Annotated in this window: 56 protein-coding genes and 1 tRNA gene (2 of these 57 running past the window's edge); 26 read left to right on the forward strand and 31 right to left on the reverse strand. The window is 65.1% G+C overall.

Annotation, left to right across the window (positions count from 1 at the left end; translation table 11 throughout):
• Positions 1 to 352 carry the 5' end (the start) of a PLP-dependent aminotransferase family protein gene (locus tag KEC55_RS12450; protein ID WP_124452912.1) on the reverse strand. 1109 nt of this gene lie to the left of the window's left edge, so 352 of the gene's 1461 nt are visible here — the first part of the coding sequence; it begins with the start codon at positions 350 to 352; the stop codon falls past the left edge of the window.
• A gap of 230 nt (positions 353 to 582) precedes the next feature.
• On the opposite strand from KEC55_RS12450, the gene KEC55_RS12455 reads away from it, so the two are divergent.
• The 7 genes from KEC55_RS12455 to KEC55_RS12485 all read left to right on the forward strand — a co-directional run bounded on the left by KEC55_RS12455 (position 583) and on the right by KEC55_RS12485 (position 8942).
• Positions 583 to 1275: a VOC family protein gene (locus KEC55_RS12455; RefSeq protein ID WP_282505698.1), complete on the forward strand. Its 693-nt coding sequence runs from the start codon at positions 583 to 585 to the stop codon at positions 1273 to 1275.
• Between the two features lie 54 nt (positions 1276 to 1329).
• On the forward strand, positions 1330 to 2238 hold the full coding sequence (locus KEC55_RS12460; RefSeq protein WP_282505699.1) for a DMT family transporter: 909 nt from the start codon (positions 1330 to 1332) through the stop codon (positions 2236 to 2238).
• A gap of 152 nt (positions 2239 to 2390) precedes the next feature.
• Entirely contained in the window at positions 2391 to 3572 is a 1182-nt protein-coding gene (locus KEC55_RS12465) for a PLP-dependent aminotransferase family protein (protein WP_282505700.1), read from the forward strand.
• A 42-nt stretch (positions 3573 to 3614) separates the two neighbouring features.
• Entirely contained in the window at positions 3615 to 4073 is a 459-nt protein-coding gene (locus tag KEC55_RS12470) for a RidA family protein (RefSeq protein ID WP_006478174.1), read from the forward strand.
• A 13-nt stretch (positions 4074 to 4086) separates the two neighbouring features.
• On the forward strand, positions 4087 to 4971 hold the full coding sequence (locus tag KEC55_RS12475) for a PhzF family phenazine biosynthesis protein (RefSeq protein WP_282505701.1): 885 nt from the start codon (positions 4087 to 4089) through the stop codon (positions 4969 to 4971).
• Positions 4972 to 5189: 218 nt separating this feature from the next.
• Positions 5190 to 7529: a bifunctional diguanylate cyclase/phosphodiesterase gene (locus KEC55_RS12480; RefSeq protein ID WP_176050454.1), complete on the forward strand. Its 2340-nt coding sequence runs from the start codon at positions 5190 to 5192 to the stop codon at positions 7527 to 7529.
• Positions 7530 to 7733: 204 nt separating this feature from the next.
• Positions 7734 to 8942: a chromate transporter gene (locus KEC55_RS12485; protein WP_282505702.1), complete on the forward strand. Its 1209-nt coding sequence runs from the start codon at positions 7734 to 7736 to the stop codon at positions 8940 to 8942.
• Positions 8943 to 8994: 52 nt separating this feature from the next.
• Here KEC55_RS12485 and KEC55_RS12490 read toward each other — a convergent pair whose 3' ends face one another.
• Positions 8995 to 9441 carry a multidrug/biocide efflux PACE transporter gene (locus KEC55_RS12490; protein ID WP_282505703.1) on the reverse strand — a complete coding sequence of 149 codons (447 nt, stop codon included), beginning with the start codon at positions 9439 to 9441 and terminating at the stop codon, positions 8995 to 8997.
• 112 nt (positions 9442 to 9553) lie between these two features.
• On the opposite strand from KEC55_RS12490, the gene KEC55_RS12495 reads away from it, so the two are divergent.
• Positions 9554 to 10438, forward strand: coding sequence for a LysR family transcriptional regulator (locus KEC55_RS12495; protein ID WP_282505704.1), 885 nt, complete (start codon positions 9554 to 9556; stop codon positions 10436 to 10438).
• 38 nt (positions 10439 to 10476) lie between these two features.
• On the opposite strand, the gene KEC55_RS12500 is transcribed toward KEC55_RS12495, so the two are convergent.
• The 5 genes from KEC55_RS12500 to KEC55_RS12520 all read right to left on the reverse strand — a co-directional run bounded on the left by KEC55_RS12500 (position 10477) and on the right by KEC55_RS12520 (position 18383).
• Positions 10477 to 10935: a CopD family protein gene (locus KEC55_RS12500; protein ID WP_047898700.1), complete on the reverse strand. Its 459-nt coding sequence runs from the start codon at positions 10933 to 10935 to the stop codon at positions 10477 to 10479.
• A 236-nt stretch (positions 10936 to 11171) separates the two neighbouring features.
• Entirely contained in the window at positions 11172 to 13493 is a 2322-nt protein-coding gene (parC, locus tag KEC55_RS12505) for a DNA topoisomerase IV subunit A (protein ID WP_282505705.1), read from the reverse strand.
• A gap of 69 nt (positions 13494 to 13562) precedes the next feature.
• Entirely contained in the window at positions 13563 to 15545 is a 1983-nt protein-coding gene (locus KEC55_RS12510) for a DNA topoisomerase IV subunit B (protein WP_282505706.1), read from the reverse strand.
• 220 nt (positions 15546 to 15765) lie between these two features.
• Positions 15766 to 17715, reverse strand: a complete 1950-nt coding sequence (locus KEC55_RS12515; RefSeq protein WP_432625475.1) for an ATP-binding cassette domain-containing protein — start codon at positions 17713 to 17715, stop codon at positions 15766 to 15768.
• 263 nt (positions 17716 to 17978) lie between these two features.
• Positions 17979 to 18383, reverse strand: coding sequence for a DUF4399 domain-containing protein (locus KEC55_RS12520; protein WP_282505708.1), 405 nt, complete (start codon positions 18381 to 18383; stop codon positions 17979 to 17981).
• Positions 18384 to 18581: 198 nt separating this feature from the next.
• Here KEC55_RS12520 and KEC55_RS12525 point away from each other — a divergent pair, with 198 nt between their 5' ends.
• From KEC55_RS12525 to KEC55_RS12540, 4 genes are all read left to right on the forward strand, one after another.
• Positions 18582 to 18764, forward strand: coding sequence for a rubredoxin (locus KEC55_RS12525; protein ID WP_176050462.1), 183 nt, complete (start codon positions 18582 to 18584; stop codon positions 18762 to 18764).
• Positions 18765 to 18914: 150 nt separating this feature from the next.
• Positions 18915 to 18989: transfer RNA gene (locus KEC55_RS12530), tRNA-Arg, on the forward strand.
• A 163-nt stretch (positions 18990 to 19152) separates the two neighbouring features.
• Positions 19153 to 20367: a tyrosine-type recombinase/integrase gene (locus tag KEC55_RS12535; RefSeq protein WP_282505709.1), complete on the forward strand. Its 1215-nt coding sequence runs from the start codon at positions 19153 to 19155 to the stop codon at positions 20365 to 20367.
• 232 nt (positions 20368 to 20599) lie between these two features.
• Positions 20600 to 21541 (forward strand): hypothetical protein, encoded by a 942-nt coding sequence (locus tag KEC55_RS12540; RefSeq protein ID WP_282505710.1) that lies wholly within the window; start codon positions 20600 to 20602, stop codon positions 21539 to 21541.
• Positions 21542 to 22307: 766 nt separating this feature from the next.
• Here KEC55_RS12540 and KEC55_RS12545 read toward each other — a convergent pair.
• The 10 genes from KEC55_RS12545 to KEC55_RS12590 all read right to left on the reverse strand — a co-directional run bounded on the left by KEC55_RS12545 (position 22308) and on the right by KEC55_RS12590 (position 29585).
• A complete protein-coding gene (locus KEC55_RS12545) occupies positions 22308 to 25169 on the reverse strand; it encodes a DUF927 domain-containing protein (protein ID WP_282505711.1) in 2862 nt (953 codons plus the stop codon).
• Between the two features lie 127 nt (positions 25170 to 25296).
• Positions 25297 to 25623: a hypothetical protein gene (locus KEC55_RS12550; protein WP_282505712.1), complete on the reverse strand. Its 327-nt coding sequence runs from the start codon at positions 25621 to 25623 to the stop codon at positions 25297 to 25299.
• A 9-nt stretch (positions 25624 to 25632) separates the two neighbouring features.
• Entirely contained in the window at positions 25633 to 25980 is a 348-nt protein-coding gene (locus KEC55_RS12555; RefSeq protein ID WP_282505713.1) for a hypothetical protein, read from the reverse strand.
• Positions 25973 to 26185 carry a hypothetical protein gene (locus tag KEC55_RS12560; RefSeq protein ID WP_282505714.1) on the reverse strand — a complete coding sequence of 71 codons (213 nt, stop codon included), beginning with the start codon at positions 26183 to 26185 and terminating at the stop codon, positions 25973 to 25975. Before KEC55_RS12560 ends, KEC55_RS12555 begins: the two co-directional genes overlap by 8 nt.
• The gene (locus tag KEC55_RS12565) at positions 26178 to 26480 is read right to left on the reverse strand and encodes a hypothetical protein (protein WP_186271848.1); all 303 of its coding nucleotides are present in this window, start codon (positions 26478 to 26480) and stop codon (positions 26178 to 26180) included. The genes KEC55_RS12560 and KEC55_RS12565 overlap by 8 nt, the downstream gene beginning before the upstream one ends.
• Positions 26473 to 26649 (reverse strand): hypothetical protein, encoded by a 177-nt coding sequence (locus KEC55_RS12570; protein ID WP_017432173.1) that lies wholly within the window; start codon positions 26647 to 26649, stop codon positions 26473 to 26475. Before KEC55_RS12570 ends, KEC55_RS12565 begins: the two co-directional genes overlap by 8 nt.
• A gap of 366 nt (positions 26650 to 27015) precedes the next feature.
• Positions 27016 to 27429, reverse strand: a complete 414-nt coding sequence (locus KEC55_RS12575) for a hypothetical protein (protein WP_282505715.1) — start codon at positions 27427 to 27429, stop codon at positions 27016 to 27018.
• Positions 27430 to 27491: 62 nt separating this feature from the next.
• Entirely contained in the window at positions 27492 to 27755 is a 264-nt protein-coding gene (locus tag KEC55_RS12580; RefSeq protein ID WP_282505716.1) for a helix-turn-helix transcriptional regulator, read from the reverse strand.
• A gap of 102 nt (positions 27756 to 27857) precedes the next feature.
• Positions 27858 to 28712 (reverse strand): hypothetical protein, encoded by an 855-nt coding sequence (locus KEC55_RS12585; RefSeq protein WP_282505717.1) that lies wholly within the window; start codon positions 28710 to 28712, stop codon positions 27858 to 27860.
• Between the two features lie 231 nt (positions 28713 to 28943).
• Positions 28944 to 29585 (reverse strand): DUF4760 domain-containing protein, encoded by a 642-nt coding sequence (locus KEC55_RS12590; protein WP_157776336.1) that lies wholly within the window; start codon positions 29583 to 29585, stop codon positions 28944 to 28946.
• A gap of 296 nt (positions 29586 to 29881) precedes the next feature.
• On the opposite strand from KEC55_RS12590, the gene KEC55_RS12595 reads away from it, so the two are divergent.
• A complete protein-coding gene (locus tag KEC55_RS12595) occupies positions 29882 to 30463 on the forward strand; it encodes a recombinase family protein (protein ID WP_282505718.1) in 582 nt (193 codons plus the stop codon).
• A gap of 48 nt (positions 30464 to 30511) precedes the next feature.
• Here KEC55_RS12595 and KEC55_RS12600 read toward each other — a convergent pair whose 3' ends face one another.
• Together KEC55_RS12600 and KEC55_RS12605 are read right to left on the reverse strand one after the other, a co-directional pair.
• A complete protein-coding gene (locus tag KEC55_RS12600) occupies positions 30512 to 32329 on the reverse strand; it encodes a hypothetical protein (RefSeq protein ID WP_282505719.1) in 1818 nt (605 codons plus the stop codon).
• A gap of 727 nt (positions 32330 to 33056) precedes the next feature.
• Entirely contained in the window at positions 33057 to 34448 is a 1392-nt protein-coding gene (locus KEC55_RS12605; protein ID WP_282505720.1) for a right-handed parallel beta-helix repeat-containing protein, read from the reverse strand.
• 251 nt (positions 34449 to 34699) lie between these two features.
• Between KEC55_RS12605 and KEC55_RS12610 the strand changes: the two genes are divergently transcribed.
• On the forward strand, positions 34700 to 35032 hold the full coding sequence (locus tag KEC55_RS12610; RefSeq protein ID WP_282505721.1) for a hypothetical protein: 333 nt from the start codon (positions 34700 to 34702) through the stop codon (positions 35030 to 35032).
• Positions 35033 to 35075: 43 nt separating this feature from the next.
• On the opposite strand, the gene KEC55_RS12615 is transcribed toward KEC55_RS12610, so the two are convergent.
• Positions 35076 to 35816 carry an SDR family NAD(P)-dependent oxidoreductase gene (locus KEC55_RS12615; protein WP_282505722.1) on the reverse strand — a complete coding sequence of 247 codons (741 nt, stop codon included), beginning with the start codon at positions 35814 to 35816 and terminating at the stop codon, positions 35076 to 35078.
• 114 nt (positions 35817 to 35930) lie between these two features.
• Between KEC55_RS12615 and KEC55_RS12620 the strand changes: the two genes are divergently transcribed.
• A complete protein-coding gene (locus KEC55_RS12620; protein WP_282505723.1) occupies positions 35931 to 36545 on the forward strand; it encodes a TetR/AcrR family transcriptional regulator in 615 nt (204 codons plus the stop codon).
• 42 nt (positions 36546 to 36587) lie between these two features.
• Here the strand turns inward: KEC55_RS12620 and eco are convergent, their stop codons facing one another.
• Positions 36588 to 37088, reverse strand: a complete 501-nt coding sequence (eco, locus tag KEC55_RS12625) for a serine protease inhibitor ecotin (protein ID WP_282505724.1) — start codon at positions 37086 to 37088, stop codon at positions 36588 to 36590.
• Between the two features lie 143 nt (positions 37089 to 37231).
• On the opposite strand from eco, the gene KEC55_RS12630 reads away from it, so the two are divergent.
• A complete protein-coding gene (locus tag KEC55_RS12630; protein WP_034190701.1) occupies positions 37232 to 37546 on the forward strand; it encodes a hypothetical protein in 315 nt (104 codons plus the stop codon).
• 197 nt (positions 37547 to 37743) lie between these two features.
• On the opposite strand, the gene KEC55_RS12635 is transcribed toward KEC55_RS12630, so the two are convergent.
• A complete protein-coding gene (locus KEC55_RS12635) occupies positions 37744 to 38145 on the reverse strand; it encodes a hypothetical protein (RefSeq protein WP_282505725.1) in 402 nt (133 codons plus the stop codon).
• Between the two features lie 117 nt (positions 38146 to 38262).
• Between KEC55_RS12635 and KEC55_RS12640 the strand changes: the two genes are divergently transcribed.
• Positions 38263 to 38643: a DUF5594 family protein gene (locus KEC55_RS12640; RefSeq protein WP_282505726.1), complete on the forward strand. Its 381-nt coding sequence runs from the start codon at positions 38263 to 38265 to the stop codon at positions 38641 to 38643.
• A 185-nt stretch (positions 38644 to 38828) separates the two neighbouring features.
• Positions 38829 to 40196, forward strand: a complete 1368-nt coding sequence (locus KEC55_RS12645; protein WP_282505727.1) for an MFS transporter — start codon at positions 38829 to 38831, stop codon at positions 40194 to 40196.
• Between the two features lie 31 nt (positions 40197 to 40227).
• Here the strand turns inward: KEC55_RS12645 and KEC55_RS12650 are convergent, their stop codons facing one another.
• From KEC55_RS12650 to KEC55_RS12660, 3 genes are all read right to left on the reverse strand, one after another.
• A complete protein-coding gene (locus KEC55_RS12650) occupies positions 40228 to 40821 on the reverse strand; it encodes an AAA family ATPase (protein WP_282505728.1) in 594 nt (197 codons plus the stop codon).
• On the reverse strand, positions 40814 to 42235 hold the full coding sequence (gene otsA, locus KEC55_RS12655; protein ID WP_282505729.1) for an alpha,alpha-trehalose-phosphate synthase (UDP-forming): 1422 nt from the start codon (positions 42233 to 42235) through the stop codon (positions 40814 to 40816). The genes KEC55_RS12650 and otsA overlap by 8 nt, the downstream gene beginning before the upstream one ends.
• A 138-nt stretch (positions 42236 to 42373) precedes the next feature.
• Positions 42374 to 42571 carry a hypothetical protein gene (locus KEC55_RS12660; protein WP_282505730.1) on the reverse strand — a complete coding sequence of 66 codons (198 nt, stop codon included), beginning with the start codon at positions 42569 to 42571 and terminating at the stop codon, positions 42374 to 42376.
• Positions 42572 to 42859: 288 nt separating this feature from the next.
• Here KEC55_RS12660 and KEC55_RS12665 point away from each other — a divergent pair, with 288 nt between their 5' ends.
• On the forward strand, positions 42860 to 43411 hold the full coding sequence (locus KEC55_RS12665; RefSeq protein ID WP_282505731.1) for a hypothetical protein: 552 nt from the start codon (positions 42860 to 42862) through the stop codon (positions 43409 to 43411).
• On the forward strand, positions 43408 to 43902 hold the full coding sequence (locus tag KEC55_RS12670) for a hypothetical protein (RefSeq protein ID WP_282505732.1): 495 nt from the start codon (positions 43408 to 43410) through the stop codon (positions 43900 to 43902). The genes KEC55_RS12665 and KEC55_RS12670 overlap by 4 nt, the downstream gene beginning before the upstream one ends.
• Positions 43903 to 43955: 53 nt before the next feature.
• Here the strand turns inward: KEC55_RS12670 and KEC55_RS12675 are convergent, their stop codons facing one another.
• On the reverse strand, positions 43956 to 45293 hold the full coding sequence (locus KEC55_RS12675; protein ID WP_282505733.1) for an ABC transporter ATP-binding protein: 1338 nt from the start codon (positions 45291 to 45293) through the stop codon (positions 43956 to 43958).
• A gap of 22 nt (positions 45294 to 45315) precedes the next feature.
• Positions 45316 to 47073, reverse strand: a complete 1758-nt coding sequence (locus KEC55_RS12680; protein WP_282505734.1) for an ABC transporter permease — start codon at positions 47071 to 47073, stop codon at positions 45316 to 45318.
• Positions 47074 to 47505: 432 nt separating this feature from the next.
• On the opposite strand from KEC55_RS12680, the gene KEC55_RS12685 reads away from it, so the two are divergent.
• Positions 47506 to 47772, forward strand: coding sequence for a double-stranded DNA-specific endonuclease (locus KEC55_RS12685; protein ID WP_011545926.1), 267 nt, complete (start codon positions 47506 to 47508; stop codon positions 47770 to 47772).
• Between the two features lie 42 nt (positions 47773 to 47814).
• Here the strand turns inward: KEC55_RS12685 and KEC55_RS12690 are convergent, their stop codons facing one another.
• On the reverse strand, positions 47815 to 49131 hold the full coding sequence (locus KEC55_RS12690) for an ATP-binding protein (protein WP_282505735.1): 1317 nt from the start codon (positions 49129 to 49131) through the stop codon (positions 47815 to 47817).
• Complete coding sequence (locus KEC55_RS12695) at positions 49115 to 49840, reverse strand: response regulator (RefSeq protein ID WP_006493394.1); 726 nt, start codon at positions 49838 to 49840, stop codon at positions 49115 to 49117. The genes KEC55_RS12690 and KEC55_RS12695 overlap by 17 nt, the downstream gene beginning before the upstream one ends.
• A 224-nt stretch (positions 49841 to 50064) precedes the next feature.
• Between KEC55_RS12695 and KEC55_RS12700 the strand changes: the two genes are divergently transcribed.
• On the forward strand, positions 50065 to 50616 hold the full coding sequence (locus tag KEC55_RS12700; protein ID WP_282505736.1) for a periplasmic heavy metal sensor: 552 nt from the start codon (positions 50065 to 50067) through the stop codon (positions 50614 to 50616).
• 69 nt (positions 50617 to 50685) lie between these two features.
• On the opposite strand, the gene KEC55_RS12705 is transcribed toward KEC55_RS12700, so the two are convergent.
• Positions 50686 to 51384 (reverse strand): pirin family protein, encoded by a 699-nt coding sequence (locus KEC55_RS12705; protein ID WP_282505737.1) that lies wholly within the window; start codon positions 51382 to 51384, stop codon positions 50686 to 50688.
• A 369-nt stretch (positions 51385 to 51753) separates the two neighbouring features.
• On the opposite strand from KEC55_RS12705, the gene KEC55_RS12710 reads away from it, so the two are divergent.
• The 4 genes from KEC55_RS12710 to KEC55_RS12725 all read left to right on the forward strand — a co-directional run bounded on the left by KEC55_RS12710 (position 51754) and on the right by KEC55_RS12725 (position 54951).
• A complete protein-coding gene (locus KEC55_RS12710) occupies positions 51754 to 52536 on the forward strand; it encodes an ABC transporter substrate-binding protein (protein ID WP_176050605.1) in 783 nt (260 codons plus the stop codon).
• 217 nt (positions 52537 to 52753) lie between these two features.
• On the forward strand, positions 52754 to 53443 hold the full coding sequence (locus KEC55_RS12715) for an ABC transporter permease (protein ID WP_011352852.1): 690 nt from the start codon (positions 52754 to 52756) through the stop codon (positions 53441 to 53443).
• Positions 53440 to 54153, forward strand: a complete 714-nt coding sequence (locus KEC55_RS12720) for an ABC transporter permease (protein WP_282505738.1) — start codon at positions 53440 to 53442, stop codon at positions 54151 to 54153. Before KEC55_RS12715 ends, KEC55_RS12720 begins: the two co-directional genes overlap by 4 nt.
• 18 nt (positions 54154 to 54171) lie before the next feature.
• The gene (locus KEC55_RS12725; RefSeq protein ID WP_282505739.1) at positions 54172 to 54951 is read left to right on the forward strand and encodes an ABC transporter ATP-binding protein; all 780 of its coding nucleotides are present in this window, start codon (positions 54172 to 54174) and stop codon (positions 54949 to 54951) included.
• Between the two features lie 54 nt (positions 54952 to 55005).
• On the opposite strand, the gene KEC55_RS12730 is transcribed toward KEC55_RS12725, so the two are convergent.
• Positions 55006 to 55130, reverse strand: partial view of a GNAT family N-acetyltransferase gene (locus tag KEC55_RS12730; RefSeq protein ID WP_282505740.1) — the final stretch only. 373 nt of this gene lie beyond the right edge of the window; only the last 125 of its 498 coding nucleotides appear in the window; its start codon lies beyond the right edge, outside the window — the gene reads right to left on this strand; the stop codon is at positions 55006 to 55008.

Raw genomic sequence — 55130 nt, forward strand, 5'->3', positions numbered from 1 at the left:
TGCGCAGCAACCAGACGACGTCGATCGTGTTGTGCACGGGCGCGGCCTCGGCCACGCGCGCGACGCTGTCGGCCGGCTGCGGGCCGGCGGCCGTGCGTTCGCGCACGTAGAAGCCCGAGCCGCGCCGCGAGTCGAGGTAGCCCTGCGCGACGAGGCGCTCGTACGCCTCGACGACCGTGAAGCGCGACACGCTCTTGTCGAGCGCGAGCTTGCGGATCGACGGCATCCGCATGCCGGGACGAAACACGCGTTCGTCGATGCGCCGCCGCGCCCACTGGACCAACTGGTCGACGAGCGTGAGCGTGGCCGTGTCGTGCGGCACGGGAATCTGGGCGAGTGGGACGGTGGACATGGGCGGCAGCTCCAACTGTACCGAAGGGTATCGCGCCGATTGTACCGTTACTGTGCCGGTAGCGACGATTACAGTTGACCGGAATGGCGATCGTGCGGCCGCCGTTCCGGCGCCGCCGCATGTGGCGCGGCGCCCGCCGGCCTGCATCGCGGCCGGTGCGCCGGCCGGGCCGGCTACCGCCCGGCGCCTCGCCCGCCTACCATGACACTTTCGCTTCCCGACCGACGTTCATGCCAGCCCGCTCCCTGACACTCGACCATCTCGTGATCGCCGCGCGCACGCTCGACGAAGGCGTTCGCCATGTCGCCGACGCACTCGGCATCGAACCGGCAGGCGGCGGCCGTCACCCGCTGATGCGGACCCACAATGCGCTGTTCGGCGCGTGGGGCGGGCTCTACCTCGAAGTGATCGCGATCGACCCCGACGCACCGGCGCCAGGCGACGGCACAAAGCCGCCGCGCGCGCGGCTGTTCGGTCTCGACGATCCGGCGATGCACGCACGGCTCGCGCAGGGCCCGTTTCTCGCGCACTGGGTCGCGCGGGTCGACCGCCCGCGCCAGCTTGCCCTGTGGCAGAGCCAGTACCCGGCCCGTATCGCGCCGGTGGTCGCGATGAGTCGCGGCGACCTGCGCTGGGGCCTCACGGTGCCCGACGACGGCAGCTTCCCCGCGTGGCAGGGCTCGGGCGACGGGCTCGCGCCGTCGCTGATCCAGTGGGACAGCCCACGCCACCCGGCCGAATCGCTGCCGGGCGACGGTGTCGCGCTGAAGGCGCTCAAGGGCACCCACCCGCATGCCGACGTCATCCGCGAGCAGCTCGACTGGCTCGGCGCCGCCCACCTGCTCGATCTCGAGGCGGATGAAGGCCCGCCCGCGCTCGTCGCCGAATTCGACACGCCACAGGGCGCACGCACGCTGCGCTGAACGCCCTGCCGCTTTCCTGATGACAACGACCTGCAATACGGAGACACCTGCAACATGAATTCGCGCGAAACCCGGGGCATGCTGCTCGGCCTGATCGGCGTGATGATCTTCAGCCTGACGCTGCCGATGACGCGCATCGTCGTGTCCGAACTCAACCCGCTGCTCAACGGGCTCGGCCGCGCGCTCGCCGCCGCCGTGCCGGCCGGCCTGCTGCTGTGGTGGCGCCGCGAAGCGCTGCCGACCCGCGCGCAGCTGAAAAGCCTCGCGATCACGTCGGCCGGCGTGATCATCGCGTACCCGGTGTTCTCCGCATGGGCGATGAAATCGGTACCGGCGTCGCACGGCGCGGTCGTCAACGGGCTGCAGCCGCTGTTCGTCGCACTGTACGCGGCGTGGCTGTCGCACGAGCGGCCGTCGAAGGCGTTCTGGGCCAGCGCGGTCGCGGGCAGCGCGCTCGTGATCGCGTTCGCGCTGCGCGACGGCGGCGGCACCCTGCAAGCCGGCGACGCGCTGATGCTCGTCGCGGTCGGCATCGGCGCGCTCGGCTATGCGGAAGGCGCGCGCCTCGCACGCCAGATCGGCGGCTGGCAAGTGATCTGCTGGGCGCTCGTCGTGTCGGCGCCGTTCCTCGTGCTGCCGGTCGGCTGGCTCGCGTGGATGCAGCATGCCGCGCATCCGGGCCCGCTCGCGCTGCGCACCTGGCTCGCGTTCGGCTACGTGACCCTCTTTTCGCAATTCATCGGTTTTTTCGCGTGGTACGCAGGGCTCGCGATGGGCGGTATCGCGCGCGTCGGCCAGGTGCAATTGCTGCAGATTTTCTTCACGATCGCGTTTTCGGCGCTGCTGTTCGGCGAAACGGTCACGTCGTCGACGTGGCTGTTCGCGGCCGCCGTGATCGCCACCGTGGTGCTCGGGCGCCGCTCGGCGGTCGCCACGGCCCCGCGTCCCGCTCGCGCCGGTTGATGAGGTGCGCCATAATGTTTGTTTTGCCTGATCGGTTTTGCCCACCCGGCCGCGAAGGCTCGATCGCGTTCGCGCCTGCCCACCCGGCAGCGTCGAAGCGATGCGCCCGAACGACCTTTCTTGACTGACCACGATATCCGAACGAGGAGACTATGAATCCGAGCGACCTGCATCCGCCGCACTGGCAGCTTTCCGAACGCGCCCGCAAGCTGACGAGCTCTGCGATCCGCGAAATCCTGAAGGTCACGGAACGCCCCGAGGTCATCTCGTTCGCCGGCGGCCTGCCCGCCCCCTCGACGTTCCCGGCCGAGCGCATGCGCGCCGCCGCCGACCGCGTGCTGCGCGACGCGCCGGCCGCCGCGCTCCAGTACAGCGCGACCGAAGGCTACCTGCCGCTGCGTGAATGGATCGCCGAGCGCTACAGCGTGCGCACGTCGCAGGTGCTGATCACGACCGGCTCGCAGCAAGCGCTCGACCTGCTCGGCAAGGCGCTCGTCGATCCGGGCAGCCCGATCCTCGTCGAAACGCCGACCTACCTCGGCGCGCTGCAGTCGTTCTCGCTGTACGAGCCGCGCTACGTGCAGGTGCCGACCGACGAACAGGGCCTGCTGCCGGAGGGCCTGACGCCCGAACTCACCCAAGGCGCGCGCCTGCTGTACGCGCAGCCGAACTTCCAGAACCCGACCGGCCGCCGCATGCCCGTCGAGCGCCGCCGCGCGCTCGCCGCGTTCGCGCAGTCGAGCCCGTTCCCGGTGCTGGAAGACGATCCGTACGGCGCACTGAACTACCGTGGCGAACCGCTGCCGACGATGCTGTCGATGGCGCCCGACCACGTCGTGCACCTCGGCACGTTCTCGAAGGTGCTCGCGCCGGGCCTGCGGATCGGCTACATCATCGCGCCCGAAGAACTCCACTTCAAGCTGGTTCAGGCCAAGCAGGCCACCGACCTGCACACGCCGACGCTCACGCAGCGCATCGCGCACGAAGTGATCAAGGACGGCTTCCTCGACGAGCACATCCCGACGATCCGCGCGCTGTACAGCGCGCAGTGCGACGCGATGCTCGGCGCGCTCGAGCGCCACATGCCGGAAGGCGTCACGTGGAACCGCCCGGAAGGCGGGATGTTCATCTGGGTGAACCTGCCCGCGCAGATCGACAGCATGAAGCTGCTCGCCGCGGCCGTCGACGACCATGTCGCCTTCGTGCCGGGCGCGCCGTTCTTCGCGGACAACGCACAGCAGAACACGCTGCGCCTGTCGTTCGTGACGGTGCCGCCCGAGAAGATCGAGGAAGGCGTCGCGCGACTCGGCAAGCTGCTGCGCGAACGTCTCTGATCCCCTTTTTCCTGTCACGACTCTCTACGAGGAATCGAACGCATGGCTAACGTCTACGACAAACTGAAGTCGCTCGGCATCGAGCTCCCGACCGCCGGCGCCCCGGCTGCCGCCTACGTGATGAGCGCGCAAAGCGGCAACACGGTGTACCTGTCGGGCCACATCGCGAAGAAAGACGGCAAGGTCTGGGCCGGCAAGCTCGGCGCGGATCTGCAGACGGAAGACGGCAAGGCCGCCGCCCGCTCGATCGCGATCGACCTGCTCGCGACGCTGCACGCGCACACCGGCGACCTGAACAAGGTCACGCGCATCGTGAAGCTGATGAGCCTCGTCAACTCGACGCTCGACTTCACCGAACAGCACGTCGTGACGAACGGCGCGTCGGAACTGATCGCCGAAGTGTTCGGCGACGCAGGCAAGCACGCGCGCTCGGCCTTCGGCGTCGCGCAGATCCCGCTCGGCGCGTGCGTCGAGATCGAGCTGATCGCCGAAGTTGCGTAACGGGCGCAGCGCGATGCCCGGCCGTCTCGTCCGCTTCAAGCAGGTCGACGTGTTCTCGTCGGTGCCGTTCAAGGGCAATCCGCTTGCCGTGGTGTTCGACGCCGATTCGCTCGGCGACGACGCCATGCTCGAGATCGCCCGCTGGACGAACCTGTCGGAAACCACGTTCCTCTGCTCGCCGACCGATCCGGAAGCCGACTACCGCGTCCGGATCTTCACGACGGGCGGCGAACTGCCGTTCGCCGGCCACCCGACGCTCGGCACCGCGCATGCGTTCCTGGAAAGCGGCGCGCAGCCGCGCACGCCGGGCCGGCTGATCCAGCAATGCGGAGTCGGCCGGGTCGCGCTGCGCGAGCAGGCCGGCGGCTGGGCATTCGCCGCGCCGCCGGCACGCGTCACGCCGCTCGACCGTTCGGACTACGCGGTGCTGGCCGCCGCGCTGCGCACCGACGCGCTCGATCTCGATGCCGAGCCGTGCGCGGTCGACAACGGCGCGCCGTGGCTGGTCGCACGGCTGAAGTCGGCCGACGCGTGCATCGGCCTGTCGCCCGATCCGGTCGCACTCGAGGCGCTTACCCGCCGCTACGGCGTGGACGGCCTCGCCGCCTACGCGCCGCACGCCGAAGGCGGCCCCGCGACGTTCGAGATCCGTTGCCTGATGACGGGCGGCAAGTTCGGCACCCCCGGCGAGGATCCCGTCACCGGCAGCGCGAACGCCGCGCTGGCCGGGCTGCTGACGCGGCAGGAACGCCGCCCCGGCCCGTCGTATACGGCCCGCCAGGGCACGGCAATCGGCCGCGACGGCCGCATCTTCGTCAGCTACGACGAAGACGGCACGACCTGGATCGGCGGCGACGTCGTCACGGTCGTCGACGGTACCTTCCGGTCACCTGCCTGACATTCCGCGATGTGCGATGGCGCCGGCTCGTCCGGCGCCCCCTACGATTCGCCCAACTATCGCAAAAACGTTCCAGCCAGTAATATCGGGCCTAATCCGTTGTTTCGGACGTCTGTCCATGGTTGCGAATCCCGCGAACGAACAGACGTCGGGATAACCCCAACCCAAGCCAGCCATCCAGAGGGATGGCGCACGCGAGCAGGACGCCACCCGCTTCGATGAGCTCCGCCCGGTCCAACCACACGCCGCCGAACCGGCCGCTACGCGCGCCGCGCAAATCGCGCCGGCGTGCGCTATTTGCGATCCCGTTGCTCGGGATGCTGGCGCTCGCGCTGCTGTGGGCCGTGATCATCGCGCGGCTGTCGGTGGAAAAGGACAGCGCCTACAAGGAAGCGGCCGCCTCCGCTGCGATCCTCTCTTCAGCGCTCGAGCAGCATACGGTCAAGGCGATCCACCAGGTCGACCAGATCACCCGCTTCGTCAAGTTCGAGTTCGAGAAGTCGCCCGGGCGCTTCAATCTCGCGAGCGCCGTCGAGAAAGGCGTCGTGCCGAGCGACACGCTGATCCAGGTGTCGCTGGTCAACGCGAAGGGCATCCTGTTCGCGAACACGGCCGAGCTGCATCCGCAGCCGATCAACCTGTCCGACCGCGAGCACTTCAAGGTCCACCTCGCGCACAACGACGATCGCCTCTTCATCAGCAAACCCGTGCTCGGCCGCGTGTCGAGCCACTGGACGCTGCAGATGACGCGGCGCCTGAACAATCCGGACGGCAGTTTCGCGGGCATCGTCGTCGTGTCGGAAGACCCGAGCTACTTCACGAACGACTTCTACAACAACGCGGCGATCGGCAAGGAAGGCGTGATCGCGGTGGTGTCCGACACGGGCACCGTGCTCGCGCGGCGCACGGGTTCGCTGAACAACGCGCCGGGCGCGTTTTCGGCATCGGGCGTCTACCCGATCGCCGAGCGCGTGACGGGCACGATCATCGACCCGATCGACGGTGTGACGCGCATCGTGTCGTACCGCCACCTCGACGGCTACCCGCTCGCGGTGATGGTCGGGCTGTCGCAGACGGAAGAGTTCGCGGACTACTACCACACGCGCAACGTCTACCTGCTGATGACGAGCTTCATCACGCTCGCGATGCTCGCGTTCTTCGGCGTCGCGACGGGCCTGATCGGCAAGCTGCTCGGCCGCGAGCGCGAGATGACGCAGCTCGCCGAATACGACCTGCTCACCGGCCTTGCGAACCGCTATGCGACGCTGCGCGGGCTGCGCAACGACGTGTCGATGCCGACGAGCCTGTCGCGGCTCGGCCTGCTGTTCATCGATCTCGACAACTTCAAGACCGTCAACGACACGCTCGGCCACAACGCCGGCGACATTGTGCTGCAAATGACCGCGTCGCGCCTGGCCGATGCGGTCGGCGACGAAGGCTCGCTCGCGCGCATCGGCGGCGACGAGTTCGTCGTCGTGATGAAGGGCGACGACGTCGAGCGACGCGCGGTGCGGCTCGCGGAAGCGATCATCCGGATGTTCGGCGAGCCGTTCGACGTGCGCGGCAGTTCGTTCGTGCTGCATGCGAGCATCGGCATCGCGCTGCACACCGTCGCCAACGAAAGCGAGATCGACCTGCTGAAGAAGGCCGACCTCGCGATGTACAGCGCGAAGGACGCCGGCAAGAACTGCTACCAGTTCTATGCGCCGCACCTGTCGCACCGTGCCGATCACCTGATGCGCTGGGAACAGCAATTGCGCGTTGCGCTCGCAGAGGGGCAACTGTTCCTCGCATACCAGCCGAAGATCGATCTCACGCATCGCTACATCACCGGCTTCGAAGCACTCGCGCGCTGGGATCATCCCGAGCACGGGATCATCTCCGCGAACGAATTCATTTCGATCGCCGAATCGACGGGCCTGATCGTGCCGATCGGCGACTTCGTGATCCGCACCGCATGCGAGCAGATCGCGCGCTGGCGCGACGAGGGCCACGACACGCTGACGCTCGCGGTCAACATCTCGCCCGTGCAGTTCTGGCGCGGCGACCTGATCGAGACGATCTCACGCACGCTGCTGGAAACCGGCATCGACGCGAACCGGCTCGAACTCGAGATCACCGAAACCGCGATGATGGAATATCCGGAACTCGTGTCCGAGAAGATCGTCGCGTTGAAGAAGCTCGGCATCCGCATCGCGCTCGACGATTTCGGCACCGGCTATTCATCGCTGTCGTACCTGCACCGCTTCTCGGTCGACACGCTGAAGGTCGACCGCTCGTTCGTGCAGGCCATCCCGAACGATCGCAGCGTGTGCGTGATGGTGTCGTCGATCGTGCATCTCGCCCGCTCGCTCGGCCTGACCGTCGTCGTCGAAGGCACGGAAACCGAAGAGCAGATCACGTGGCTGTCCGCGCTCGGCGAGATCGAGGCGCAGGGCTTCCTGTTCTCGCGCCCGGTGCCGGCCGATGCGATTCCCGCGCTGATCGCGCGCTTCGGCGTGCGCGGCCACCATCCGAACGTCATCGCGCATCGCGCGACGGGCAGCACGGGCGCCTGAGCAGCACCGCGTCTGCGACCGCGATGTGCGTTGCGCGCTGCCGCAATTGTTTCGTTTTCCGATCCGATTGTTTAGTTCATTAACTAGCGTTTTCGCGCATGGCAGTGTCACGGTGCGCGGCGGACAATCGGGAGGGCCAACGTATCGGCGGGCCGCCGGTACGGTCACACGCGCGAGATCTGGCCCTGCGCCAATACCACAACCATGACAACCGTCGAAGTCGAAGCGACCGCTCGTGTCGAAGAGGCACAGGCATCCCTGTGGGCCTTGTTCAAGGTCGTCGCCGGCATTTCTGCGATCTCGTGGGGCGGGCTTTCGATGATGGCGCAACTCGAACGCCACTACGTTGAACGGCTGCAGCGCATCGAACCGCACGTATTCGGCGATCTTGTCGCGCTCGCCTGGCTCGTGCCGGGCCCCGTCGGCTGCAATGTGGCAGTGCAGGTCGGCCAGACGCTGCACGGCCGCGCCGGCGCATGGGTCGCCGGTATCGCGAGCGTGCTGCCGTTCTCGATCCTGATGACGCTGTTCGCGATCTTTTATCAGACGCCGCTCGTGCGCTCGCTGGCGGCGCCGATGCTGATCAATCACTTCGGGATGGTGCTCGCCGCGCTGATCGGCGTCACATGGGTCAAGCAGTTGCGCTCGCTCGCGCGCACGCGGCTCGAACAGTTGATCGCCGCGCTGTCGACGATTCTGCTCGCTTTCGCACATAGTCCCGCCGCTTTCGTCGGAATTCTCTTCGCTGCGTTTGCAGCGGGCTGGCTGACGGGGCCGACCCAACGCGACGCGGTCGATTTCACGCTGTCGAAGCGCGACCGCAACCTGCTCGTGCTGCTCGGCGTGCTCGTCGTGCTGTTCGCGGTGCCGCTGCCGGGCGATTACCAGGCGCAGCTGTTGTGGCCGCGCCTCGCGGGTGCCGGCATGACGCTGTTCGGCGGCGGTTTTTCCGCCCTGCCGGTGCTCAAGACGCTGTTCGTGTCGCCCGCAACGGGCATCTCCGATCACGACTTCACGCTGGCGTTCGCGCTGTCGCCGGTAGCGCCGGGGCCGCTGCTGAACGTTGTGCCGTTTCTCGGCTACCTGACGGACGGCTGGGTCGGCGCGCTGCTCGCGACGGCCGCGCTGTTCATTCCGTCGGGGTGCCTCGTCGTGTTTGCGCAGAACCACCTGTTCCGGCTCAAGCGCCACGCGCGCTTCGAACACGGGATGCGCCTGCTGCGCGCGGCGACGACGGGCTTTCTCGTCGTCGCCGTCGTGAAGATCCTGCACCGCGAGCCGGCCGACCCCGTTTACTGGCTGACGGGCGCCTTCGCGACGCTGTGCTTCACGCGCTTCAAGGTGCCCGTCTATGCCGTCTACGGCGCGGTCGCCGTGGCGTGCAGCGTGTGGTTGTGGGCCGCCGCGCGCTGACGGGCGGCGGCCATCGCCCTGCTCTGCCGGCTTCCACCGGCATCGACGAACCTCAACCGGCCTGCACCGCGACCCGGCGCGCCATCCAGCGGGCCCGCAGCGCGTCGTACGCGAGGTTGAAGCAGAACGTATAAGGCAGGAAGAACAGCACGATGCCGAGGTCGAGCAGCAGTGCCTCGACGAGGCTCACGTTCAGCCACCACGCGGCCACCGGCACCACCATCGCGACGAGACCGAGTTCGAACATGACTGCGTGCGCGATCCGCATGCCGAGCGTGCGCTTCAATCCCGCACGCCGCTCGAAGCGGTCGAACAGCGTGTTGAACGCCATGTTCCACGCCATCGCGATCAGCGACACCATCAGGGTCAGCACGCCGACGTGCGACACCGGCATATCCAGCAGCCACGCGCCGATCGGCGCACACAGCGCGATCGCGACCAGTTCGAACGTCAGTGCGTGCAGCAGCCGTTCCGTTACCGTTTTGTTCATCTGTTTCATGATGCCCTCCAATCCGTTACGTCATTCATGCGAGCCATTTTGATCGGCGATACCGGTTGAATCCAGTTTGTTATCATCGGTTTTACCGATATAACGAAGTCTGGAGCGCCGCATGCACCACGCCCCCGAAGCCCTGCTCGCGTTCGCCGAGGCCGCGCTGCTCGGCTCGTTCACGGCCGCCGCGCGCAAGCTCGGCAAGCGCCAGTCGACCATCTCGGAAGCCATCGCGAACCTCGAAATCGATCTCGGCGTGCAACTGTTCGACCGCTCGACTCGCGCGCCGACACTGACAGACGCCGGCCGCGCGCTACTGCCGCAGGTGCAGCGCGCGCTCGAAGCCAGTGCGGCGATCGACCGCACGGCCGCGCGGCTCGCGCATGGCGAGGAAGCGCGGCTGACACTCGTCGTGTCCGACACGTACCAGTCGAAACGTTATGAGGAAACGCTGATGGCGCTCGAACGGCGCTTTCCGGCACTCGAGCTCGAATGCCAGATCGCCGAACACGAGGACGTGCTCGACCTGATCCAGCAGGGCCGCGCGCAGCTCGGGCTGATGGCCGCGCGTGCGGCCTACCCGGCCGATATCGGCGCGGCGACGGTGGCGGAAGAATCGGAGATCGGGCTGTTCGTCGGGCGCACGCACGCGCTCGCCGAATACGGCGACGCCGAGGTCCCGCACGCGGCGCTGCGCGACGTGCGCGAACTGCGCCTCAACACCTATGTGAAAACGGAAGGCCGCGGCGCCGACGACCGAATCGTCGTCGGCACGCAGCACTGGCTGGCGCCGAGCTACCTGATGCTGCTGGAGATGGCCGTACTGGGGTTCGGCTGGGCGGAACTGCCGCGCTGGATGGTCGAGCACTTCGCACGGGATCGCCTGTGCGAGCTGCGCTCACGCGGCTGGCCGCGCCGTGTGCGGGTGGATGCGGTCTGGTCGCGCAACCGGCCGCTCGGCCCGGCCGGCGCCTGGCTGCTCGATGCGATGCTGGCCGCGTAGCGGCGCAGGCCGCCGGGACGGCGGCCGAGCCCGAACGATCAGAAACCGCGCGACAGCACGGCCGCGCCGACCGTGACGACGCCGAGCACGAGATTCACGACGACGAGCAGGCGCACCGCGTTCACCGCGCGCGCGCCGTCCGGCCAGTTCTGCGCCTGCACCGCGCGGCGGATGCGCGGGAACAGCGCGAAGCGGATATGGCCGAAGATCAGCATCATCACGACGCCGAGCCCAGCCATCGCGTGCAGCGACCACGTCGCGTGCGCGCCGCCGAATTCCACGAGCAGGAAGCCGCCGGACAGCAGGATCACGATCACGGAGCCCGCCACCCAGTTGAAGAAGCGGCCGAACACGCCTTCGATCAGCGGCAGCCGGAGCTGCGGCGACAGGTCGGACAGCGCCGGACGCAGGCAGAAGTTCGCGAAGACCATCCCGCCCACCCACACGGCAACGGCCAGCAGGTGAAGAAACAGCGCGACGGCAACAGCGTGGGACATGGCGAATCCTGTGATGAGTGGGGTGCAGCGAACGGCCGCGTCGCGCGCGGCATCAAGCGACGTTCGACCGGCCAGTCGCCTCTCGGTTCAGACCCCCGGCGCGATTTCACAATATTTTGCAAGTTCCGCGTGACAGCGCCACCGTTGCTTACCCGAATCCCCACGCCAAAAGAAAAGGCCGCACACCCGCCGAAGCGGACGTGCGGCCTTCGATCGCGGCCGAACCGGGCCCGGCGTCAGCCGAGCAGCGGACGCAGCTCGTTGACGACCTTGAGCTTCGTCTCCGGCGCGCGGCCCTTGCGGGCGCGCTTCCCGATGTGCGGCGCGAGCCCTGCGTACGACAGCGTGTCGTCCTGCGCCTTGCCGCCGCGGCCGGTGCCGATCAGCACGACGCCGGCCGGATCGATCGCGAGCGCCTGGACCAGCGTTTCCTTGTCGTCGAGCGCCATCAGGATCACGCCGCGGCCACCGCCGGACAGCGTCTTCATCTCGTCCATCCCGAACACGAGCAGCCGGCCGCCGCTCGACAGGCACGCGACCTGTGTCGCATTCGGCAGCACGGGCATCGGCGCGAGCGGCACCGCGCCCGTATCGATCGTCATGAACGCCTTGCCGGCCTTCACGCGGCTCACCATGTCGCCGACCTTCGCGAGGAAGCCGAAGCCGTTGCTCGACGCGAGCAGCAGTTGCTGGTCGGCCGGCGCCGCGTAGTAGTGCATCAGGTGCGAGCCCGATTCGAGCTCGATCAGCGACGTGACCGGCACACCGTCACCGCGCCCGCCCGGCAGTACCGACACGTCGACCGAGTACACGCGGCCGCTGCTGCCCCATGCGATCAGGCGATCCGGCGTGCGGCACTGGAACGCCGCGTACAGGTGATCGCCGGCCTTGAACGAGAAGCTGGCCGGGTCGAGCCCGTGGCCCTTCAGCGCCCGCACCCAGCCCTTCTGCGACACGACGACCGTCACCGGCTCGTCGACCACCTTCGCCTCGAACGTCGCGCGCTTTTCCTGCTGGATCAGCGTGCGGCGATCGTCGCCGTACTGCTTCGCGTCGGCCTCGATCTCCTTGATCATCAGCCGCTTCATCGCGCTTTCGTTCGCGAGCAGCTCCTCGAGCTTCGCCTTCTCGTCGCGCAGCGCTTCGAGTTCCTTCTCGATCTTGATCTTCTCGAGCCGCGCGAGCTGGCGCAGGCGGATTTCGAGAATGTCTTCGGCCTGACGGTCGCTGAGGCCGAACGCGCTCATCAGCGCGGCCTTCGGCTCGTCCGACTCGCGGATGATGCGGATCACCTCGTCGATGTTCAGGAAGACGATCATCCGCCCTTCGAGGATGTGGATGCGATCGTCGACCTTCGCGAGGCGATGGCGGCAACGGCGCGTCATCGTCAGCTGGCGGAACTTCACCCACTCGTCGAGGATCGTCAGCAGACCCTTCTGACCCGGCCGGCCGTCGGCGCCGATCATCACGAGATTCAGCGTCGCGTTCGATTCGAGGCTCGTGTACGCGAGCAGCGTATTCACGAATTCCGTCTGGTCGATCGTGCGCGACTTCGGCTCGAACACGAGCCGCACCGCTGCTTCCTTGCCCGACTCGTCGCGCACCGCGTCGAGCAGGTCGAGCATCGCCTTCTTCGTGTTGAGCTGCTCGGGCGTCAGCGTCTTCTTGCCGAGCTTGAGCTTCGGGTTGGTCAGTTCCTCGATTTCCTCGAGCACCTTCTGGCCCGACGTGCTCGGCGGCAGCTCGGTGACGACGAGCTGCCACTGGCCGCGCGCGAGATCCTCGATCTTCCATTTCGCGCGCACCTTCAGGCTGCCGCGGCCGGTTTCGTACGCCGCGGCGATTTCGGTGTCGCTCGAGATGATCTGGCCGCCGCCCGGGAAATCCGGGCCAGGGATCAGGTTCATCAGCTCCGCGTGCGTCAGCTTCGGATTGCGGATCAGCGCGACTGCCGCGCCCGCGACTTCGCGCAGGTTGTGCGACGGGATTTCGGTGGCGAGGCCGACCGCGATGCCCGACGCGCCGTTCAGCAGCACGAACGGCATGCGGCTCGGCAGCGTCTTCGGTTCCTCGAACGAGCCGTCGTAGTTCGGCATGAAGTCGACCGTGCCCTGATCGATCTCGTCGAGCAGCAGCTTCGCGATCGGCGTGAGGCGCGCTTCCGTGTAACGCATCGCCGCCGCGCCGTCGCCGTCGCGCGAACCGAAGTTGCCCTGCCCGTCGATCAGCGGGTAGCGCAGCGAGAAATCCTGCGCGAGGCGCACGAGCGCGTCGTACGCCGACTGGTCGCCGTGCGGGTGGTATTTACCGAGCACGTCGCCGACCACGCGCGCCGACTTCACCGGCTTCGCGTCCGGGCCGAGGCCCATTTCGTTCATCGCGAACAGGATCCGGCGCTGCACCGGCTTCTGGCCGTCGCACACGTCGGGCAGCGCGCGGCTCTTCACGACGCTGACCGCGTAGCTGAGATACGCCTGCTCCGCGTAGTTGCCGAGCGTCAGCGCGTCGCTCTCGGGCGCGTCCGGGCTCGCAAAGAGATCGGAGGTGTTGTCGTCCATCTGAATTCCGTATTCGTAAGTGGCGTGAGGCCGGGCCGGGCGTCATGCCCGGCCGCGCGGATTCCCGGCTTAAATGTCCGCTTCGACGTCGTTGCCCTTTTCCTCGAGCCAGCCGCGTCGTGCGGCTGCCTCGCCCTTGCCCATCAGCATCGTCATGCGCGCGACGGTCGCCTCGTAATCGAGCTCGCCGAGCTTCACCGGCATCAGGCGGCGCGTATCGGGGTTCATCGTGGTATCCCACAGCTGCTCGGCGCTCATTTCGCCGAGACCCTTGAAGCGGCTGATGCTCCATTGCGTCTCGCGCACGCCGTCCTTGCGCAGCTTGTCGAGGATCGCTTCGAGTTCGCCGTCGTCGAGCGCATAGAGCTTCTGCGCAGCCTTCTTGCCGCGCGCCGGCGCGTCGACGCGGAACAGCGGCGGCCGTGCGACGCACACGTGGCCGCGCTCGATCAGTTGCGGGAAATGCTTGAAGAACAGCGTGAGCAGCAGCACCTGGATGTGCGAGCCGTCGACGTCCGCGTCCGACAGGATGCAGATCTTGCCGTAGCGCAGGTTCGACAGGTCGACGGTGTCGTCGGGGCTGTGCGGATCGACGCCTATCGCCACCGAGATGTCGTGCACCTCGTTGTTCGCGAACAGGCGGTCGCGCTCGGTTTCCCACGTGTTCAGCACCTTGCCGCGCAGCGGCAGGATGGCCTGGTATTCCTTGTCGCGGCCCATCTTCGCGGAGCCACCCGCCGAGTCGCCCTCGACGAGAAACAACTCGTTGCGCGCGATATCCTCCGTCTCGCAGTCGGTCAGCTTGCCGGGCAGCACCGCGACGCCCGAGCTCTTGCGCTTCTCGACCTTCTGGCCCGCGCGCGTGCGCGCCTGCGCCTGCTTGATCACGAGTTCGGCGAGCTTCTTGCCGTGCTCGACGTGCTGGTTCAGCCACAATTCGAGCGCCGGACGCGAGAACGACGACACGAGCTTCACCGCGTCGCGGCTGTTCAGGCGTTCCTTGATCTGCCCCTGGAACTGCGGATCGAGCACCTTCGCGGACAGCACGAACGACACGCGTGCGAACACGTCTTCCGCGAGCAGCTTCACGCCCTTCGGCTGCAGGTTGTGCAGCTCGACGAAGCTCTTCACGGCCTGGTACAGCCCGTCGCGCAGGCCGGATTCGTGCGTGCCGCCGGCCGGCGTCGGGATCAGGTTCACGTACGACTCGCGCACGAGCGAACCTTCCTCGCTCCATGCGACGACCCACGATGCGCCCTCGCCTTCGGCGAACGTATCGTCGCCCGAACGCGAATCGGCGAAACGCTCGCCTTCGAACAGCGGAATCAGCAGCTCGCTGCCGTTCATTTCGTCGAGCAGGTAGCCGCGCAGGCCGTCTTCATATTTCCACGTCTGGCGCTCGCCGCTCTTTTCGTTGACGAGCACGACCTCGACGCCCGGCAGCAGCACGGCCTTCGAGCGCAGCAGGCGCTGCAGTTCGCCGAGCGGCAGGTTCGGCGAATCGAAGTACTTCGTGTTCGGCCACACCTGCACGCGCGTGCCGGATTTCTTCTCGCCGCGGCCCGCGCCCTGCGTCGTGAGCGGCTTGACCACGTCGCCTTCGGCAAAACCGAGCTCGGCGATCTTGCCGTCGCGCCACACCGTGACGTCGAGGCGCGTCGCGAGCGCGTTCGTCACCGATACGCCGACGCCGTGCAGGCCGCCCGAGAACGTATAGGCGCCGCCGGCAGCCTTGTCGAACTTGCCGCCTGCGTGCAGGCGCGTGAACACGATCTCGACAACCGGTACGCCCTCTTCGGGGTGCATGCCGAACGGGATGCCGCGGCCGTCGTCTTCGACCGAGACCGACTGGTCGGCGTGCAGCGTGACCGTGATCTGCTTGCCGTAGCCGCCGAGCGCCTCGTCGGACGCGTTGTCGATGACTTCCTGGATGATGTGCAGCGGATTCTCGGTACGGGTGTACATGCCGGGGCGCTGCTTGACCGGCTCGAGACCCTTGAGCACCTTGATCGATGCTTCGCTATAGGCCGCGCTGGGTTTCTTCGTAGACATAGGCGCTGAATTTCGTCATTCATCGGGACGTTGTCCACACCTCGTGTGGATAACGTCGTGGACAAAACGTTGAGTTCCGTAAAAAAGCGAATCGAAACAACGGTGTGCTTGGACTGCTCCGAAAGCGGGCGCGCGGCGTGCGCGGCGCGGCCCTGAACGCGCGGTATTTTACTGGTTCCGCGTGGCGCGCCAATCAAGAGATCGGCGCGCACCGCACGCGTCACGCCGGCTTGCGCTTCGCCTCGAGCGTTTCCCACCGTTCGAGCGCGGTGAGCAGTTCGTCGTCGATCGCCGCGAAGCGCTCGGTCAGGCGCGTGCCTTCCTGCGGATCCTTCGCGAAAATCGAGCCGTCCTCGAGCTGCGCATTGATCGTCTTCTGCTCCTCTTCGAGCGCGGCGATCTTCTCCGGCAGCGAATCGAGCTCGCGCTGCTCGTTGAACGACAGCTTCACCGTGCGCTGCGCATTGCGGCCCGCGGCGCTCTTCGCCGCGTCTTCCTTGACGGGTGCCGCCTCGCTGACCGCGCGCTTCGCGGCTTCCTGCTGCGCGAGCTGATCCGCGCGCGCGCTCTGGATCTGCCAGTCGCTGAAGCCGCCGACATATTCGCGCCACTTGCCGTCGCCCTCGGCCGCGATCACCGACGTCACGACGTTGTCGAGGAACGCGCGATCGTGGCTGACGAGCAGCACCGTGCCGTCGTAGTCGGCCAGCAGTTCCTCGAGCAGTTCGAGCGTCTGGATGTCGAGGTCGTTGGTCGGTTCGTCGAGCACCAGCACGTTGGCTGGACGCGCGAACAGGCGTGCGAGCAGCAACCGGTTGCGCTCGCCGCCCGACAGCGACTTCACCGGCGAACGCGCGCGTTCCGGCGCGAACAGGAAATCGCCGAGATAGCTCATCACGTGCTTGCGCACGCCGCCGATCTCGACCCATTCGCTGCCGGGGCTGATCGTATCCGCGAGGCTCTTTTCCTGGTCGAGCTGCGCCCGCATCTGGTCGAAATAGGCGACCTGCAGGTTGGTGCCGATGCGCACCGTGCCTTCGTCGGGCTTCAGTTCGCCGAGAATCAGCTTGAGCAGCGTCGTCTTGCCAGCGCCGTTCGGGCCGATGAAGCCGATCTTGTCGCCGCGCATCACCGTCGTCGAGAAGCGATCGACGACCGCGCGGCCGCCGTAGCGCTTCGTCACGTCGGTCAGCTCCGCGACGATCTTGCCGGACTTCTCGCCCTGCGCGACATCCAGCTTCACGTTGCCCAGCGTGTTGCGGCGCTCCGCGCGCTCGTTGCGCATCTGCACGAGCCGCGCGATGCGGCCGACGCTGCGCGTGCGGCGCGCTTCGACGCCCTTGCGGATCCACACTTCTTCCTGCGCGAGCAGCTTGTCGAACTTCTCGTTTTCCACGCGCTCGATTTCGAGCTGCTGTGCCTTGCGCGTCTGGTACGCGGAGAAATTGCCCGGGTACGACAGCAGCCGACCGCGATCGAGGTCGACGATGCGCGTCGCGACGCGGTCGAGGAACGCGCGATCGTGCGTGATGAACAGCAGGCCCGCGCGCTGCGCGACCAGCAGTTCTTCCAGCCAGCGGATGCCGTCGAAGTCGAGGTGGTTGGTCGGTTCGTCGAGCAGCAGCACGTCGGGCTGCAACACCAGCGCGCGCGCCAGCGCGACACGCTTCTGCATCCCGCCCGACAAGGCATCGACGGGCGCATCGACGTCCGCCAGGCCGATCTGCGCAAGCGTCATCGATACGCGCGTGCGCCAGCTCCACGCGTCGTGCGCGTCGAGCGACGACTGCAGTGTGTTCATCCGCGCGAGCAGCGCATCGTGTTCGGCGCCTTCGGGTATATCCGCGAGGCGGTGCGCGATCGAATCGTATTCCTCGAGCAGTTCACGCGTGTGCGCGAGCCCCGACGCGACCGCTTCGAACACCGTCGCGCCCGGCTCGAATTCGGGCTCCTGCGGCACATAGACGGTCACGAGTTCCTGCTGGCGCGTGATCAGGCCGTCATCGGGCTTCGCGAGACCAGCGACGATCTTCAGCAGCGACGACTTGCCCGCGCCGTTGCGACCGATCAGGCCGACGCGCTCGCCGGCTTCCAGCGAGAAATCCGCGTGATCGAGCAACGCGACGTGACCGAACGCGAGTTGCGCGCCGGTAATGGAATAGAGCGACATGGGGAGACGGCGAAGAGAGAAATCGGAAGCGCCCATTGTACCGGTCGCGGAGGCCGGCACCGGCATGGCCGGATGGACGAGCTGAAAGGGGCACACAAAACGCGCTAACGCGGTGCGATGAACGGCTGGCCGCCGGTTACCAGACAGATGCCGCCCGCGCAGCATGCATGCCCGTACAAACGGGCAAAAGCCGGCCCGATGCCCGCGGCCGGCCGATCGGCAGTTCCGCGCGCGGCGCACCGGGCGCCCACGCGGACGTGCGATTACTTCACGTTGACGGTGATCGTCGAGCTCATTTCGGGACCGTACGAACGGTGCGCGCCGTCGCCGAGCTGCAGCGTCAGCGTGTGCTGGCCGGGTGCCAGCTTCACGTCGGTTTCGGTCTGGCCCTTGCCGAAATGCAGCGAATGGTCGCTCGCCGGGATCACGTCACCCTTCGGCACCGGCTTGCCGTCGATCAGCAGGTGATGGTGGCCGGTATTCGGCGTCATGTCGCCGGCCGGCTTGAGATCCATGCCTTCGAGACCGAACTTCACGTGCACGGGGCTCGACACCGTCGCGCCGTCCTGCGGCTCGACGAAGAACACACGCGCTTCGGCGCGCGCGAGCGTCGACACGGCCAGCGCCGCGACACACACTGCACCCGCGATCCACTTTCTGTTGAGCATCGTTTCCTCCTTCAGATTGACAGGCTCACGAAGCATACACTGCATGCCCGCCCCACGCGATGACACCGGTTGTTCGCGATGCGTACGTTTAAAACGACGTTGCGGAGGCGTTCGACGAAATTCCGGTACCATTGCGCCTTTCGTCCGCCGGCCAGGCCGTGGGCGGCATCACCGAGTTTCCATTTTCCCGAGCGCCACATGAGCGAAGTAATCGAATACCAGAGCTGGGTCTGCCTGATTTGCGGGTGGGTCTACAACGAAGCGGAAGGGCTGCCCGACGAGGGCATCGCGGCCGGCACCCGTTTCGCCGACATTCCCGCCGACTGGCGCTGCCCGCTGTGCGACGTGGGCAAGGAAGATTTCGTCGTCGTCGATTTCTGATTTTTCGTTCCCGTCGCGGCTGATCCCGCGATACGCGCGTCGGTCAGCGTGCATTCCGCCCCGCCGACGCGCCGCGCGTTTGCTATACTCTGCGCGCTGTCCACACCGCCGTCCGGTTCGCGTTTTTCGCGCGATTGCCCGGACATGGCTCTCCCCGTAGTTCAATGGATAGAACAAGCGCCTCCTAAGCGCTAGATACAGGTTCGATTCCTGTCGGGGGGACCAGCCAAGCCCCAAACCTCCCCCAAGATTCACAAGGAACTCCCCGCTCACGCCCGTCTGGCGGCCTTCTAGCTCCCATCGTTACCCAAGGTTGCTCAGTGACAGCCGGAGAAAGTGTTGGTATTTTTGTTGGTATCAGCAGATACCAACAACACAGATACCAACAATGCCTCTCACTGACATACAGGTGCGGAACGCGAAGGCCAGCGCGGCACCATACAAACTGACGGACGGCAACGGGATGTTCTTGCTCGTCCAACCGAACGGCGCGAAGTACTGGCGCTTGTCGTACCGATTCCTTGGCAAGCAGAAAACGCTCGCCCTCGGCGTCTATCCGGCCGTGACGCTTGCGACGGCACGGAAGAAGCGCGACGAGGCCCGCGAGCAGATCGCGGCCGGCATCGATCCGGGCGAGGCGAAGAAGGACGCAAGACGGGCCGCCGAGATCGCGGCGGCCAACTCATTCGAAGCGGTAGCCCGCGAGTGGTTTGACTCCCAACGCCCGGGCTGGAGCGAAGGCTACGCAGAGAAGGTGCTGAATTCGCTTGAGGTCGACGTGTTCCCGAAGATCGGTGCTCGCCCGATCGCGGAGATCGACTCGCCGCAGATGCTCAGCATCGTTCGCGAGGTCGAGGCGCGCGGGGTGCGCGAGACGGCGAAGCGAATCCTCCAACGCTCGCGCGCGGTCTTCCAGTACGGAATCATGACCGGGCGATGCTCCAGGAATCCGGCGGCCGACATCGACGCGCAGACGGTCTTGAAGAAAGGTCCGGGTGTACAGCACATGGCACGCGTCAAGGCGACGGAGATTCCGCAGCTCATGCGCGACATTGACGCCTACCAAGGGGACCTAGTTACCCGGCTCGCGCTCCGCCTGATGGCGCTGACCTTCGTGCGGACAACGGAAATGATCCGTGCGGAATGGTCGGAGTTTGACGAAGCCGCCGCAGAATGGCGCGTGCCTCCAGAGCGCATGAAGATGCGCGACCCGCACATCGTGCCTCTATCGCGACAGGCGCTCGACGTGCTCGCCCAGCTCCGCGCCCTCAACGGCCAGCATCGATTCGTGTTCTACAGCGTGCAAGGCCGGAGCCACATTTCGAACAACACCATGCTCTATGCTCTCTATCGCATGGGTTACAAGTCGCGAATGACGGGGCACGGGTTTCGCGGGCTGGCGGCGACAGCTCTGCGTGAACTCGGCTTCGGGCGGGACGTTGTAGAGCGCCAGATGGCACACGCCGAACGCAACCAAGTGACTGCCGCTTACGTCCATGCCGAGTATCTGCCGGAACGCAGACGCATGATGCAGGTGTGGGCAGATCACCTCGACAAACTCAAAGCCGGAGCAGAGATAATCCCAATCGCGGCGACCAGATAGGTCCGTGCCGCCACGCGTATGAGTCAGCGTCAGATCAGGTCCGAGATCGCTTGCCCGTCACTTCATCAAGGACCGTGATCGATCCAACGCAGTCAGTCGCGGCGTTTTGATGAACGTCCGACGCGCACATCGAAGCCACCGTTTGGATAGCCTCTAATAGGAGCGTACGAAAAGAATGACGTTGATAATTACGATTGCGACACCCCGCGTCGTTCTACAGGCAGGGGACCGATTGCTGACCACGAAGAGCCGAGCAGGAAGATACGAATCGTTTGATCCTGTGTCGAACAAGAGCATTTTGTACGAGGCAGTGGACGGACTGGTTACGCTGAGTTATTCGGGCCGAGCACATATTGGAGCACGCACCACCGACGAGTGGATTGCCGCCGCCCTCGACGAAAGCGTCGACCAAATGTTCGACAATTCGGATCCGGATCCAAGCGCGATCTCTCTTACTTCCGGCAGGTCCCTTCGGTACTCCATGACCGCTGTTGTCGATCTTCTGCGACGACGCCTCGTCGAACTGGAGGACTCTGTTTTCGAAGAACACGGCATCGCGATTGCGATGGCGGGCTGGGCGGTCAATGCTCCAGACGGTAAACCCGATCTGTTCGAACTGCGTCGTGGCGCTCGCTCGAACGACGTTCACGTGAATGGATTCAAGCGTCGCCCATGGATAGGTCGCAACACAATGGTGAGCATGATTGGAAGCGGTTGTACCAGCGATGTCGAGAGCTTTTTCGGAGATCGATGGGCTCAAATCCACTCCGATCCATCGATGGCCGCCCCAGAGCGCAACACGGAGTATCTACAAGCGCTACAAGGAGCATTGATCGACACCATTCGTCAAGCCTCGGCAACGAACCAGACGGTCGGGGCGAATGTCCACCTCAACTCGCTGTACGCCGCTGGAGGTGGACAGATCGCTGCCGTCAGCCAGTTCTTCGGGGTTGAACGTCATCCAACGTTGATTCGGCGGCCGAGCTCGCCCATTGAGGTGCCCGACGCGGCGATGACTGGCTGGTTACTCTTACCGGCCGAGGTATACGCCCCGTCGTACCTCGTTGGAACCAAGACACACCGAGGAAACTTCACAACGATCCATCAAGTCGGCGTTGTCGCGGAGCGAGGTCCGTCGTTCGTATTTCGTTCAGTCGAGCGACGACGCGCGTAGGCATTCGGATTTGCATGCAGGGAACCCGTACCTAATCATGGCGCAGAAGCGACAGTCAGCGATGCGATTCACACGGACACTCCGCCTGAATACGCGAATGGCTGGCTTTGGCCGAACTGAGTCAGACGATCTGGCGATGTCTGTATGGTCAAGTCCAGCCCCATACATATGTCCCCCCTTGCCGCGCGCCCCCCACCGATTTTTCAGAATTGCCGCGGCACTGTCGGTCCCCTGCAAGTCGGTATGAATATGCCCCCCCTTAGGCGCGCCGGGAGTAGGAAAAACACGCGGGTGTGAGCCCCCGCGTCTTTGCCCTAGACGCAGGGTCCCCCGCTTTCCGGCCGCCCGGACACTTGCAGTCGGCGCAACAATGCCCGATCGGGGCGCATCGCCGACACCCCCCTCGAAAATACGTCTCTGATGCGCGTCATATCCCGGAGAGCCGTGCCCCGTCTAGCTTCGCGGTAGAAGCAGACGGTCGACGCCTGTCCGGTCAGTGCAAAATGAGTTGGAGATTTGGAGATAAACGTCTGAATCAGCCGCCAAGCCTTATGGGGTAAGGCTTCGCGTGTCTCCAAACGATTTGGAGAACGCTGGAGATACTGGAGATAAACCAGCCCGGATTGTTACGGCTACGGCAAGATTCGCCGCGATCGCCGGCCCGGTTCCGTCTGGAGCGTATCGCTCAAAGTAACTTTGGCGCACGGGCCAAAATGCCGCGCAAAGGAATGCCCGCCACCGTCCTCCCGGACGGCGGCGGTGCTTTTCACAGTTCGAGTGTGAAGATGGACGGCAACACGCGATAGACCATGAATTTCCCATGACCGGGGATGTACTCCTGCCGATACGGATAGCCGTCGCTACGCGGCATCAGCACGCCCCGCTTCATCAGTGCCTTGGCGACGATCTTGTGATCGAACCCGGCGCACACGTCCTTACGAAACACGGCCGCTTCAATCAGGTATTCCGTCTCGACGCTTTCGGCATCGTCGGCGCTCATCTTGCCGCCGAACTCGGCGTAATACTCGCGATCGGATGCGATGGGCGTGCGCCGCTCGTCGCGCTTCACGTGCTGCTTGAAGCCCGCTCGATGCGGCACGTTCGGCCGATGGTCGTCCTGCGCCCGGTTCATCCACACGAAACGGTTGTCGCCGTGTGCCGCGAGGAAATGCTGTACCTGCCGCACGGCTTCCGCCTCGTCCGAATTGCCCGTGCCGCCGCGCAGTTCGAGCCAGCCTTCGAAGCAACGACGTGCTGCCTCGACCGCTTCGCCCTGGGGCCAGCCGGTCAGCCCGTGCGCCGTCGCCAGCTCGCCGGCCACTGCAACGAGGCAGAACCGCTTAGCAACACGCGCGACCTGCGAATGCGAGCCGTCCGGCACCCATTGGCCGACCAGCTCGTCGACGCGCACACGCAGATGCTCGGCCAGCTCGCCAGCCTGCGACGACGCCCACTCGATGAACGCGGGGCCGGCCGTGCCGTAGTGCATGCCGGCGTGTCGCTCTAGATGCTCGATCAGCGCGGCCGGTGTCGGGAAGCCGTGCAGCTTCTCCACCACGCCCATTTCGCCCACCTCGGCCGGGATCGCGGGCAAGCGCACCTCGATACCGCCTTTCATGGGCTTGTTGCCCTCGGCCATCAACGCGGACACGCTCTTTTCGCCGTTCGACAGGAACAGCAGCCGCCAGGTGAGAACGGGCTTTGCCGAGCCGCTACGCGACGCGCGGGCCTTGCCCGACTCGTTCGCGAGCATGTAGATCACGTCGCCAACCAAGCGCGGCTCGACCTGTCCGATTTCATCGAGGATCAGCAGCGCGTCGCTATGCTGCGTGGCGACGGCTTCGAGCGCGTTGTCGGTCGCCTTCCAGCTCCGCACGTAGTCCGGCGAGCCGAACACGGACGCGGCGATGACGCCGCCCGTCGACTTGCCCTTGGACGTCGTGCCGAGCAAGTGAAAGCCGCCCGACTGAAGCCCGGAGAAGTGCAGCAGCGGACCAGCGAAGGCGGTAGCAACGCAGAACAGCAGCCGGCTATTGCCGACGCAGTAGGCTGCAACCTCGCGTTGCCAATCGTCCAGCGTGCCGCGCTCCTTGAACTGGCTCTGGATCGGCGTATCGGCCTGATAGATCAATGCCTCTTTACCCGTCCCGATGACGCGATCGGGCAGCACGAACGCACCGTGATGCCAGCCGACGCGCGGCACGCAGCGCACGCGCTCGTCCGGCTGCGCCATCTGCACATAGTTCGCGATCTGCGTGCGGGCGATCTGCGTCACGCCGAGCTTCACGCCCATATCAAGCAGCATGCGGCGCAGCTCCGTACCGTCGCCGGCAAACAAACCGGCCGGCACCGCCCATCGTTTCAGGATGCCGTCGCGGTCCGTGAATTCGAGCAGGTAGCCCCACTCGCTGTTCATCTCATTCCGCGTCTCCGCGATCACGTCGATACGCGTGCTGACCCAATGCGGCGGCAGCGGATCGCCCTGATTGTTGAAGCCGTGAAACCACACGCCCTTGTCGTCGACGACGAACCGCGACTTGCCATCCTGCGCGCGGGCCGTTTTCGGGCGCTTGGCGGGCTTGGCGGCGGCTGGAGCAGCCTTGCCCTTGCCGGCATCCGCCGAGCCGGCCGGCGCGAGCGCAGCGCGCACGGCGGCGGCCACCGCATCCGGGCCGACGTGCGCAGCCAGGTCGTTGAAGTCGGTGCCGGCGGCCGGGCGGTTCGGACCGAAGTCGGGCACCGCGACGATGCCGGCGATGGCCTCGGCCGCCGCGCGTGCCTTCGTCACGCCCGGATTGCCCTTCGTCGTGTGATCGTCATCGGCGCAGACGACGATGCGGGCGTCCGGATACTGGCCGCGCAGTGCCGTCGCGACCGCGTGCAGGTTGCCGGCGTCGAACGCGACGGCGGCCGGATAGCTCGTCGCGGCCGCGAGCGTCGCGCACGTGGCGTATCCCTCGCCAATCAGCAGCGTGGACGGCGTGGAAGATAGCGGGCCGCCGATCAACGAGAAGCAGCCCGCCTTGCGGCCGTTCGGCAGATACCGTTTCTGGCCGTCCGTGAGGATGAATTCCAGCGTCCACAGCTTGCCGTCCGCGTCACGCGCCGGAATGACGAGTGCGCCATCACATGCGGCCGTGCCGATGCACAAGCCGCCGCGATAGACGCGCAGCGCGTCGACCGGGATGCGCTTGCGAACGAGATACGGGTGATCGGCCGGCGCGGGCTCGGCCGCCGACCAGATCGATTCAGCGAGCGCCGACGCGGCTTGCTGTTTCTCGGTCAGTTCGGCCAGCTCGGCCGCTTCGCGGGCCGCGCGCTCGGCTTTCTGTCGCTCGCGCTCCGCTGGATCGACCGGCTTCGCCCGATGCGCGCGCGGATCGAAGCCGCCGAGCTTGGCGAGGTGAAACAGCGTGTTGATGGTGATCTTGCCGCCCTTGAACGACTTCCACACATCGCGCGCGTCCTTGCCGTTGTAGTTCTGCGCGCCTTGGCTCCATTCGTTCCAGAGGGCGAAGCCCTCCTCGTCAAACTCGGCCTTGAGCGCCATCCCCACCTGACTCCACGTGTCGCGGTCGTCGGGCGGAACATAGCCGAGCGCGACTCTCGCCCGCTCAAATTCGGACATGGGTGCGTTACTCATAGGTTCCCACTGGACGCGCGTCGGTCGGCTTCCGATTAGTAGTCCATATCGGGCAAGCAGCTACCCGACGCGCGAAGAATTGAATGATGCGGCGATGCCTAGCGGTGCAGCGTCAGCCGGCCGCGCGAGGCACCGACAGAACGGCCCCGCCGGCCGTGACGTCGTTGCTGTAGACGTAGCGGCCGAGCCGCGACTCGCCGAGTGCGTCGTTCGCCGCCTCCAGCGCCGCGCCGATCGACGGCAGGGACGCACGGAACAGGCTCAGCACAAGCCAGTAGTCGTCATCGGACATGGCCTTGTCGGCCGCCCAATGCAGGCTGTCCAGCAGCTCCATCGCATCGCTGATCCGCGTGCCGATGCGGTCGTGATCGGTGCGGTTCACCTCGGCCACGAAGTGAGTCGCGAGCGGTTGCACGGCATTCTTGTTCGTCTTTGCCATGGCCGCCCCTCAATGCGTCGTGCGCGGTTCACGCGTGACAAGGCCGAGTGCCGCGAACAGATGTTGCTGCACGCGCCCCATCAGGCCGGCCGCGAACGCTTGGCGGCTGATCGTCACGCGGTGCGCGTCGACGTCGCCCGCGTCCTGCATCGCAGATTCCATACCGCGCGCGAATGCGGCGGCTTGATGCGCCGCGTAGTCGTGCAGCCGCACGTCGCCTTTCAGGTCGAGCCATGCGTCGGCGCATATCGCGCCCAGGTCGACGGCGAATTGCAGCTCGATCGGTGCGCCGGTATCGAGCGGCGGTGCGTTGTCGAATCCGTCGACAACCGCGGTTCGGATGTGCTGGTCAGTCATGGCACACCTCCGGCTGCGCAGTACGGCGCATTTCGGCTGAATACCGGCTCGCGACGCTTTGCCCCATGTCGACGAGCGCTCGCTCGTAGGTGCCCTCCGCAAGATGCGACCGGACAGCATCGAACAGGGCTTCGAGTTGGGCGAACTGATGGGCCGCACACATGGCGATCATCGTGACTTCGTTCGGCGGGCGGTATTTAGACATGGTCCACCTCCAGAATCGACGCGAGGAGTTGCCCGACGTCCATCGTGCAATCCAGCTCCGCTTCGCCGCGAATCGGCGTGAGGTTCCAGTCGTGGACGGCTGCGTGCGTGAAATCGCCGGACCGCCGACCGTAGACACTACGCCCCGAGACGGGGCCGCCCAAGATCCGCACGCGCCAATCGTGATCAGGCGTCGGACGAGCCGATGCCACCTCAACCAGCATGCCGATGCGAGCGCGTGCGTCGCATTTCGTGACGATCGCCAGATCGCCAATCTTGCAGCGCAGCTCAGCCATGACGCACCTCCGCACGGACGAGCGCGGCGATCGCGGCCAGTGCCGCGCCGGTTGCGTCGAGCGCGTCCTGATACGTGCTGGCGGTTGCCGCGTCGCGCAGTGCTGCGCGGACAATCGATTGAATGAGGTGGGATTGCTGCCCGGTACGGGCGTGCGTGGACTGGCGCATTGGCTGCGGCCTCCTTTTGCTGGGTTCGGAACCCGGCCCCCGCTGTCAAACGGGTGGCCGGGCACATGGCGGGGTTGACAGACCGGCGCAAAAGGGAACCGGCGTGCGCGAACGCACCCCCACCAAGGCCCGACCATAGAAGGCGCAAGGTGTACGGACGTAAAAAAACCGCACAGCGGCGGTTGTCCGCCTTTTGCAATTTCCGGCTGTCACCCCGGGTCGCTGTTGTCTCAGCGACATCCACAGGATACTGCGCACCGCCGCGATGCGCAAATCGAGGAAGGGACGGAACAGAAACAGCGGCGCGGCGCTGCCGACATCCCGCGCCGTTCATCGCAGCAAAGTGACTTTCGCAAAGCGTCGCGGTCATACGCTTACCCCACTCTGAATCAGAGTTACCGCGATGCGTTGCAGACGTACGGCAGCGCGTGCGTGCTTGTCATCACCACGCGACCAAAGCAGCTCGGTGAGAACGTCGACCTGCTGCATCACCGGATCGGAATACGAGCGGCCGGCGCGGTCCAGTGCATCGCCAACATCGAGAACCGCCCCTTGCAGTTCGCTCGCCAATACCGCGCGAGGCGTCGCTGGCGGCTTGTCTTGAGCGACGAGTAGCCGTGCAATGTGCATTGCTTGAATAGCTGAGGCGCAGCATGAGCGGTCGCCATGTCCCCAGAGGGCCACCGACATGCGCTCCAGGTGCGCAGCCTTGCCAAGCAATTCAACATCGCCGCACATCTCACGTGCGTCATCAAATGTCGTGCATGCATCAAGCCACATGCGACACGTACGGGCAGTCGGCGGCACCAACACGCGTGCAGCCCTCGTCACACTGATTGCCATTACGCGCCCTCCGTCGCTGGGCGGACCGGGTCAGCGGAACGATAGTTCAGCGGATCAGCCATCCAGCGATGGATCTCACGATTCGGCCAGACGGTGCAACGCTGCGTCAGACGACTTGCGCGCGGAAAGTGGCCCTCCAGCTCGCGTTGGCGGACAGTTTCGCGAGACAACGGGATGAAGCGACGCAGACTTTCCCAGCGCGAGAAGCCGTCAAGTGGCAGTCCGTCCGGGGTTTGTAGCGCATACGCATTCTTGCTCTGCATTTTTACTCCCTAAGCAAATCTAGGCCACCATTGGCAAAGATTGGGAGCTATCGTAATTTTTTGCGACGGCTTGAAGAACGGAAGGTATTTTCTCAATCCCGGCTACAAATCTTCCGGCTTAATCCGGCCTTTCCGCACTCGATCAACGAACCCCTCTAGATCGGGCAAACCCAAAGCCACTTTGCTCTGGAGCGCGAGTAATGTGTCGGGAAGTCGCCAGCACTCGGCCCCACGTGCATCGACATAATCCCATCTCAGCTCCCACATTTTTCGATCGACTGTACGCAAGTAGGTGCGAATCTCTCCTCCCTCCTTTTGCGACGTAAGCCAATCAGCGCTCAGAGTTCCAGTCCATGGAATAGTCTTGCGATCGGCCATCTGTCCATTCAGATCGGCCGCGAAGCTTTCAAGCGCAGCCATAACGTGCGATACAGAAGGAAGGAAGCACGCTGGGCTGCTGTTAAAGCGGAATATGTCATCGAGACGCGGACGCGCATTTTCCTCATAGAGCGCACGGTCGTACGGGTCGACGATGTCTCCCCGCGTAGCGGCCGCATCGATCAGATGCAGGATGTCGGTGAATTCAAGAGGCATTGAAACAGGAGCGTGTTCCTGCTCCTGTTCAATCTCGCTAAGCAGAGCGCTCGCTTCGCCAAGTACCTGCGTGAGGCGCGACACGTTTTGCCTTTGTCGCTCGATAGCTTCGCGCTGCCCTGTTTCGTCAATACCGACTGCGGACAGCGCAATCTGAAACCATAGCCGCCATGCGCTGGGAGCATTTCGCCCTCGCGACCAACTGAGACGCGAGGAGCTATAAAAATCGCGCATTCTGGGATCGGTAGCTAACCGCTTCGCCGCCTCAAGCTCTCGTGCCGAATACGGCGTTCCCTGGCGACACACGCAGTCGCATTCCTGCCGGATCGTAGCCGGCACCCATGAACTATAGATTTGATTCACCTGCGCATCCTTCACATGCGCCCTTCACGAAGAACGCCGAGCCAGCCGGTGAAGGTGTCCGGTTTTCAGGTGGCCGCCCTAGGCTCGACGGATCCCATTTTCTCATGACCTGCGATGCGGGCTGGTCGGTGCCGCTAGTTCGAAACGGCCCATGAAGACGAATTCTCTGATGTCGTTGACCTGACATTCAGGTGTGTTGTCGCAACCGTCGGGAATCGTCGGCGTGAGCCCTTACTCATTGCAACGAGCCTCGGAATCTACGAATGTTCGCAACTCCGCCGGCGTTGGCACAAGAGCAGAACCGCGATTTGCGCGCTCTTGTATGTTCGTGACCTGCACGTATAGGTATTCAACATCAGCCCAAATCGCGCTATCAGTCGCAGCAACGACGGCTCGGTATCTCACCGTGAGATGGTAGTAATGGAAGAATGACTCGTAAAATTCGTGCCACGCGAACTCTGCATCCACAACCTCACGACGGACCAACAATCCAAGCTGTTCGAAGTAGTCGATAACCGCATCAATCGCCGGGTGCGATTTATTCGGGTCCTGCCTCAGATTCTCGGCTGCAGCAGCCCTCGCCTTCCGCATCCGCTGACTGTCGAAGTGTTCGCTGAGCTTGAGAAGAACGTCGACACCAAGCGCGGTACTGTTTTGACGGACCTGTGCGCGAAAGCTAAACGCGGCAACAAAGAGGCCAGACACAGCAATCAGTGAACCAACGCACGTACCGAGCGAACCTACCATCGTCCAATACTGCGTCGGGTCGGACAACTTCAATGCCTTAACCGAAAGGTACGATGCGAGGATGAAGCCTCCTAACGCGATGCCGGCCAGGAACGACAAAGCACACGGGAAAAGTCTATTTTTCATTTGCATTGGCTCCCCCCGACTTCACGCGATACCCACGGGACTGTTACGCCGTCGGAGTGGTGAAGTCTGGTTGCGGCGTTGGCGACCACGGCTCAAGGATAGTCGTCAGGAACGGAAATTCAACGATACACATGCGGTCGATTTGCTTTCGAATACCGCCCCCCGATCCGCCGCCCATGTCCGAAACCGAACCGTTTCGGACATGCTTGTCGGGCCATGTCCGAAAGTATGCCATTTCACTTTTTGGACATATGCTATTATTCGGACACCCTTTTTGAACACAAGAGATACGCCACGTGTCCCGAACCTTTGCATACGCCCGGGTCAGCACGATTGACCAGACGGCCACAAATCAGCTCCGCGAAATTGAGGCTGCCGGCTTCTCAATCGACAAGCGCCGGGTCATTACGGAGTGCATCTCAGGTAGTGTCTGTGCCAATCAGCGCCCCGGTTTCGCCGAATTGCTCGTCAAAATGGAAGAAGGTGACGTACTGATAGTGACAAAGCTCGATCGGCTTGGCCGAAACGCAACGGATGTCCGAGCGACTGTAGAAGCTTTGGCCCATCGCGGCATTCGAATTCATTGCCTCGCCCTCGGCGGCGTTGACCTGACTAGCGCGGCGGGGCGGATGACAATGCAGGTCTTGAACGCAGTTGCGGAGTTTGAGCGCGACCTATTAATCGAGCGAACTCATGCCGGCATGACGCGAGCGAAAGCAGAAGGGAAAATGATGGGGCGGCCGTCCTCACTCACGAAAGAACAGAAAACCGAGATTCGGCAACTATTGAACGAAGGCGCATCCGTTGCGGGTCTTGCGAAGTCATACCGCACCAGTCGCCAAACAATCATGCGGACGCGAGACATGGCCGGTGACTGACACTCCCAGGGTCACGTCTCGCGATCTGCTGGCTTCAACCAACATCAACTAGAACGCACTCAAGTGCACGTTCTTTTTAAGAGTATTTGCCACAACATAAAATAAAGAGCTAAACACTGTCATAGCGACCGACAAAAGAAGCAGCTTTACTGACGTATCGAGTCGCTCCCAGCGCGTCGGATTCAATCTGACTTGATTTCTCCACAGCGCATCCACCGCCCCTTCAAGACGAAGGGTGCCAGAAGGCTCAATGGAGCCATGAATCTTTTTCCCTTGCAAGACGAAATTATCGAATGGAGTCGCATCAATTTTTGAATCATTCAACTTAAACGAATCGACATTACCGCGAAACGTCATAGCTTCGACATGACCAGAATCACTCAACTGAGACGCCACCTCCGGCTTCAATTTAGAAATACTCGCCCAACCGGAAAAATTCTTAATCGACATCAAATTCTTGCGCTCGGCGTATAGCGTCCCAGATGGCGAAGACGGTTCAATCTCGACAAGAATGCCGAATGTTGCGCCCATATCAGGCAATGCATTCTCGCCGGCACCTAGAGGGACATTACGATGAACCGCCTTGCAAGAAAGCTTTGCATTTAGATCAAGCGCCTTGTCGATCGACACAGCGAGCCCATACACAACATCATTAATCTTCATTTTAACATTACGAGAAGTCAAATGAAGATTGTGAAGCGCATCAGTTTTAACAAGGTCCACGACAATTAGAATACGCAACCTATCACTCGACGACGAATATAAAATCACTGAGTCCGAAGTTGTAAATCTGGCAACGGTCGTCTCTTTGGTTTTACTATCCTGATCCAACCAGAACATATCGCCATTAGAATTCGCCATATTAATTGAGGCCAGATCACTTCCACTGGAATGCACCGATAGCTGCGCCGGACCATCGTCGGTGGAAATTTGCAGCGAATTAATCGAAGAAAAAGCCTCCCCCCCTTCCTTTCCTACTCCGTCTGCGGCCTGCACGTCTCCGCAGCCAGTATAGAAATGCATGGCCGCACGGAACTGCTGCGGACGATCCGGTTTTTTCCATTCAATTGTCATTGCCTTCTGCGGATTGATTGCAGAAAAATCCCCACTAAATCTTTCCGGCTTGGTCATAACTCCAAAATTTACCGCAGTCGAATCCAATTTACCCTTGTCCGCACCCTTACGCTCATCCTTTGCCACATAAAGACCCGTAACTGCTGGATTAACCGAAACTTCAATCCTAGACGTCGTCGGGTTAAAAAATAGTGAGCATATGTAGTACGCACCGCAACTCAACAACCCACCTGCAATGATCGGCACCGCAACTGCCACCCCACGCAAAATGAGGACATTGGACTTACTAAAATCAACAACCTCACTACCAAACCGAAGTGCAAGAATGAGCCACCCAGCAACAAGCGGGCCGCCAATCGCATTAGAGATAAGACATTCATACAAATTAACCGGATTATTTGGGTCCGGGAACATCACCTTAAATACGACATCCGCAACACTTAGCGCTACAAAAAAATATATTGCCGCCACAACGAAAATATCACGCGGCAACCTATTCCGCCTCACCAAAAATACAGCGATCGGCAACGACAGAATCGAAAATATGATCAGACCAGTACTAAACACCCAAGAATTAATGGTCGGAAACACTATGAGGTTATCACCATATGCAGACGCATATATGCCGCCCTCAGGGCTCTTCAGAAGAGATAGCAAATACGTCTGCAACGAAGGGCCAATACACAAAACAACACCAAGCCCGATGGAAACAGACAATATATACGCAAATCTCCACGCAAAATCACTCGCACCCGAAGCCCCAAATAGCCCTGCTATTTTTTTAAATTTCATATTAAATTTACTTATTATCAGCAACAACCTTGAGCAATCTCATCGCCTCACTCCATTCAATTGCAATCGGTTGCACTCGCCCGAACATACATGGTCACGAAATTTCACTTCAGGCTCGGACATCAGCACCTAATATCCACGATAGCAGTCGCCCTTAAGCTATGCCGTCATGCCATCCAACCAGTTATCACGTAGCGAGCGAAGCCTGTATGTTTTGAACTTTTAGTGTACACGACCGCGTCAGGTATGCGTCCGCGCCGGGGAGGTGGTGGCTCGGGAAGTTCTTTGCGCGCACTGTTCCAGATAGCGGGCAGTTCGCGGTGCATGGAACGAACATGCTCGACACCCGGGACTGTCTCCAACTTTGTCTCCAAGATATTGAGTGTTTTGGAGACATACTTGGAGATATACGAACCCTTGCCAGACAAGGCAGACAGGCCGAGTCGTGTCCGTGTCTCCAAATCTCCAACCATTTTTGCTTCCGGCAGTGTCGGCGGTAATTGCTTAGAACCCCGCTCCGTCCATGCAAGCCTACGCTCAGATGTCTGTTGGTATTTTTGTTGGTATCTATAACAGCATCATGCCCGCAAGGCATATCCAGAAAGAAGATATGAATTCTGTCGGGGGACCAGCATTTCCCGCACTTCCCCCGCTACGCGCCACCACCAGACTCGTCCTGCCGGAACCGCGCACGCACAACGCTATCAGGCGACGACCGTCCGCACCCTCACATCAACCCCGTCCGTACCTGCGGCATCAAACTCGCATCCGCACCCGTCACGGTAAACGTCCCCTTCGCCGATGCCCCCGACGGCAGCGCCATCAAACTGCCATCGCCCAACCGGTTCGCATCGACAACAATCTGGCTCGCCGCACACCCGCTCGCCAGCAGCGACAGCGGCGCACCCGCGATCGACGAGAACGTATTCCCCGTCACACTGAACGAACACACATTCCCGTACGCCCGAAAACCGGCATAACCGGAGCCGGACACACTGTTGCCCGTCACCGCCACGTTCGTCACCGTTCCCGTCCACGTGTCCAGTTCGATCGCCGCCTGCTGCGTCGGCTGCAGTCCGTTGTTCACGTTCGAATTCTGGATGTTGGTCACGACGTTGCCGGTAATCATGACGTTCGATGCGCCATACGTGTTCCAGCTGTCCTCCTGCGCCACCAGGATACCGGCCGCCTTCTGCACGCCGTCGACCGTATTGTTCGAGATCGTCACGGCCTGCCCGCCGACCACCGCAATGCCGCGCCCCCACGGGTTGCCGGACACCGCGTTATGGTCGATCAGCACGTTGCTGCTGAGGTGGCCGTCGCCGAGATAGCTGACGACGGCGATCAGGTCGTCGCCGGTGGCCGTCACCGTATTGTTCTGCACGAGCACGTTGATCGATCCGTTGGTCGTGTGGATGCCATCGGCCAGTGTCGCGTGGACGGTATTGCCGACGATCGCGACGCCATTGCCACCGAACACGAAAATCCCCGCACTCGCGCCGCCGTTGATCGTCACTTTCAGCACCTGGACGCCCGCGCCTGTCACCTCGACCTTGGTCGACGCCGGCGTCGCAAGCCGCGTCGTGCCGGTACCGACCAGCGTCACGCCCACGAGCGTCGAACCGGTGCCGCTCATCACGATCGTCTGATCCGCGGGATTCGTGGCGGCCAGCGTCGCGCCGTATCCGGAAATCACCGCCTGCGGCACGCTGACCGTGAGCGAATGCCCGACGACGTAACGCCCCGGCGCTATGACGAGGCGCTGGCCGGTCTTCAGGCTGTCGAATGCCTTTTGCAGTGCATCGGCCTGATCGCTACCGTCGGCGGCCGGATAGACGGTTACGTCGGCGACGAGAACGGAATTTGCACCTTGCGTGGGTAAGCGCGCCGCGCCGGACGTCGTGCCGGCCGCACCGGATGCCGTGCCGGACGTCGTGCCGGCCGCACTGGACGCCGGCACGGGGCTGGCGGGATTCGCCGATGAAGGCGAGCTGCCGGACGCCGCGCTGGCAGGCTCGGCGGGCGACGCCGGCGAAACGGGTGCGCCCGCAACGGTCTGCGCCGCATTGTTGTCGCCGCCACCGCACGCGGCAAGGCCAAGGCAAAGCAAGGCGAGCATCGCCCGATCGACTGTTCGCATAGGATTTCTGACGAGCCCGAGATGGCGCCATCCTAAGTACACGTGGCGTCTTTGTAAATGAGGCCTTCGTCCGCCGTGTCGCACTGTGCGCCGTACGCACAAGCCGTTGGCGATCCTCTGCGATTCATCGTCGTGACATGCGACATGCGATCGCACTTTGTCCGATCCCCACGGACACGCACTGCGCATTGCGTAGAATCCCGAACCTTCGCCCGTACCCGTACACGACCATGATTCGAACCATCGCGGCGCTGGCCGCGCTTTCGGCCCTGACCTGCACGGCGAACGCCACCGATACCGGCACGGCGCCCGCCAAGCCGCGCTATGTCAGCCCGGGCATCACCAACGTCACGGCCGCAGCAGCACCGCATCTGGAAAGCACATCGCCCGACGCCCGCTGCCGCGAACTGGCCGCAGGCATCGACGCGGTCACGCACGCCCCCGACCGCGGTCACAAGGTCGTGCGCGGCTTCGGCCCGGACGGCAAGCCGCGCAACGAACTGCGCGCCTATGACAAACGGGCCGACCTGGAAGCCGAGCATCAGCAGCTCGGCTGCCGATAACGAACACCACGCCGCCCGGCCGAATCACGCCGGGCGTCGGACCTTACGCGTTCGCACCGCCGTCGATCGTCAGGCCGGTGCCGTTGATCGATCGCCCTTCCGGCCCGACGACGAACGCCACGAGCGCCGCGACGTCGTCGGCCTTGCCGTACTGCGGAATCGCCATCCGCGATCGCTGCGCACCGGCATGTTCGCCATCGGCCGGATTCATGTCGGTATCCGTCGAGCCCGGGTGCACGATATTCACCGTGATGCCGCGCGAGCCGAGATCGCGCGCGAGCCCCTGCGTCCAGCCGATCAACGCGGCCTTGCTCGCCGCGTAGAGGCTCATCCCCGCATCGGGCACGCGCGTCGCGAGGCAGCTGCCGGTCGACACGATCCGCCCGCCCTCCCCGAGATGTCGCGCCGCCGCCTGCGACGCGACGATCACCGCGCGCACGTTCACGTTCAGCGTTGCGTCGATATCGTCGAGCGTGAGGTCGTCGAGCGTGCCGGCCCGGAAAATCCCCGCGTTGTTGACGAGGATGTCGAGCCCGCCGAATGCCTCCGCGGCACGGTCGACCGCGTCACGCACCGCAACCGGATCGGCGCTGTCGGCCTGGATGGCGACGGCCCGGCGGCCCAGCGCCTCGATGCTCGCGACGACGGCCTGCGCCCGCTCGGCCGATTTTTCGTAGGTGATTGCAACGTCCGCGCCATCGGCCGCCAGCCGTTTCGCGATTGCCGCGCCAATGCCGCGGCTGCCGCCCGTGATGAGTGCACGCTTGCCCTGAAGTCGGTTCATGTCGGTTCCTTTCCTCATTTATGTAACGACCGGCACAGAATGTGGCAAGTTGCGCGCCACAGTCAATTGATTTATTTTATCGATCGATACAGAAATAGACGAAGGACGGATGCAATGGCTGAACGGGGCCGACCGAGAAGCTTCGACAAGGAAGCGGCGCTGGATCGCGCGATGGAGGTGTTCTGGCGCCTCGGCTACGAAGGGGCGTCGATGACCGACCTGACGACTGCGATGGGCATCGCGTCGCCGAGCCTGTATGCGGCGTTCGGCAGCAAGGAAGCGTTGTTCCGGCAGGCGCTCGCGCACTACGGCGCAACGGAGGGACGGGAACTCTGGGGAGGCGTCGAACGGGCGGACACTGCACACGACGCCGTGCAGAACTATCTGATGGATACGGCGCGTGTGTTCACGCGGCGCTCGAAGCCGGCCGGCTGTCTGGTCGTGCTGTCGGCGCTGCATCCGGCCGAACGGTCCGATACGGTCCGGCAAACGCTGATCGCGATGCGCGAGGGCACGGTCGAGGCGCTGCGGAAGCGCCTCCGGCAAGGCGTCGTGACCGGCGAGATCGCGGCGGACGCGAACCTCGATGCGATCGCGCGGTACTACGTGACGGTCCAGCAGGGCATGTCGATCCAGGCGCGCGACGGTGCGAGCCGCCGCGATCTGGAGGCCATCGCCCAAGCCGCGCTGGCCGCATGGCCGGCGCTCGTCGGCGCGCGCGGCGCCTAACCGAATGACGACGCGGCCGTGCGCGGCCGCGCCGGCGCATCGTTACTGCTTCGCCGCGTGCTGCACGTCCTTCGACGCATGCCACACGCGATAGCGCACCTCGAAACCGTCCGGCACATAGACGACGAGCGGCAGGCGGCTGTTGTAGCGCAGCAGCTGGCCGTCGCCGCGCACCTGCACGAAGCGTTGCTGCGGCGCCTGGCCCGGGCACGCCATCAGCGTCGAGGCCGGCCCCTTCACGTCGGTGAGCTGGTAGTACGTATAGCCCCAGCCCTTCACGTCCTCGGCGGTGAGCTCGCCGCCGAACCACTGCTGGTTGCAATCGGTCTGCAGCGTCTTGCCGATCATCAGCTCGACGCGCGCATCGCCTTCGTTCTCGAGCGCGGGCAGCCCGATCACGACGCGCTGCTGGCCGGCCACCGCCTGCGGAAACATCTTGATCGACTCCGCCGGCACGGCGGGCGCCGATGCGGGGCTCGCCACGCACGCGGCGGCAGTCGTGACGCAGAAAGCGGCCAGCGCGGCCCGGATCGCGAATTTCATCGATGTGCTCCTGAAAAACAAATGAGCCCCGGATGCTAACACTTTCACATCAGGCCCTTACGGAGCTGTAATTTGCAGACACAATTGCAAACAGTCGCCGGCTCCCGTGCGCGGTACTTATACGGCAACCAACGGAGAACATCATGCTGAAGCTCATTGCGGCCGCCGGCGTCGCGACCTTGCTGGCCGGCTGCGTCGTCGCCCCGGACGCCGGATACGGCTACGGGCAGCCCTACTATTCCGATCCCGGCTACGCATACGCGCCGTCCCCCGTGTACGGCACGGTCAACATCTGGGGCGGTGGCGGCGGGCGCGACTGGGATCGCGGCCGGCGCGACTACCACCGTTGGGACGGCGATCGCGGCAATCGCGGCAACGGCTGGGGACGCGGCGGGCGCCGCGGCGACTGGAACGATGGCGGCGGGCGCGGTGACGGCGGCGGCGGCCATCGCCACTGACGCGCAATTGCAACCGTTTGTATCCGCGCACGACCCACCAATACCCGGTCGTGCGTCACGCAGGCCAACGGATGGCCGCACAAATGCAAAGGCCCTCGCATGAAGCGAGGGCCTTTTGTCGTCCGGTCCTGCGATATGAACGTCGGCAAGTATCGGGCTGCCGGCACCCTGCCCGTTCAGGTGTCACGTGCCTCGGCTTACCAGCCGGCCGGCTGTGCGTAGCCACCCTGCACCGGCGCACCGCACACATACGCACGCTGGTAGCGGTCGTAGCAATAGTTCGGGCCTTCGTCCTGGTACTGCGCCTGCTGATAGGTCGGATACGCAGGCTGCTGGTATGCCGGCGCCTGGTAGTACGTCGGCGGCTGATAGGCCGGTGCCTGGTACACGGGCGCCTGATACGCGACGGGCGGATTCATCGCGGACGTCACGATCGCGCCCAGCACCGCGCCGCCGATCAAGGCGCCGATGACGGCGCCGCCGTCGCGGCCATGCGCGGACGCCGGCCCCGCGATGGCGAGCGAACCGGCGAGGACACATACTGCGGCAATCTTTTTCATGATGGACTCCCACGCGAAGTGGTACTGGATGCGATGCATTGTGGCGGCACGCGGCCGTAATAGATGCAGCAAGTGGTAACGCGCGATTACCGGTATCGCACCCACCGGAACGCCGCGCCGCCGTGCTACGATTTTCGGCATACAGGAGACGCCTTCATGCAGCCCGAAACCGCCCGCCGTTTCGATACCGAATTCGCGCCGCGCATCGCGCAGGCAATCGCCGCCTTCTTCGCCGAGCACGTGCTGACCGACGTCGTGCCATACGGCGGCCACGGGCATCCGACACGCGTGCAGATCCGCAGCGCGCCGCACGAGCATGTGAGCGGCTTCGAGCATCCGCTGAACCTCGAGCTGACCTGGGATACCGACGAGATCGAACGGTTGATGGAGCCGGACGGCCCGCAGCGCTTCGAGCACTACCTGGCCGCGCTGCCGAAAAAGCTGGGGGCGTGGCAGGGCGCGCGGGACATCGATCTCGCGTCGCGCACGCAGGCCGACCCGCTCGTGCGGCTCGGCGGTCTCGACTTCGAAGGCTGAGTGCCCGCGCCGGCCGGCAGCCGCGCGTGCCGGCGTCGCGTCACGCGGCCCGGTGATACACTCGACCGGCCCCGTTCCGGTGCAGCCGCGCCGGCCGGGCCGTTCATCGCCGCCTCCACCCTTCCGCATGGTTGCGCACGCAACCGGCAACCGGGCGCGCGGACAACCCTGCTCTCGCTCCCGTCATGAACGCCGATACCGGCCTGCCGCTTCCGCAACGTTACTGGGCGATCGTCTGCGTCGCACTGGGCATCACGCTCGCCGTGCTCGACGGCGCGATCGCGAACGTCGCGCTGCCGACGATCGCACGCGACCTGCACGCGTCCGACGCCGCATCGATCTGGATCGTCAACGCCTACCAGCTCGCGGTCACGATCACGCTGCTGCCGCTCGCGTCGCTCGGCGAGCGCATCGGCTATCGCCGCATCTACATCGCCGGGCTCGCGCTGTTCACCGCGGCCTCGCTCGGCTGCGCGCTCGCCGGCTCGCTGCCGATGCTGGCCGTGATGCGCGTGATCCAGGGGTTCGGCGCGGCCGGCATCATGAGCGTCAACGCGGCACTCGTGCGGATGATCTACCCGTCGTCGATGCTCGGGCGCGGGCTGTCGATCAATGCGATGGTCGTGGCGCTGTCGTCGGCGATCGGGCCGACGGTCGCGTCCGCGATCCTGTCGTTCGCATCGTGGCCCTGGCTGTTCGCGGTCAACGTGCCGATCGGCATCGCCGCGGTTCTCGGCAGCCTGCGTGCGCTGCCGGCCAACCCGCTGCACGACGCGCCGTACGATTTCCCGAGCGCGCTGATGAACGCGTGCGTGTTCGGCCTGCTGATCACGGCCGTCGACGGGCTCGGGCACGGCGAAGGCCACGCGTATGTCGCGGCCGAACTGGCGGTGGCGTTCGTCGTCGGTTACTTCTTCGTGAAGCGCCAGCTGTCGCAGCCGGCGCCGCTTTTGCCCGTCGACCTGATGCGCATCCCGATGTTCGCGCTGTCGATCTACACGTCGATGGCATCGTTCACGTCGCAGATGCTCGCCTTCGTCGCGCTGCCGTTCTGGCTGCAGAACTCGCTCGGCTTCTCGCAGGTCGAGACGGGCCTCTACATGACGCCGTGGCCGCTCGTGATCGTGTTCGCCGCGCCGCTTGCGGGCGTGCTGTCGGACCGCTATTCGGCCGGCATCCTCGGCGGGATCGGGCTTGCGCTGTTCGCGGCCGGGCTGCTGTCGCTCGCGACGATCGGCGCGCATCCGGGCACCGTCGACATCGTGTGGCGGATGGCGCTGTGCGGTGCGGGCTTCGGGCTGTTCCAGTCGCCAAACAACCGCGCGATGCTGTCATCGGCGCCGCGCGAGCGCAGCGGCGGCGCGGGCGGCATGCTGAGCACCGCGCGCCTGACCGGCCAGACACTCGGCGCCGCACTGGTGGCGTTGATTTTCGGGCTGTCGCCGGATCGCGGGCCGACGATCGCGCTCTACGTCGCCACGGCCTTCGCGGCGGTAGCGGCCGTCGTGAGCATGCTGCGCATCACGTCGCCACGGCCGGATGCAGCGGCCTGACACCGCTGCGTGTCGGTACACGCGACGCGCGTCACGCGGCGTCGAGCGCGTCCATCACGAAACGCACGCGCGCCTTCACGCTCGCGCGCGGCAACTCGATCAGCCGGTATCCATACGACGTGTAGCAGTCGACCATCGCATCGTAGGTCCGCTCGGCTTCCGCGAAATCCTGCCGGCGCTCCGTGTCCTGCGCATAGATCTCGGGCCACGGCGGGGCGATAAACACGCGCCGGTGATAGCGGAAACGGCGGGCCGCGGCTTCCGCGTGCGCGGGTACCGCCAGCCCGGTCAGCCGCAGGTAGCCGACCACGTCCGGCACGCCGCGATCGAAGAACACGGGCCCGCGCGCCTGTCGCGCGAGATGGTAAGAACGCATCTCCCAACTCAGCATCAGCTCGGCGAACGCGGCCGGGTCGCGCCACGGCAGCGCGACGCCGTCGATGGCCATCTGGTCGCGGATCACGCCGCGCCCGGCCTCCTGCGAACGCGCGAAACCGGCGCGTTCGAGCGCATCGAGCAAGGTGCTCTTGCCCGAACCCGGGCCGCCCGTCACGACGAAGAAGCGGCCGACGGCGTCGTCCGTCTCCTCGTCCCCGGCGCCCGCGCCCGGTGCGAACTCACGCATGCGCAACCCGCCGGCCCGCACGTTGCGTGACCGACGCTACCGCCGCGACACTGCGCAAGTCCGCGACGAACGTGTCGCGCCAGACCGACAGGTCGTTTTCACGGAGCCGCGCGAGGTTCTCCTCATGACGCGCCTGCCGCTCCGCGAGCGGCATCGACAGCGCACGTTCGAGCGCCTCGGCCATCTGCGACAGGTCATAGGGATTGACGAGCAGCGCGCCGGTCAGCTCGGCCGCCGCACCGGCGAACTCCGACAGCACGAGCACGCCCGGATCGGCCGGATCCTGCGACGCGACGTACTCCTTCGCGACGAGATTCATCCCGTCGCGCAGCGGCGTCACGTAGCCGACCTGCGACATCCGGAAGAACGCCATCAGCAGGTTGCGCTCGTACTTGCGGTTCAGGTACTGGATCGGCGTCCAGTCGAGTTGCGAGAAGCGGCCGTTGATGCGGCCGGCTTCGCCTTCGAGCGTTTCGCGAATGTCCTGGTAGGTCTGCACGTCCGAACGCGTCGGCGGCGCGATCTGCAACAGCGACACGCGCCCCTGCCAGCCCGGCGCGTTCGCGAGCATCCGCTCGAACGACTGGAAGCGCTCGACGAGCCCCTTCGAGTAATCGAGACGGTCGACGCTCATCACGAGCTTGCGGCCGTCGAGCGCCTCGCGCAGCATCTTCACCGGTTTGCGCGTGCCGTACTGGACGGCCGCCTGTGCGATCGCGTCGGGATGCACGCCGATCGGATAGGCGGCGACCTTCACGACGCGACCGTGCGCGTGCAGCATTCCGTCGTCGCTTGCCGCGCCGATCCCGCGCCGTTCGATGTAGTCGGTGAATGCCTGCTTGTCGGCCTCGGTCTGAAAGCCCGCGATGTCGTACGCGCACATGAACTTCACGAGTTCCTCGTGCGGCGGCACGAGGCGCAGCATGTCGGGCGACGGAAACGGGATGTGCAGGAAGAAGCCGATCGGGTTCTTCACGCCGAGTTCGCGCAGGTAATGCGCGAACGGCAGCAGATGGTAGTCGTGCACCCAGATCAGGTCGTCGGGCCGCAGCAGCGCCGCAAGCTGCTTCGCAAGCATCGCGTTCACGCGCAGATAACCGGCGTACTCCTGACGATCGAAGCGCGCGAGATCGCCGCGGTAATGGAACACCGGCCACAGCGTCGCGTTCGAGAAACCGCGGTAGTACTGATCGTAGTCGCGCCGGGTCAGCCCGACCGTCGCATACGTGACGTTGCCGTCCCGCTGGATCGTCGGTTCGGCGTCCGGCGTACCGCCGATCTCGCCGTTCCAGCCGAACCAGACGCCGCCGCTTTCCTTCAGCGCATCCATCACGCCGACGGCCAGGCCGCCCGCGCTCGGGCGCGTGTCCTCGCCGGCGGCGACACGGTTCGATACCACGATCAATCTGCTCATGCGGCTTCCCCTCCTCGATTCGATTGGCGGGCGCGCGACGCGCGCCCAAGCGGACACGGCTGCCAGAAGGCGGCCGCGCGTCGGCTCAGTTCCGAGAAATGCAATGAAATACGGCGATGGAATGCGGCGACGACGGCGTCAAGCGTCCTGCTCCTGACCGAGGTCGCGTTGATAGTCGAGCCCTTCCGGGCGAGCGCCGCCCTGGTTGTGATCGCCGTCGGACGGCGTCTCGTCGGGCGCGCCGGCAGGCGGTGCCGATGGCGCGTCGGTCTGCGGACGCGGGCGATCCGCCCCCGCGTCAGGTGGCCGGTGTGACAACCGTTTTGAACGACGCATGGCTGGGTGTCTCATGTGCGGCGCGGCTCGAGGCCGTCGAAGAAACATTCCATAACAAAACAGTCTAGGTCGGTTCCTTGCACGCCGAGGTAACAATTACCTTCAATTTGTAACGTTTCGACCCCTCGTCAATCATCTATCCGACAATAGCGCCGCGCGTAGGCGCGCGAGATGCCGGCCGGCGATTTGTCAAAGCTTTGCAGTTTTCCTATGACAATTGCGAAACAATGATGCGGCATCAGGGCGTGCATGCGCCGCCGCTCACCCAGACAGGACTTGCACTCAGGGATGAACATTCGTTTCGAATCGCCGCGTCGGGCCATGCCGGCGCGCGTCGTGCTGGCCGTCATCGCCACGGCCGCACTGCTGTCAGGCTGCAACTCGCTGTACAGCGAAGGCGCGACAGCCGGCGCCGGTATCGCGGGCGCCGCGATCGCTTCCAAGGTCACGAACAACGCTGCTGTCGCGACGGGTATCGGCCTCGGCGCCGTGGCCGGCGCGCGGGCCGGCGTCCAGTACTCGCAGCGCGTCGCACACCGTTACACACAGGAACAGATCGCGAAGGCGGCCGGCCCGCTCGACGTGGGCGGCGTCGCGCCGTGGTCGACGCACCACTCGTTTCCGATCGAGGACGACGAACAGGGCCGCGTGACGGTCAGCCGGATGATCAGCGTCGGCCCGCTCGACTGCAAGGAAATCGTGTTCGCGGTCGACACGCCCGCGAAGCCCGACAAGGCCGCGCAGTCGGCGTTCTACGTTGCCACCCTCTGCCGCGACGGCCCCGTGTGGAAATGGGCGTCGGCCGAGCCGGCGACCGAACGCTGGGGCGCGCTGCAATGAGCGTCGCGATCCGTCTCGCGGCCATCGGCGCACTGTGCGCGGCGACGGCCGCGCTGTCGGGCTGCGGCTCGGTCGGCGCGGCGAGCGGCGCGCTGGCCGGCGCGGCGACGGGCCTCGTCACCGCGAACCCGGCGGTCGGCGTCGGCGTCGGGATCGCCGTGCAGGCCGCGACCGATGAGGCCGTCAACCGCACGATGAAGCAGCTCCATCAGAACCAGCAGGACGCGATCGCGAAAACCGCGGGCAGCCTGGCAGTCGGCGAAGTGAAGCCGTGGAAGGTGAAGAACACGCTGCCGCTGGAAAACGGCGAAGGCGAAGTGCGCGTCACGCGCGCGTACGCGTCGGCGCTCGCGATATGCAAGGAATTCGCGTTTTCGGTGAAGGACGGCGACAAGGCCGACTGGTATTTCGCGAATGCGTGCCAGCAAGGCACGCACTGGAAGTGGGCGTCGGCGGAACCGGCGGTCGACCGATGGGGGAATTTGCAGTAACCGGGCGATGCGCGGTGCATGCGAATGCCGGGCCGACGGCCCGGCATCGTCGATCAGGACTCGACGTCCTCGAGACTGAAGATCTCGGTCTGGTCGTTGTACGAGAAGATCTCGCCGTAACGGCCCCAATCGATCACCGCGTCGAGCGTTTCCTCGGCCGCGCCGTCGGACAGGAAATCCTCCAGCTCCTGCTCGAAGCGCACGCGCGGCGCGCGATGGCCCGGACGCTCGTTCAGCACCTTCTTGATCCGTGCAGCGAGCGGCACGTGCTTCAGCAGGTGATCGGCGAACATCAGCTTGCGCTCCTGCGTACCGAATTCCGCGAATACACGGCCCGGCGGCGTCAGGAATACGTCGCCTTCGCGCACGTCCGCGAAACCGAGGTACTGCAGCACTTCGGCGATCGGAAACAGGTCGTCGACCTCGAGGTGCAGCGTACGCGCGATTTCCGGCATGTCCGCGCGGCCGTGGTACGGCGCCATCGCGAGCGTTTCGATCAGGCCGGCCATCAGGTTGGTCGACACCTGCGGCAGCCAGCTGCCGGGTTCGAGCCCCTTCTTCGTCGCCTCGTTGGTCTGGCGCGCCGTCATCTTCGCGTAGATGTCGTCGACCAGCTTGCGGAACGCCGGGTCGAGCCGGTTGCGCGGATGCTTGAACGGCACCTTGATCTCGGCGATCACGCGGCCCGGGTTCGACGACAGCACGAGGATCCGGTCGCACATGAACACGGCTTCCTCGATGTTGTGCGTGACGATCAGCACCGACTTGATCGGCATGCGGCCTTGCGTCCACAGATCGAGCAGGTCGGTACGCAGCGTCTCGGCCGTCAGCACGTCGAGCGCCGAGAACGGCTCGTCCATCAGCAGGATCGTCGGGTCGACGACGAGCGCGCGCGCAAAACCCACGCGCTGGCGCATGCCGCCCGACAGCTCGCGCGGATAGGCGTTCTCGAAGCCGTCGAGACCGATCAGGTCGATTGCGGCGAGCGCACGTTCGCGCCGCTCGCGCGCGCCGACACCCAGCGCCTCGAGGCCGGCTTCCACGTTCTGCAGCACGGTCAGCCACGGGAACAGCGCGAAAGTCTGGAACACCATCGCGACGCCTTCGGCTGGGCCGCTCAGCGGCTTGCCGAGGTAGGTCACTTCGCCGCCGGTCGGCTCGATCAGGCCGGCAATGATCCGCAGCAGCGTCGACTTGCCCGAGCCGGAGCGGCCGAGCAGGCCGACGATCTCGCCTTCGCGTAGCGACAGGTTCGCATCGTCGAGCACGAGCAGTTCGCCCTGCGTCTTGTTGAAGCCGCGGCAGACGTGATCGACCCGCAGGATTTCCTCGCCGAGGCGCGGCGGCTGGGACGTCTGGACGGGGGCGTTTACAGCATTCGGATTGTGCATCGCGTTTCGCTCTCAATCGGTCTCAGTCGAGCCGCAGCTTCGCTTCGGCGAAGGCATACAGCGGGCGCCACAGCAGGCGGTTGAACAGGGTGACGAACAGGGACATCACGGCGATGCCCAGGATGATCTTCGGGAAATCGCCGGCAGCCGTGGTCTGTGCGATGTACGCGCCGAGGCCGTGCGCCTCGATCTTGGTGTTGCCCCACTGGACGGCTTCCGACACGATGCTTGCGTTCCAAGCGCCGCCCGACGCGGTGATCGCACCGGTCACGTAGTACGGGAAAATGCCGGGCAGGATCGCCTGCCGCCACCACTGCCAGCCGCGGATGCGGAAATTCGTCGCCGCTTCACGATAGTCGTTCGGGTAGGACGTTGCACCGGCAATCACGTTGAACAGGATATACCACTGCGTGCCGAGCACGATCAGCGGCGACAGCCAGATGTCCGGGTTCAGGTGAAAACGCGCGATCACGATCACGAACACCGGGAACAGCAGGTTGGCCGGGAACGCGGCGAGGAACTGCGCGAGCGGCTGCAGCTTCTCGGCCAGCCTCGGGCGCAGCCCGACCCACACGCCGATCGGCACCCAGATCACGGACGCGATCGCGATCAGCACGACCACGCGCAGCAGCGTGATGAGCCCGAGCACGATCACGTGGCCGACCTCGGCCATCGTCACACCGGTCGACACGAAGCTGATGACGCGCCACACGATATAGGCCGTGCCGATCAGCACGAGGATCGCCCACGTGATGTCGACGGTGCGCGACGCCTTCTTCTCGACACGCGGCAGCGAAAAACGCATCGCGCCCGACAGCGGCAGGCGCAGCGGAATCCGCGCGGCCTTCGCGAACAACCAGCCGGCCGGCACGAGCAACTGATGAATCAGGCGCGTGCGGCGCACGAGGTCGAGCAGCCAGGATTGCGGCGCATCGCCCGATGCGGTGTTCTCCATCCGGAACTTGTCGGCCCACGCGATGAGCGGGCGGAACAGCAACTGGTCGTACGCGAGGATCACGACCGTCATCGTGACGATCACCCAGCCGATCGCGCCAAGGTTCTTGTCCGAGATCGCCTGCGCGAGATACGCGCCGATGCCCGGCAGCGTGATCGTCTGGTTGCCGACGGTGATCGCCTCCGACGCGACGACGAAGAACCAGCCGCCCGACATCGACATCATCATGTTCCAGATCAGGCCCGGCATCGAGAACGGTACTTCGAGCTTCCAGAACCGCTGCCACGACGTCAGGTGGAAACCGCGCGACACTTCGTCCAGATCGCGCGGCACCGTGCGCAGCGACTGGTAGAAGCTGAACGTCATGTTCCACGCCTGGCTCGTGAAAATCGCGAAGATCGCCGCGAGCTCCGCGCCGAGCACGCGGCTCGGGAACAGCGCGAGGAAGAACGTGACGGTAAACGAGATGAAGCCGAGCACCGGCACCGACTGCAGGATGTCGAGGATCGGGATCAGCACCATGCCTGCGCGGCGGCTCTTGGCCGCGAGCGTGCCGTAGACGAGCGTGAACACGAGCGACGCGACCATCGCGGCGAGCATCCGCAGCGTGGTCCGCAACGCGTATTCAGGCAGGTTCGACGGATCGAGCGAGATCTTTTGCGTCTGCAGCGTCCCGATCGGCGCCATCGTTTCGTGGAAACCGACGACCGCCATCGCGATCAGGCAGATGATCAGCGGAAACGCGATGAAGTCCCACCGGTTCGGCAGAACGCGCCATGCGGACGCGTTAGCGGTCCGGTTCGGATTGAAGAATCCGACGTCCATCAGGCGCCCTCCCCGGTAAGGCCGAACGAAGCCGGCAGTCGATGTTGATTCATGGCAAAGCGCACGGGCGCGGTAATTCGATTGACTGACGATCTCGCGCACGCGCGATGCGCCGTGCGTGCAAGCTGCACCCGCACACCCGGGCGAGTCGGCCCGCGACGGCACGACACTACACCAACCTGTATTTCAGGTACAACCGTCCGGGGGCGGCGCACGGATCGTGCCCGACGCGCGGACGGCCGGCCGGTGCAACCCGGCCTGAGTCCTTCGGCCGGCAGCAGGCCCGAATTATGCCGTGATCCGGCCCGGCCGGGAACCCGCCAGCCGCACACGGGCGCAATCCGTGTCCGGCGTCACGAGCCGGATGTGGCGAAGCGGGTATGATCGGGGCTAGCCCCCTTGGGGATCGATCGACGAGCGGGAGGAAAGGGAATGGCAGGAAACTTGGTGATCGTCTGCCGCGATCAGGATGCCGACGCGTTCTACGAACTGATGCAGGAGTATGGGTCGTTCCAGACGCGGCTGTCGTCGACGGCATGGTACCTGAACATGAACGTCGTGCCGGAATCGCTGCAGGAGGAAATCCTGGAGCGCCTCGGCCGGTATACGACCGTCTACATCTTCGAGGCCACCACCGTGACCTACAACACCATCGACAGCAACGCGGCCGAGACGCTCGGCACGCTGTTCGGCGAATGATGCCGCGCGGCGCCCGCCCGGCCGGGCAGGCGCCGCAGCCGCTTACGCGGCCTGTGCGTGGGGTTCGTCCTTCGGCACCACTTCGAACGGGAATGTCATCGCAACGCGCAGGCCGCCTTCGGGGCGGTTGCCGATGTCGCATGCCCCGCCCAGCCTGAGCACCAGCCGCTCGACGATCGCGAGCCCGAGCCCGCTGTGGCCATTCCCGCCGCGCGCGGGGTCGAGCCGCACGAACGGCCGCGTCGCGGCCGCCAGATCGCGCGGCGCAATCCCGCCGCCGCTGTCGCTGACCGACAACACATAGCCGGTCGGCGTGCGCGCCGTCTCGACGATCACCGGCGGCGCGCCATACGCATGCGCGTTGTCCAGCAGGTTCGACAGGATCCGGTCGAGCGTGGCCGTCGGCAGCCGGAAGCCCGGATCGGCGTCGAGCTGCGTCTGGACCGTCGGCGCGTTCGGTGCGACCGCGCGATAGCTGCGTGCGATCCGCTCGCAAGCCTGGTCGACCGACACCGGTTCGCTGCGGTCGGACCCGCCGTGCGCGAACACCAGGAACTGGTCGACGATGTGCGACATCGAGTCGACGTCGCGCACGACACCGTCGCGCAACCGCGCGTCGTCCATCATTTCCGCCCGCAGGCGCATCCGCGCGAGCGGCGTGCGCAGGTCGTGCGCAACGCCCGCCAGCATCACCGCGCGATCGCTCTCGGCCTGCGACACCTGCTCCACCATCTGGTTGAAGCCGTGCGTGAGCTGGCGCAGCTCGCGCGGGCCGCGCTCGCGCAGCGGCGGCACCGGCTGCCCGCGGCCGAAACGCGCGACCGCGCGCGCGAGCGAGCGCAGCGGCTGCTGCAGCTGCCAGGCCGCGAACAGCGCCGCGATCACGCCGGCCGAGAAGATCGTGCCGAGCCACAGCAGCATCCGGTCAAGCGAGCGCGGCGGCCGCAGCGGCTGCACGGGCACCACGATCCAGTTGCGGTCGGCCGGCTCCTTCACCCACAGCACGGGCGGATGGCCGGGTGCGCCGATCTCGACCTGCGTGCCGGGCGGCATGCGGTCGCTTACGTCGTCGCGAAAACGCTTGAGCGGCGGCGGCAGCCCCGAATCGCCGCCCTTCGGTATGTCGGCGCTGCCCGGCGCCACGAGCCGCACGCGCGACGGCAGCGGCTGGTCCGGCGTGCGCGCGACGTGCTGGCGCACCGCGTCGACGAGGAAGGTGGCCTCCTCGACCGCATAACGCGTCTGCATCTGGTTGCGCTCGAGCCGCATCGCGAAGAACCACGCGAAGTGCGACAGGAGCAGGACACCGATGACGAGCAGCGCCAGCCGCCCGAACAGTGAATCAATGGGTTTGCGCATGAGCCTCGCCGTCGGGCACGAACACGTAGCCGCGCCCGCGCACCGTCTGGATGAAGCGCGGCGTCGACGGATCCGTCTCGAGGATACGGCGCAGGCGCCACACCTGGACGTCGATGCCGCGGTCGGTACCGTCGTACTCGGGCCCGTGCAGCAGCTCGAGCAGCCGCTCGCGCGTGAGCGTGCGCAGCGCATGGTTCACGAAGATCTTCAGCAGCGCGAACTCGCTGCTCGACAGCGTGGCCGGCTTGCCGTCGACCGACAGCGTGCGCGCCTGGAAGTCGAGCAGGAAGCGGCCGAACGCGAACGGCTCGCGCTGTTCGGGCGCGGCCGCCGACGGCGTCGCACGGCGACGGCGCAGCACGGCCTGCACGCGCGCGAGCAGCTCGCGCGGGTTGAACGGCTTGCCGAGGTAGTCGTCCGCGCCGAGTTCGAGCCCGACGATGCGGTCGACGTCGTCCGCCCGCGCGGTCAGCATGATCACGGGGATGTCGTCGCCGGCCGCGCGCAACTGGCGCAGCGCGGTCAGGCCGTCCACGCCCGGCATCATCAGGTCCAGCACGATCAGGTCGGGCCGCTCGCGCTCGAGGCGCTTCTCGAGCGTCGCCGCGTCGTGCAGCACGGACACTTCCATCCCCTGGCGCACGAGATAGTCGCGCAGCAGGTCTCGGAGTTCTTGGTCGTCGTCGACGATGAGGATCTGGGTAGTCATGGCTCGAAGTTTACCGCGCGAGGGCGGAGTCGAAGAACGAAACAAAGGGACGAAAGGGTTACTGCGGGTTACCGCGCAAGGGAACTGTAATGCGCGGTAACCGGGCCGCCGCCCCACGTAACACCGGCCGGAGCCTGCATCGCTAACCTGCGTCTTACCGGATGCGGTACCCGACTTTCCCGGCACCGCATCGCCGGACCCTTTGGATACAAGGAGTTTCTGAAATGTATAAGAAGACTTCCCGCGTGGCCATCGCGGCCGCCACCGTGCTCGCTCTCGCATTCGGCGCTGCGCATGCCGCGCAGCCCAACGACATGCCGCCTCCGGGCGGCCCCGGCATGCACCAGATGCACGGCGGGCATGAAGGCGGCCCGTTCGGCGCCGTCATGAAACTGCACGACCAGCTGAAGCTCAACGCGTCGCAGGAGCAGCAATGGCAGGCTGCCGTCAACACGATGAAGCAGAACCATGACGCGATGCGCAAGAGCCACGAGCAGATGCGCGAGCAGTTCAAGGCGCAGCAGAACCAGCCGATCCTCGACCTGAGCGCGATGCATTCGGCCCGCCAGCAGGCCGAGGCGCAGAACGCGCAACTGCGCGAGCAGACTACCGCCGCATGGCTGACGTTCTACAACGGGCTGAACGACCAGCAAAAGACGATGGTCAGCACGGCGCTCAAGCAGCAGTTCGCCAAGATGGAGCAGCGCCACGAGAAGATGAAGGAGCGCTGGGAGCAGCATCGCGCCGCCAAGGGCGCATCGGCGCCGGCGCAGTAAGCCGGCTGGCCGCTCCGTGGAGCGGCGCCGAAGGGGACGCGGGCACCGGCCCGCGTCCCCTTTTTCGTTTCAGGCGACGTCGAACAGCAGCACCTCGGCCGCCCGGCCGCGCGCGAACGCCACTGCGTCCACGCCGCCGATCCGCGCGCCGTCGCCGGCGGCCAGCGCGCGGCCGTTGACCTCGACGTCGCCGCGCACCACATGTACGTAGGTGCTGCGCCCGGCACGCACATCGAACGTCGCCGCCTCGTCGCCGTCGATCAGCCCCGCGAAGATGCGGGCGTCCGCACGCATCGACAGCGCGCCGTCGCAGGCATCCGGCGCCGCGACGAGCCGCAGCCGGCCGCGTTTCTCGTCGTCGGCGAAATGCCGTTCCTCGTAGCCGGGCCGCTCGCCCCGCCCGGCCGGCTGCAGCCAGATCTGCAGCAGATGCAGCGGACGGTCGCGCGACGGGTTGGTTTCGCTGTGCACGAGCCCCGTGCCGGCGCTCATCCGCTGGATGCCGCCGGCGCGGACGATCGCGCCGCAGCCAAGGCTGTCGCGGTGCGCGAGCGTGCCGTCCAGCACGTAGGTCACGATCTCCACGTCGCGTCGCTGCTGCATCCCGAACCCGCGCGTCGGCGCGATCAGGTCCTCGCTCAGCACGTGCAGCGCGCCGAGCGGCGGATACGCGTTCGCGCCGCCGCCAGCGGACGAAAAGCTGTGACTCGATTCGAGCCAGCCTTGGCGCGTGTGGCAGCGGTCTTCGGCGCGGCGGATCTGGAACATGGCGCGGACACTCCGGGGGCAGGATTCTTTCTTCGTTCGGGTTTACCTCGACTGTAGGGGGACACCGAACGCGCCACAATCCGCCGCCGGCGCACCGCATCGTTGCACCCGCGAGATCAATCGCCAGAATATTCGTTGCGAATGCCACTATTGCCGCAACAACCGAATCGAAGAATCGATCGATCGCGCCGGATTGCCGTTTTCCGGGTATCGCGTTCGGGTAAAATACCGCCCTTTTGGCGTTCGCCGTTCCGGCGGCCGCCAACGCCCAAGCGCCGTTCGGCGAATTTTGGCCGTCTAGAATACGCCGCGGCGCCCGGTACGACCGGCCGCGAGCGCCCCCGGAAAGTCAGCAACAGAAGGATGGAAATGAAGAAGGCCGCCCTGTGCGCCGCCCTCGCCCTCGTGGCGGGCAGCGCCTTCGCGAAGGAGTGGAAGACCGTGCGGATCGGTGTCGATGCCAGCTACCCGCCGTTCGAGTCGACCGCGCCGAGCGGCGAGATCGTCGGTTTCGACGTCGATCTCACCAAGGAAATCTGCAAGCGAATCAACGTGAAATGCGTGTGGGTGGCGCAGGATCTCGACGGAATCATCCCGGCGCTGAAGGCCAAGAAGTACGACGTCATCGTGTCGTCGCTGACCGTCACGGACAAGCGCCGCGAGCAGATCGACTTCTCCGACAAGGTGTACGACGCACCGGCGCGAATGATCGCGAAGACCGGCTCGCCGCTGCTGCCGACGGTCGCGTCGTTGAAGGGCAAGCGCGTCGGCGTCGAGCAGGGCTCGACGCAGGAAACCTACGCGAAGGCGTACTGGGAACCGCAGGGCGTAACGATCATTCCTTACCAGAACCAGGACCAGGTCTATGCCGATCTCGGCTCCGGCCGCCTCGACGCGACGCTGCAGGACGAGCTGCAGGCCGACTACGGCTTCCTGCGCACGCCGCGCGGCAAGGGCTTCGCGTTCGCCGGGCCGGAAGTGAAGGATCCGAAGACGATCGGCGACGGCACCGCAATCGGCCTGCGCAAGGACGATACGGACCTGAAGCTCAAGATCAACAAAGCGCTGGCCGACATGCACAAGGACGGCACGTACGACCGGCTGTCGCACAAGTACTTCTCGTTCAGCGTCTATTCGGCTTCGGCCCGCTGAGCGCCGACAAGAAGAAGCAACGGATGCGGGGGCGGCCCCGTATCCGCGCAGTACTGGCAGTCAACCACGCGCCGCCCGCCCCCTTGCCCGCCGCTCGCGCGACGGGCTCGCCCGGCACCGTTGCCGGGGCGGACGGTCATGATACGCACGGGGCGTTCCGCGCAACTTGGCGGGCGCGTCTTTCGCGGCGCACTGCGTGCGCCGTCAAGGACCACATATGTTTCTACAAGGTTACGGCCCGCTGATCCTCGCTGGCACCTGGCAAACCGTCAAACTGGCGGTGCTTTCGCTCGCGCTGTCGTTCCTGCTGGGGCTGCTCGGCGCAGGCGCGAAGCTGTCGCGCAACCGCTTCACGAGCGGCGTCGGCACCGTCTACACGACGCTGATCCGCGGCGTACCCGACCTCGTGCTGATGCTCCTGCTGTTCTACAGCCTGCAGATCTGGCTGAACATGGCGACCGACGCACTCGGCTGGGATCAGATCGACATCGACCCGTTCCTCGCCGGCGTGCTCGTGCTCGGCTTCATCTACGGCGCGTACTTCACCGAGACCTTCCGCGGCGCGTTCCTGTCGGTCCCGCGCGGCCAGCTCGAGGCCGGCAGCGCATACGGGATGACGAACTGGCAGGTGTTCACGCGGATCATGTTCCCGCAGATGATGCGCTTCGCGCTGCCGGGCATCGGCAACAACTGGCAGGTGCTCGTGAAATCGACCGCGCTCGTGTCGATCATCGGCCTGGCCGACGTCGTGAAGGCATCGCAGGACGCCGGCAAGGGCACGCTGCGGTTCTTCTTCTTCACGCTGATCGCGGGCGCCGTCTACCTCGCCATCACGACGATCTCGAACTTCGTGCTGATGTGGCTCGAAAAGCGCTACTCGACCGGTGTCCGCAAGGCTGACCTATGATCGAACTCATCCAAGAATACTGGCGCAACTATCTCTACACCGACGGCTATCGCATCACCGGTGTCGCGATCACGCTGTGGCTGCTGGTCGTGTCGATCGGCCTCGGCTTCTGCCTGTCGGTGCCGCTCGCGGTCGCGCGCGTGTCGAAGAAGAAGTGGCTGTCGAGCGCCGTGTGGCTGTACACGTACGTATTCCGCGGCACGCCGCTCTACGTGCAGCTGCTGCTCTGCTACACGGGCCTCTACAGCCTGCAAGCCGTGCGCGGCACGCCAATGCTCGATGCGTTCTTCCGTGACGGGATGCACTGCACGCTGCTCGCGTTCACGCTGAACACCTGCGCGTACACCACCGAGATTTTCGCGGGCGCGATCAAGGCGACGTCGTACGGCGAGATCGAAGCCGCGCGCGCGTACGGGATGTCCACGTTCACGATGTATCGCCGCGTGATCCTGCCGTCGGCGCTGCGCCGCGCGCTGCCGCTGTATAGCAACGAAGTGATCCTGATGCTGCATGCGACGACGGTGGCCTTCACCGCGACCGTACCGGACATCCTGAAGATCGCGCGCGACGTCAACTCGGCGACCTACATGTCGTTCCATGCGTTCGGCATCGCCGCCCTGCTCTACCTCGTGATCTCGTTCACGCTCGTGTGGCTGTTCCGCCAGGCCGAGCGTCGCTGGCTCGCGTATCTGCGCCCGCAAGGCAAGTAAGTTTTCGCAGGACTATTGATGAATTCCCAGACTCAGAAGCTTTTCGTCGACGATCTGCACAAGCGGTACGGCGACAACGAGGTGCTCAAGGGCGTGTCGCTGAAGGCGAACTCGGGCGACGTGATCAGCGTGATCGGCTCGTCCGGCTCCGGCAAGAGCACGATGCTGCGCTGTATCAACTTCCTCGAGCAGCCGAATGCGGGCCGCATCTTCGTCGACGGCGAGGAAGTGCGCACCGCGCTCGACAAGACGGGCGCGCTGCGCGCGGCCGATACGAAACAGCTCCAGCGCGTGCGCACCAAGCTGTCGATGGTGTTCCAGCACTTCAATCTCTGGTCGCACATGAACGTGCTCGAGAACGTGATGGAAGCGCCCGTGAACGTGCTCGGCATCCCGAAGAAGGAAGCCGAGGACCGCGCACGCGAATATCTCGAGAAGGTCGGCCTCGCGCCGCGCGTCGAGAAGCAGTATCCGTCGCACCTGTCGGGCGGCCAGCAGCAGCGCGTGGCGATCGCGCGCGCGCTCGCGATGCATCCGGACGTGATGCTGTTCGACGAGCCGACGTCGGCGCTCGACCCGGAACTCGTCGGTGAAGTGCTGAAGGTGATGCAGAAGCTGGCCGAGGAAGGTCGCACGATGATCGTCGTCACGCACGAGATGGGCTTCGCGCGCAACGTGTCGAACCACGTGATGTTCCTGCACCAGGGCCGCGTCGAGGAAGAAGGCGTACCGTCCGAGGTGTTCGGCAACCCGAAGAGCGAACGCCTGCGCGGATTCCTGTCGGGCAGCCTCAAGTAACACGCACGAAACGCACGACGTTCGAACGGGCGCCCCGCGGCGCCCGTTTTGCGTTTACGCGGCGCTCACCGGCGCGCTGTCGGCGAACGCGCGCAGTTCGTCGCCCGCCAGCCGGTAACGCACCCATTCGCTCTGCGGCGCCGCGCCGACGCTCTCGTAGAAGCGGATCGCCGGCTCGT

Source organism: Burkholderia cepacia (assembly GCF_029962485.1).
GTDB lineage: Bacteria > Pseudomonadota > Gammaproteobacteria > Burkholderiales > Burkholderiaceae > Burkholderia.

Excerpts from the sequence above, each read along its gene's own strand:
- KEC55_RS12535 (WP_282505709.1), top strand. The coding sequence starts at position 19,153 with ATGCCTCTCACTGACATACAGGTGCGGAACGCGAAGGCCAGCGCGGCA.
- eco (WP_282505724.1), bottom strand. The coding sequence starts at position 37,088 with ATGAAATTCGCGATCCGGGCCGCGCTGGCCGCTTTCTGCGTCACGACT.
- KEC55_RS12630 (WP_034190701.1), top strand. The coding sequence starts at position 37,232 with ATGCTGAAGCTCATTGCGGCCGCCGGCGTCGCGACCTTGCTGGCCGGC.
- KEC55_RS12715 (WP_011352852.1), top strand. The coding sequence starts at position 52,754 with ATGTTTCTACAAGGTTACGGCCCGCTGATCCTCGCTGGCACCTGGCAA.
- KEC55_RS12640 (WP_282505726.1), top strand. The coding sequence starts at position 38,263 with ATGCAGCCCGAAACCGCCCGCCGTTTCGATACCGAATTCGCGCCGCGC.
- KEC55_RS12725 (WP_282505739.1), top strand. The coding sequence starts at position 54,172 with ATGAATTCCCAGACTCAGAAGCTTTTCGTCGACGATCTGCACAAGCGG.
- KEC55_RS12575 (WP_282505715.1), bottom strand. The coding sequence starts at position 27,429 with ATGTGGCTTGATGCATGCACGACATTTGATGACGCACGTGAGATGTGC.
- KEC55_RS12675 (WP_282505733.1), bottom strand. The coding sequence starts at position 45,293 with ATGCACAATCCGAATGCTGTAAACGCCCCCGTCCAGACGTCCCAGCCG.
- KEC55_RS12565 (WP_186271848.1), bottom strand. The coding sequence starts at position 26,480 with ATGGCTGAGCTGCGCTGCAAGATTGGCGATCTGGCGATCGTCACGAAA.
- KEC55_RS12495 (WP_282505704.1), top strand. The coding sequence starts at position 9,554 with ATGCACCACGCCCCCGAAGCCCTGCTCGCGTTCGCCGAGGCCGCGCTG.
- KEC55_RS12525 (WP_176050462.1), top strand. The coding sequence starts at position 18,582 with ATGAGCGAAGTAATCGAATACCAGAGCTGGGTCTGCCTGATTTGCGGG.
- KEC55_RS12570 (WP_017432173.1), bottom strand. The coding sequence starts at position 26,649 with ATGCGCCAGTCCACGCACGCCCGTACCGGGCAGCAATCCCACCTCATT.
- KEC55_RS12520 (WP_282505708.1), bottom strand. The coding sequence starts at position 18,383 with ATGCTCAACAGAAAGTGGATCGCGGGTGCAGTGTGTGTCGCGGCGCTG.
- KEC55_RS12670 (WP_282505732.1), top strand. The coding sequence starts at position 43,408 with ATGAGCGTCGCGATCCGTCTCGCGGCCATCGGCGCACTGTGCGCGGCG.
- KEC55_RS12480 (WP_176050454.1), top strand. The coding sequence starts at position 5,190 with ATGAGCTCCGCCCGGTCCAACCACACGCCGCCGAACCGGCCGCTACGC.
- KEC55_RS12460 (WP_282505699.1), top strand. The coding sequence starts at position 1,330 with ATGAATTCGCGCGAAACCCGGGGCATGCTGCTCGGCCTGATCGGCGTG.
- KEC55_RS12600 (WP_282505719.1), bottom strand. The coding sequence starts at position 32,329 with ATGAAATTTAAAAAAATAGCAGGGCTATTTGGGGCTTCGGGTGCGAGT.
- KEC55_RS12680 (WP_282505734.1), bottom strand. The coding sequence starts at position 47,073 with ATGGACGTCGGATTCTTCAATCCGAACCGGACCGCTAACGCGTCCGCA.
- KEC55_RS12700 (WP_282505736.1), top strand. The coding sequence starts at position 50,065 with ATGTATAAGAAGACTTCCCGCGTGGCCATCGCGGCCGCCACCGTGCTC.
- KEC55_RS12660 (WP_282505730.1), bottom strand. The coding sequence starts at position 42,571 with ATGCGTCGTTCAAAACGGTTGTCACACCGGCCACCTGACGCGGGGGCG.
- KEC55_RS12690 (WP_282505735.1), bottom strand. The coding sequence starts at position 49,131 with ATGCGCAAACCCATTGATTCACTGTTCGGGCGGCTGGCGCTGCTCGTC.
- KEC55_RS12500 (WP_047898700.1), bottom strand. The coding sequence starts at position 10,935 with ATGTCCCACGCTGTTGCCGTCGCGCTGTTTCTTCACCTGCTGGCCGTT.
- KEC55_RS12720 (WP_282505738.1), top strand. The coding sequence starts at position 53,440 with ATGATCGAACTCATCCAAGAATACTGGCGCAACTATCTCTACACCGAC.
- KEC55_RS12605 (WP_282505720.1), bottom strand. The coding sequence starts at position 34,448 with ATGCTCGCCTTGCTTTGCCTTGGCCTTGCCGCGTGCGGTGGCGGCGAC.
- KEC55_RS12590 (WP_157776336.1), bottom strand. The coding sequence starts at position 29,585 with ATGAAAAATAGACTTTTCCCGTGTGCTTTGTCGTTCCTGGCCGGCATC.
- KEC55_RS12470 (WP_006478174.1), top strand. The coding sequence starts at position 3,615 with ATGGCTAACGTCTACGACAAACTGAAGTCGCTCGGCATCGAGCTCCCG.
- KEC55_RS12455 (WP_282505698.1), top strand. The coding sequence starts at position 583 with ATGCCAGCCCGCTCCCTGACACTCGACCATCTCGTGATCGCCGCGCGC.
- KEC55_RS12510 (WP_282505706.1), bottom strand. The coding sequence starts at position 15,545 with ATGTCTACGAAGAAACCCAGCGCGGCCTATAGCGAAGCATCGATCAAG.
- KEC55_RS12475 (WP_282505701.1), top strand. The coding sequence starts at position 4,087 with ATGCCCGGCCGTCTCGTCCGCTTCAAGCAGGTCGACGTGTTCTCGTCG.
- KEC55_RS12705 (WP_282505737.1), bottom strand. The coding sequence starts at position 51,384 with ATGTTCCAGATCCGCCGCGCCGAAGACCGCTGCCACACGCGCCAAGGC.
- otsA (WP_282505729.1), bottom strand. The coding sequence starts at position 42,235 with ATGAGCAGATTGATCGTGGTATCGAACCGTGTCGCCGCCGGCGAGGAC.
- KEC55_RS12580 (WP_282505716.1), bottom strand. The coding sequence starts at position 27,755 with ATGCAGAGCAAGAATGCGTATGCGCTACAAACCCCGGACGGACTGCCA.
- KEC55_RS12645 (WP_282505727.1), top strand. The coding sequence starts at position 38,829 with ATGAACGCCGATACCGGCCTGCCGCTTCCGCAACGTTACTGGGCGATC.
- KEC55_RS12685 (WP_011545926.1), top strand. The coding sequence starts at position 47,506 with ATGGCAGGAAACTTGGTGATCGTCTGCCGCGATCAGGATGCCGACGCG.
- KEC55_RS12650 (WP_282505728.1), bottom strand. The coding sequence starts at position 40,821 with ATGCGTGAGTTCGCACCGGGCGCGGGCGCCGGGGACGAGGAGACGGAC.
- KEC55_RS12710 (WP_176050605.1), top strand. The coding sequence starts at position 51,754 with ATGAAGAAGGCCGCCCTGTGCGCCGCCCTCGCCCTCGTGGCGGGCAGC.
- KEC55_RS12610 (WP_282505721.1), top strand. The coding sequence starts at position 34,700 with ATGATTCGAACCATCGCGGCGCTGGCCGCGCTTTCGGCCCTGACCTGC.
- KEC55_RS12665 (WP_282505731.1), top strand. The coding sequence starts at position 42,860 with ATGAACATTCGTTTCGAATCGCCGCGTCGGGCCATGCCGGCGCGCGTC.
- KEC55_RS12545 (WP_282505711.1), bottom strand. The coding sequence starts at position 25,169 with ATGTCCGAATTTGAGCGGGCGAGAGTCGCGCTCGGCTATGTTCCGCCC.
- KEC55_RS12635 (WP_282505725.1), bottom strand. The coding sequence starts at position 38,145 with ATGCATCGCATCCAGTACCACTTCGCGTGGGAGTCCATCATGAAAAAG.
- KEC55_RS12465 (WP_282505700.1), top strand. The coding sequence starts at position 2,391 with ATGAATCCGAGCGACCTGCATCCGCCGCACTGGCAGCTTTCCGAACGC.
- KEC55_RS12490 (WP_282505703.1), bottom strand. The coding sequence starts at position 9,441 with ATGAAACAGATGAACAAAACGGTAACGGAACGGCTGCTGCACGCACTG.
- KEC55_RS12485 (WP_282505702.1), top strand. The coding sequence starts at position 7,734 with ATGACAACCGTCGAAGTCGAAGCGACCGCTCGTGTCGAAGAGGCACAG.
- KEC55_RS12515 (WP_432625475.1), bottom strand. The coding sequence starts at position 17,715 with ATGTCGCTCTATTCCATTACCGGCGCGCAACTCGCGTTCGGTCACGTC.
- KEC55_RS12550 (WP_282505712.1), bottom strand. The coding sequence starts at position 25,623 with ATGGCAAAGACGAACAAGAATGCCGTGCAACCGCTCGCGACTCACTTC.
- KEC55_RS12695 (WP_006493394.1), bottom strand. The coding sequence starts at position 49,840 with ATGACTACCCAGATCCTCATCGTCGACGACGACCAAGAACTCCGAGAC.
- KEC55_RS12615 (WP_282505722.1), bottom strand. The coding sequence starts at position 35,816 with ATGAACCGACTTCAGGGCAAGCGTGCACTCATCACGGGCGGCAGCCGC.
- KEC55_RS12560 (WP_282505714.1), bottom strand. The coding sequence starts at position 26,185 with ATGTCTAAATACCGCCCGCCGAACGAAGTCACGATGATCGCCATGTGT.
- KEC55_RS12620 (WP_282505723.1), top strand. The coding sequence starts at position 35,931 with ATGGCTGAACGGGGCCGACCGAGAAGCTTCGACAAGGAAGCGGCGCTG.
- KEC55_RS12555 (WP_282505713.1), bottom strand. The coding sequence starts at position 25,980 with ATGACTGACCAGCACATCCGAACCGCGGTTGTCGACGGATTCGACAAC.
- parC (WP_282505705.1), bottom strand. The coding sequence starts at position 13,493 with ATGGACGACAACACCTCCGATCTCTTTGCGAGCCCGGACGCGCCCGAG.